Below are 57,671 nucleotides of genomic sequence, written 5' to 3'. Positions count from 1 at the left end.
AAATTAGCCAAGGAGCTTCATGTACCTGTTATTGCTTTGTCGCAATTGTCGCGGTCAGTTGAACAAAGGCAGGACAAGAGACCTGTCTTATCTGATATTCGTGAATCCGGCTCAATTGAGCAAGATGCCGACATTGTCTCTTTTCTTTACCGTGATGATTACTATCGCGATGAAGAAGAAGGCGAGGAAAATAAGGAAGTATCGGCTGAAGATGATAATGGCGAAGTTGAGGTTATTATTGAAAAGAACCGTTCAGGTAGCAGGGGAACAGTAAAATTAATGTTTTCTAAACCTTATAATCGCTTTTCTAATCTCGATTATAGTCATGATCAGCCTAACGAATAAGAAAGAATAAAAGCCATGGTGATTTATAGTAAAAAGCTATGGCTTTTTGCTTTTCTATATCTTTTAACAAAAAATAGGGCGTTTTTAATGACAATAATTATACAAAATTGTACTATTAAGGTGTGAATAGAAATTTTTCGCTAATTTTTTGGGAAAGGATCGATTAAGATGGCTGATAAAGGTTTTAAAGATAAAGTAGCTGGCAAAGCTAAAGAAGTCAAAGGCAAAGTTCAACAAGCTGCTGGCGACGTTAAAGATAAGGCACAAGAAGCTACTGAAAACGTCAAAGACAAAGTTGATGACGTTAAGGATAAAATGAAGAATTAATTTTTTAATTAATAAATAAAAAGGAGATTGAGAAGACCAACGGTTTACTCAATCTCTTTTTTGGGTTACACATGAAACAATTTATCGCAATTTACGGCGAATACTCTCTGGTAATTTAAGATTCGGTCGATCAGGATCGTAAAATTCATAGAACACTGGCGCTTTATTAGAATCATTACTTTTAGGATAAAGGTCGTAGTTGCTGGCCATTAAGGGCAAAGTCATATTCTTTTTGTAGGAATTCCAGATATTGCTTAACACTTGAGTTAACAACTTTCGTTCTTGGGGTTCAAGGGATAAAAAGGCGCGACCAAAGCGGTAGGTTCCTACTATTTTATTACTAGTTAGTTGGTTTAATTCATCAATGTCATAATTCTCAAAAGCCTCGAAAAGATCAGAAAAGGCATCGTTTCTTTCTTGATCGGGAATCGAATTATTGAAATTAATTAGAGCATGTCTGATCACGCGGCTACTGGAAGAAAGACCATCGGCTAGAGTAAAACTGTCGCGACCTACTGACCAGCGGCGAGGGTCATGCTGGTTGCGCATTGGTACGGTACTTTTGACAACCAGAGTTTGTTCCGGATGGTCAAGCATTGCACCAAAGATTGAATTCTGGGGAATGTAGGTTTTCATTTTAGACATAGAAGAAGTGAAACCAGGACTCGTGTATACCTTATGGAAAAAGCCCGGCCCGTCAAAACTAATCGCCTTGATTACCCGCTTTTGAATTTCAGGCTCAACTGCACATAAAGCAAACTGAGCAAAGTTCCCTCCTTTTGAATGGCCTAAAAGGTAAATTTGTTGATCACTAAATTTATGTGCTATTTCTGTTAAATATTTAGCTGCCACTTCCTGACCATAAATCTCAGGCAGGTAATTCATACCCATATCTTCATTTAAGCCAATCATAGTGCCGTCAGTTCCGCGAAAGACGACAGCAATGGTTTTTGTGTCAATAAGAAAGGTGGCAGCAGTAAATTGTAACGGGTGAGGCTCCTTTTCCAGTCTGTCTGTCCAATCTAGAATCTTGATGTTGCCGATTCTAGGACTTTCCGGTAACAACATAACTTCAGTTGCAGTTTCGGCATACATTTGATGTTGAAAAGAAGACAAGTTCCGCAATTTTTCCGCTACTTCTCCTAGAGTATGGTTGGTAGCAGAACTATCGGCCGGCAAATAGGCAATAGATGACAGCAGTGAAGCATCAACACTATTAAATGGCTTTTCTTTAAAGCTTAAGTCGCCGCGCCAGCGTAAATAATCCAAGGGTCCGGCCATATAAATTCTCCTTTCGTAATAAAAGTTGATATTAATATTGTAGTAAGTTTGTGCAATTTAGATAAAAATAATGCAAAAAAAACAATAGAATTAACTATTGCTTAAAAAATATAACTTTATTTATCTATACTAGCAATACTGATCCGCTTGATGTCAGGATATTTGCGCAGAGCCATGATAATATCATTTTCATTAATATTATTATTGATGATGCCGTCTACAAAAAAGATAATTCTTTCATCACTGACAAAAAGAATCTTGACAGAAACATTTTCAACATGATTTGTTTGCAGTTCCTGTTCGATGATATGCAAGATATTAGGTTTATTTACAGCTTCTATTTGAATATTAAACCTGATATGCATGATGATTTTGTCAATGATAGTATCATCGTGAAACATCATCTGAATGACGAAAAGGAAGGCAGTAGCTAAAATTCCGATAAAATAAAGGCCAGAACCAATTGCCATTCCGATGGCTGCCGTAGCCCAGATACCCGCAGCTGTGGTTAAGCCGGAGATCTGTTGCTTTTTGATTAAAATTGTGCCGGCACCGATAAATGAAATGCCTGAAACTATCTGCGCAGCAATTCTGGAAGGGTCCAGAGCAACATCAGACATTTTTAGTAAATCACCAAAGCCGTATTTTGAAACTATCATAAATAGCGCAGACGAGAAGGCAACTACAATATGTGTCCGCACTCCAGCACTTTTTCTTTGAATTGCGCGTTCATAACCGATCAGTGCGCCACACAAGGAGGCAACTAAAATTCGTAGTACCCAGGGGAACTCTGCGCTAATCGAGGCTAAATTTGCCATTACATCCACTCCATTCTGAATCTATCTTTATATTATACTCTTAAAAAGTTTACCAAAGCTTAGTTATAACAAAAACTGAGAAAAAGTCAAAAAATGCTTGCGTAAACTAATAGAATATGTTTTAATTAATATCGTTGTCGAGATATGACAATGCTGACTTAGCTCAGTTGGCAGAGCACGTCATTAGTAATGATGAGGTCGGAGGTTCGAATCCTCTAGTCAGCATAAATTATTATAAAATAGCTTTAAAAAGTCGATTATTGAGGTTTCATAAATACCTTGATAATCGACTTTTTTGTTTTTTAGTTGATACTTATGCAAAGTTGTATATTTAACTTTTGCTACATAACTGCCACAAAAATAGAATTTGATAATTTTTGTGTGATAAAGATGTTTTTGATTCACGATAAATATTGGTATAACAGCATCTATAAGATACGTTTACGTGTGGCAAGAAGTGGGGGATAACAAAAGCCCGAGTATTATTACTCAGACTTATCTTCGTTTCCAAAACCAGAATGTTGAATAAAATTAGTAAGATATTCTAGCCTAATATCTAGATTTTCAATTACTTCTTTTTTACTTACCGAACCACTTTGCCATTTAGCAACAGCATGATTAGTATTTTCAGAAAATTTATCGACAAATTTTATAAGAACATCTGTATTTCTTCGTTCGGATTCCAAGTGGTATTGTTTTTCTATTCATCTAGTGAATAATACAATAAATTCTTCATTAGTTGAACCTATAAGTTTTTCTTTGAAATCAATATCAGTGTAAAGAAAATTAAACTTCTCAATCCAAAATTCATTAACGTCTTTAAAGGATTAAAGCGGAAATATATCGACAATTAAATACAACTAGTGTCAGTTATTGGACTCTACTAAAATTGCAATTTTAATTGTTTTGCAAACTGGTATGCAACCACAAGAAATTCAAGGCCTTAAATGGTCTAATTTAGTCACTGATGGTAAGTATAAAGTTTTCAGAATAATAATTCATGGAATGAAAAAGAAAAACAGTTTAACGTTCATTTGAAGATTAGGCCTAAAGGAGAATTTAGACTAACCTTACCCCTTCCTGAACCACTTTTACAGTTATTGGCGAAGTTTAAACATTGTCAAAATAGATTTCTTTTTGAGCATGATATGGCTAATAAAAATGATTTGATCATGTTGAATATTAAAGATTATCGTTTGTGTGCATTAGACTATCCAATAGTTCAATATAGTACGAACGATATGTTGAAAGAGGTATGAAAGAAAGTGGGCATAGATAGCGAAAGTTTAAATATTAGCATGTACACTTGTCGGCATACGGTAGCAACGAAATTAGGCAATACTCCAAGAATGTCTTATTCGTGGGCAGCAAGTTGTATTGGCATACAGTCAAGGTGTTTATGAAAACTTATGTGCATATAGATAAAGATAGAAATATCGAAATGTCAAATTTGATTATGAATGATAAGTAAATACATAAAACTAGAATTACTAATTTAAGTTTAAAAAAATCCATAAAATTAGTTTTAAATATATGAGTTATTTGAGTTAAAATAATTGAAAAAGCAACTTTTGAAGTAAAGGATGTTAATATAATGGGAGTAGTAGTGAGTTTTATTAATATGAAAGGCGGAGTTGGGAAAACAACTCTTACAAGAGAAATTGGTTACCATTTAGCGTATAATTTAGAAAAAAAAGTTTTGTTAATAGATATAGATCCACAAATTAATTTAACGCAATCAGTTTTTAAGATTTTTGGTTATGCACAATCAAAGAAGATAGCAGAAAATAATAAAAGAGAAGCTAAAGAGAACGAAGGTAATGAAAGTAAAGCCAAAGAGAAAAAGTACAAAATTACCTATGCGTCTATACAAAATATTTTTAATGGTAATTTATCTAGTGAAAATCCAACAGAAAATTTAAAAAAAGTTATTGTTAAATTAGATGATGTACCTTTAAGTATTATACCTGGAGAATTCGGCTTAGATTTTATTACAAGAAATTTGAGTAGTAGTCAACTTGAAAATGGATTGTATAATTTTATCGAAAAAAATAAAATTAGGGAAAATTTCGATTACATATTGATTGATTGTCCACCAACTTACTCTTCTTATACAATTGCAGCATTGAAAACAAGCGATTTTTATGTGATACCTGTTAAACCTGAAGCGTATTCGACTCTTGGTGTTGATATGCTGGAGAAAGTTGTTAAATTTCTTATCAGCGAAGATATTCCATATTTTAAAGATAAGCCTTTAAAAAATTTAGGCATCATCATTACCAATGTAAAACAAAATGAAAAAGTTGGAATTGAAGAAATTATACATGATTTAAAAACAAGTAAAAAATTTAAAAGGGATGGAATTAAAGTTTTTAAAAATGAATTTTCCTATAATTCTCAACTTGAAAGTAGATTAGATTATTTAATAGATAAATCTAAAGCTGAAAAATATTCGAAGCCAAATTTAAAAAAATTGACTGAAGAATTCATTGATAAAATTGAGAGAAGTGAAAGTAAATGAATGAATTAGAAATTATTAAAAAAGTATATAGTAATATTAAAAAAACTAAGGATGTTAATTATAGAAAGACTATGCTGTATTCTGTATATTCATTTTTATTGTTGTCAACGAATTATTTTCATCACAATATTGATTTGAAGTCTATTTTAACGCCTTTATTACAAGATATAGATAATATTTATAAAGAAAAAGAAAGAAAAAACAAGTCTTGTGTATTTAAAGATTATGTATATAAAAGTCGTTCACAAATAGTTGCTCGATTTATAAGAATTATTCAAAAATCAGATGAATCTGTTCAAATTATATTGATTAATTTTTTGACACGGTTTATAGATGAAAATAGTAATAATTATGGGAAATCAGTATCAGATAAATCCAAGAAAGTTAAAAAAGATAGACCTAATTCTGTTGATGAGCTTCTTTCTAGATTTGGTAGATACTAATGAATTATGAAACTGAGGTAAAAAAATATAAGGAATTTTGTGAAAAATATTTTTCTAAATTTAAAGGAAAAACTTTTTTAGAGAATAAAAAAGCAATAATTAAAACCTTTCAAATTATAAGCTTGTTCTTTATTTTAAAGGATTATGATATATCAGATAATAAAAATTTGCCTTTGTTATCTAAAATGAGCATAGATACTTTATTTGATATTCTTATTTCCATACCAATTGGAGATTCTCTCTTTTTTTCTGCTTGTTCACGTCAGTTTGCAGAGGAATTATTGGAATTGGTCTATACAGAATATTGCAATAAAAAAATATCTGAAAAAGATTTGTTAGCTTTGAACTATAGAAAATTGTGGCAGGATGGTATTCAAAAATCTATTAAATATAAATTGCTTTCATCGAAAGATATGAAAGGAAATTTACGTGAAAAGTCAAAATTAGATAGCATAAATTTTATTTTTAAAAGTAATTCGGATAAATTACATTTTAAAAATCAGAATATTAGTACAACACAGTATTTAGAACAAATAATAAATGGCAAAAAATATGATTCTAAAATAATTATTCGAAATATTAACAAATTCCATTTATTTTGTATAGACTTATTACCAATTATTTTAAAGATAGATATTGATAAAATGTCAATAGTTCAAAGAAAAAATTATTTACATTTGATAAATTCATTAGCACTATATGAGACGTTTAAATAATACATAAACCACAATTTGTACCACACAGTTTCATTATTGATGGATATATATAGAAATAAAATTGAACTATATAAGCTTTTATGCTTCTAGTCGCATTTTTTAATACAATTAAGATTAATTATCTTTTATTTATCAATGTTTTACGAAGATAAATAAAAGATAATTTTTTGTATAAAAGTAAATGATACACACGATACGGAACACGATTTTAGCTGTGTTCCGCGCAAAAACTTTTAGGAAGGCTTTTAAGTTGACATAGCAGGCTTTTTGCCCGCTTTTTTGTGTACTAAGTTTAATCAAAATTTCAAAAAAATTATTAAATTTCAAAAATTAGTGCAAAATTAAATTATAAGAGTATAATTAAATAATAAATTTTAAAGAACTAATAATTCTTAAGATTTTAAAATATTTGTTTATGAGTTAAAACTAGAAGATCATAGGTAAAGATAGGATCTGCTTTGTTAGATTTAAAGGTTGAAGAAAGTTAAGCTAATCCATAGATTAAAAAGCTATGTTAAAAACTATTGGCATATGTATTTGGTCATGTTTTAGTCTATTGTAACATATTGCAGCTTTAGATTAATTTATAAATCTAATCAAAGCTTTTGGGAATAATAACTAAGGGATTTTTTACAAATCGGAAAGTAAATTATATTAACTCAATTCTAAATATAATGACTCATAAAATAAAATGGCAAACGGGTTAGTTGTTTTTATACTAAAAGGTGGTTATTATGAATCGATATTATTTTAAAGCTAATTTTAAAATTGCAATAAAATCGAAAAAGAACTTTCTTTTAGTCTGTTTATTAATAATTTCTATGACTTTCTTCCTCTTTGTAGTTGAAACTCAAAAAATTGGCGATGGCTATCGTCAATGGCGGGACTACTATGAATCTGTACAAGTAAATGAAGATTATTTTGATGGTAGTTCTCTTCGTCAAAAAAATTATAAACAAACTTATGCAAATTTATGCAAACAATCAGCTTATATTGCTGTTTTGCAAAATGGTGAAGTGTTTTCCGATCCACAGACTTATTTAAGAGGATCGGAAAATCTAATTGAGACAATGCTTGACGGTTATAAGAATAATTATAAAGGTGCTAAAACTCTTAATGTGCCGCCCAAATATGAGCTTTACCAAAAACTGGCTACATATAAATACCTTTATCAACATCACATTCCAGTTGTGATGAACTCTAAAGCATCTTCAACATATTTAGTTTATATTTTGTCCATGTTAGGAAGCCTTATTTTCCTTTATATTCTTTTTATTTCAAATGATGTTTGGATATTGAAATTACGACATAGCAGTCTTTTGAAAAATATTCCTTATAGAAATAAAGATGAAATTTCTGGGAAAACTACAATCAATATTGTCTTAACTATCATCCCTGTGTTAATAGGAATTATAGCTGCATATATTTTTGCGGGTGTGCGTAATGGTTTTGTTACGTTAAATTATCCTAATGTATTTTACTTTAATAAAATTTTCGCAATACCATTATGGGCTTATTGTTTATTATTTTTGGTATATGTTGTTCTGCTTGTATTATTTACTACATCATTGACTTTATTTCTTAATCAACTAACTAAGAATGTTTATTTAACAACTTTAATAGGGATGTTAGTTTATGCTATTTCTTATCTTCCTGGCACCATTAGCAAATATCTTTTTTGGCTACCATCATCATATCTAAATATTACTAATGTTTTTAATGGAACGGTAGCTAATACAACCGAATTGAATTTCTTAAATTGTTGTACTGGTGCACTAATATTAATGATTTGGTCACTAATATTTATGAGTTGTTTTAGTTATTTGGTCAATAAAGGGAGGAGAGTAAGATGAGATGGCATTATTTTATTTCTCAATTAAAAGCCTTTTTTGTTAATCCTAAAAATATCGGATTATATATTGCCACTGCTTTGTTATCTCTATATTTTGGCCTGGTAAGTGTACCTAATCATCATGTCATTAATCGTGTTGATCCATACTCTATTCAAAAAGAATATAAGAATGATACTGCCTTTCTTAAAAGTGCTAAAAAACAATATGAACAAGCAAGAAAGCCGTGGCTTACGATAGATCCAAGCGCAGGAGCAAAAGATGCGATTGCAACCTATCCTACAATACTTAAATATGATAAAAAAAGATTAGCAGCATTAAAAGCAAATGACTGGAAAGAGTATGCTTTATATTCTAGTAAGTGGTACAAGTATGTTGATAATTTGATCTTCGTTGAAGAAAATCAAAATTATATGTATCCAGTTGAGTATGGACATAATGGAATTTATAAAGAAAATGGACATTATGGCTATCAACAAACTTATCACCTTTATAATGCACTTTTAGCTAGTAAAGCAAAATTAAATAAGAAAGTGTTGGAAGAAAGAACAGCACTGCAGCGAATTCAAAACTCTTTATCTGGTTGGACAACTTTAATTTTAATAATAATTGTTATCTTTTTTGCAGCTGATATTCTTACTAATGATTATAAATATCGTACGGTAGTAAAAAATATTCCCCTAAGCAAAAGTACTATCTTGTGGCTAAAAACCGCAGTAGTTGAGATTGGCGTCCTGCTTGATTTCTTGATGGCGTTTATTATAGCAGTAGTATGTATTGCTCCCAAATATGGACTGGGATCATTTAATTTAAGGACTACTTTTTATATGGGAAGACTATATTTTAAAGTGCCATTTACTTATTTAACGTTAGGAACGTATTATTTGCAGCTGAGTATTTTTGCAATACTGATTGTGTTTATATTTATCCGTTTAACACTCTTGATATCTTTATTAAGCAGAAATGAATACGTTGCAGAAATTCTTTCCAGTTTATTTGCGGTAGCTGGGAAGGTACTGTATTTCTCATCGGGAATGGGTTTTGTTTATCCATTTTTACAATATTTGCCAACCACGTATTTTACAATTGGTGATAGCCTATCTGGTAACTTATCTTATTTAATGGATACTCCAGGATGGGGCTTCAATGCCGGAATTGTGCCTTTAGTACTAACAGTTTTAGCTATTGAACTAGTTATGTTGTTAATTTATAGGATAAAGAAAATACCTTTAATTAAATGAGGTGAAATGCAATGTTAAAAATTAATCATTTAACTCTAAATTTTGGTGAAAAAAAGATTTTTACTGATTTATCTCTTGCCTTTGAAAAGGGACAAATCATTGGATTAGTTGCACCCAATGGTACAGGTAAATCTACTTTAATTAATATTATTTTGCATAACCTTACACCTCAAAAAGGTTTTGTTGAATATAATGGGATGCGCTATAAAAATGAGCATGATATTGTTAAATTACATAAACAGATATGTGCTTTTCCCGATCAAAGTGAATTATTTCCATTTATGACTGGACGAGATCATTTAAAACTTTATGCGGACTTATGGAATAAGCCTGAAAAATCCGTTAATGGAATTATTGACGAACTGAATATGAGTAGTTATGTTGATCATAAAGTTGAGACCTATTCATTAGGAATGAAGCAACGTTTATGTTTTGCAATGGTTGTGGCTGCTGATACTCCTGTTATGTTATTAGATGAGGTAATGAATGGACTAGATCCCCAAAACGTAGCATTAATTTCAAAAGTGCTTGTTAATTTAAAAGAGAAACAAAAGCTAATTATTATGGCTTCACATTTATTATCGAATTTACAAACTTATGCGGATCGAGTCCTGTTTCTAAAAGATGGAGCTATAAATAAAGATTTTGATAATAAAAAGCCAGATAAACAATACTTGAAAGCTGAAAAAACTGAAGAGCTTATGGGATTTCTAAGTAATTTAAAGTATGAAGAATTACCCGATAACTTAATCTTGATACCTATTTCTGAAAATAATCAAGATGACCTAAAAGCATTATTTTTAGAGCTATTACAACACCATATTCAATGCTCAATAGGAAGAATAAGTATTGAAGAATTATTCGACAAAATTTATGATTAAAATAAAAGGTCTAAAAAATATATTGACACTTAATTATCAATAAAGATTACACCTTGAGTAATTCAATTATTGTTTTAGCCGTAACAAGACTGTGAGATGTACATCTTCAAAACAATGTTTTGGTCTTTAATAGTGAGAACAAATTAATATATTTACTAAAAGAGGATAAAAACCTTATAAAAATATTGAGTAGAGTTAGTATTTATTATAAGGAGTAAGAGTAAGATGTCCTCTTTTTTATGCAATAAAAAACTACTAGCAGCTTATCACAGGGGTAAGTCATTGATAGGATAAATTATAAAGCCATAATTATGCACATGCTACAGAATACGTTTTTAATCGTGTTCCACGAGTTCAGAATGGAGATTGCTAGAGCCATATTCTTTAGGCGCCCGGTTGTGCTAGCAGATGAAGCAACAGCTTTGCTCGATCATGTACTTTCTAGGAAGATTTATAATACTATTTTGGTAGATAGTTATTTACTAACGTTTTTACAAGTCAATATTAAATAAGTATGTTAGTCAAAATATAATATTAATTTTATTTTGTTGATTTAAGATTTGTTTGATGCTATTATTAAGCAACTAAAAATTTATAAAATAATAGTCTGCACAATTTTATTAGAAACGTTTTATAACTAGTAACTTGTTTTATGACTTAATGCTGCTACTGGACTTTTAATGTATTAATCTTAGGGTTTTTTTATGAAAGAGTAAGGTAGTATGATGAAAGTATATTTTTTAGCTTATAGCAAGTGTAATAGTTCTTCTGACATTGCTTATAGCAAAAATCAGATTACTGTACATAAACAGTCTTTTTGTTAATTATTTTAATCTTTGTTTTAAAAAGGGGTGTGAAAAATCATGAATTATTATAAAGCCTTTGATGCTGGAAGTAGTATATATCTGGTTGCATTTATGATTGATTATATTATAGAGCTGTTTAGTATTAAAAGTTCAGGTATCAAGACTACCGCATTAGGACTGAAAATAATTACGAATATGAATGAGCATTCCTTAAACACTAATTTTTCATTAACATGGGGAATATTAATTTCGTATTTAGTATTTATCTTATTTTTTATGTCCGCCTTTTATTTCTTTAAAAAGATAAAAACCAGATGACTATATGGCAATGTGAGCTTGAATAATAGTCTTATTCAGAAGAATCATTTACTCTGATTGGCCTTGATTTATCAGCATTTTACGCAGATAAGTTAAGGCTGATTTTTTGTGTAGTAATAAATATTTTTCGGTGTAATAAGTAATTATCGGTGCAAAATAATTAAATTTTGCACCGATAATTTTAGTAACAGTAGAACTAAGAGAATTTTTCTATATATTATCTTTGACAATCTATTTCTGAGAACAAAAAATTTATAGGAAAAAATGAACTAACTAAGTAGTATTATAAATTTTAATTAAACACTGATCCTACTAAATAAATGGCTGACAATTATGTTAAACATTTTTTGAATAGTTTGGATATTCCAAATTCATTAGTATTTCTACTTAAAATCTCATTTTAATATGAGCCTTGCTTGTTGTACCATACTATGGAGTATAATTGAATGCTTTTTAATCTAATAGCCTTGTTTTTAATTTTTTCAACCGAACTAGCATTAACTTTTCCAATGTCCGCCTGCTAATTCTCCACTTAACTTAAAGAAGTAATAATATCTTCAAATTTAATAATTTTCGCTGTATCAGGACTAATCCATATTAGTTGATAAATATTGATAAGGAACTATAAGTGTTAAGGAAAACCAATCATTCTTATTTGTCAAAGTAAGAGTCCCATCATATTTTTCAGCGATATATTGGATGCTTTTTAACCCATATCCATGTGTTTTGGTTTCTTTTTTGGTAGTAGAAGGTAGGCCGTCTGATTTAAATTTTGGTGCAATCATGTTGAAATTTCTGATTGAATAAATTACAAAATTAGCTTTTTTAAAAATTCGAAGGTCAATAAGTCTTTTTTGTTTGTCAGGAATTTTCATTACGGCTTCAATAGCATTATCTAAGCTATTACCTAACAAACTACAAATATCCATAGTATCAATTTGATTAAGTAATTTTCCATTTGCAATACAAGTAAAAGTAATATCATTTTTTATGCAATAAGCATTTTTTCTGGTTAATACTACATCTACAATAGAATTTCCAGTTTTAATATTGGCATTAAATTCTTTAATCTCAGCTTGTAAGGAATTAATATAGTCCAAACGTTTTTTAGAATTATTTTCCAGTGCAATTATATCTAACTGTTGTTTTAGATCATGGAACCGTAAGTTAACCGTTTCAGCACTTTCCCGATATGCTTGATATTGTTCGTACTGGGATTGGAACATACTATTCATTTGAATTAGGTCATTATGCAGATATTGTTCATATCGCTGATTCTCTTGTAAATTAAAAAGTAATATTCCACAAAGATCTACAAAGGTTCTCATCATGAATACCGCGTTTGAGTTGTTTAGAACTGGATTATTAGCTTTAATAAAGAATCCCATGTTGCTTACTGTAAAAATAATTATTCCTACTAGAACACTATTTAAAGCAGATTTTGAGTTGACATTCAAAATTGCATACTGGTTACTTTTAATCTTTTGCAAGTAATAGATAATAAAAAATAGTAATAAATTAGTAATTATTAAAAATATTGGCCTAATTATGTAATGTATTTGTTGGTTTAGATATAAATCTACGTAACAAAAAGATTGCCAAGAAATTGATGCTACGAATTCAGCATAAATAAATGCCTTACTAGTATGATAGATTTTTACTTGCCAAGTTGATTTTTCACAAACGCTAACGGTGATAAACATCCACAGAATATTAATTAGCATACCGATTATCCAAAAAATTAATGCTAATTTTCCAGCAAACCACTGTAAGAATACTTGTCCAAGTCCAAAAAATGATAAATATAACCATACAGGACGACGAATTTTTCTATTGGGCAACTGTAAAATCATTACTACACAAGCTAGCCATTCTGCAGTCGCTGTCCATAAGCGAGGTATATTTGATAAATATAATGATTCCATCTTAGTTAATTGAATTTCCTAAATAGTTAGTAAAAGCTTGCATGAATGCTTTTTTACGAGGACGACTGATTTGTAACTGATAAGGGCCAACTTTAAGTAAATTACCGTTTATTTGGCTTACATGCTTTAAATTTACTATATAGCCATTATTACAACGAAAGAAGTCATATGGAACTAATTTTTGTTCCATGTTTTTAGTGGAATCAAGTATATCTAATTGCAGTTCCTTTTCCTGAATAATGTGAAGATGTAAGTAATGCTTTTCACTTTCAACATAGTAAAGGTCATCAAGCAATATTTTATATGTTCCTTCAAGTGTATCAAAAATCATTGAATTTGTTCTATGAAGGAATCTTTTCTCAATTTTTTTAAAGTGTTCGTTAAAACTAAAATAGTTTACAGGCTTTAAAAGGAAATCAGCAGCATTAACTTCATAGCCTTCGATAGCATATTGAACATAATTAGTAACAAAGACAATAATTACGTCAGAATCAATTTTTCTGATTTTTTTTGCGGCAGTCATTCCATCCATTTCAGGCATTTGAACATCAAAATAAATAACATCAAAATTATTACAGTAATGATTTATAAATTCTAATCCATTATTGAAAGTTATAATATCAATTTGGATATTATGATCTTGTTCATACTGTCTGAAACAACCAAGTAGTTTATTTAATTCAAACTTGTTATCTTCAACGATGGCTACCCTCATAAATTAGTCACTTTCTTTCAATATATACTTTATTGTAAAAACAATTTTTCTTTTAGACAAATCAAATTATGCAAAATCTTTAGCAAAATATGTATATCACTAAATAGATCGCTTACAAAAATATTAAACTAAATATTAACAAAGATGGTGGTGAGATGTATGCAAAGCGTTAAAAAAATAATCAATGAGTTATCGTTAGAAGAAAAAGCAATTTTAACTGCAGGACATTCTGAATGGGAAACAAATAGGATTAAAGACAAAGTTTATGGAATTTTTTTGTCCGATGGATCTTTTGGTTTAAGAAAACAATCAGGGCCTGGAGATCATTTGGGGATATCTGCAAGTGAACCGGCTACTTGCTTCCCCGCGACGGCAACCTTGGCTAATTCTTGGAATCAAAAAATAGTAGAAAAGGTCGGAAGGGCTTTGGCAACAGAAGCTAAGGCTCAAAAAGTTGATCAAATTTTAGGTCCAGCTCTAAATATAAAAAAGAACCCACGTGGTGGTCGAAGTTTTGAATACTTTAGTGAAGATCCCTATCTAGCTGGTAAAATGGCTGCTAGCCTGATTAAAGGTATTCAATATAATGGTACCATAGCCACACCTAAGCACTTTGCTGTTAATAGCCAAGAAACTAGAAGGATGGCTTCTAATTCAGTTGTAGATGAAAGAGCGTTACGAGAAATCTACACTACAAACTTTGAAATTGCAATTAAAGAAGGACACCCTAAGTCGCTCATGTCTTCATATAATAAGGTAAATGGTATATATGCAAATGAGAATAAGCATTTACTTGATGAAATTTTGCGAAAGGAATTTGGATTCAAAGGATATGTAGTGAGTGATTGGGGTGGTGACAATAATCATGTTGCTGCGATTAAGGCTGGGTCTAGCTTAGAAATGCCAGGTGTTGGAAACCTGGCGGCTGAACAAATTATCAGAGCGGTACGAAGTGGCAATTTGGATGAAAAACAATTAGATAAAAGAGTCGAAGAATATCTTAATGTGGTGCTAAATAGTAAAAAGGACTCTAACATAAAAATTGATTGGTTACACCAGCATGAAGTTGCTAGAGAAGCAGCTTGTAGCAGTATTGTGTTAATGAAAAACAAAAACTCTATATTACCATTAAATAAGAATTATAAAGTCGCTTTAATTGGAGATTTTGCTAAAAATCCTCGTTATCAAGGTTCAGGGTCATCATTAGTTAATAGCAAAAACGTCGAAAGCTTATTTAGTACTGCAAAAAACTATCCTGTTGAAATAATAGGTTACGAACAAGGCTATCTGCGCAATGATAAAGAGGATGAGGCGCTGCTTAATAAGGCCATTAGTTTAGCAAAAAAGAGTGATATTGTTATTTTAAATATAGGCTTAAATGAAGCATCAGAATCGGAAGGCTTAGATCGACTAAATTTACGTATTCCCAAGAACCAACTTATTTTGTTGGATGCTTTAGCGGCTACTAAGAAAAAAATAGTAGTCGTATTATCAGCGGGCTCAGTGGTAGAAATGACGTGGGCTAAAAAAGTAGATGCAGTAGTCCACGAATATTTGGGAGGTGAAGCCGGTGCAAGTGCAGTTTGGCAGGTTTTAACTGGTATGTACAATCCTTCAGGACGTCTTTCTGAAACATATCCAATTGAAGAAAACGATCTTCCTTTTAACAATGAATTTCCACAAAAAAAGCCAAATGTCTTTTATAAAGAAAGTATTTTTGTTGGCTATCGATATTATGAAACAGCAAAAGTAAATGTGGCGTATCCATTTGGTTATGGATTAAGTTACACAACATTTTTCATAAGTAATTTAAAGATATCTAATCGGGGTGTTAATGTTACTGTTAAAAATACCGGAAAAGTAAGCGGAATAGAAACTGTGCAATTATATATTGGTAAAAAGGATTCTGAATTAATTAGACCAAGTAGAGAACTGAAGGGCTTCAAGCAAGTTAAACTTGCCCCTAATGAAACAAAAACTGTCACTATTCCATTTGATGATAAAACTTTCCGCTTTTTTGATATAAATACCAATAATTGGCAAACTGAAAATGGTATTTATCAAATTATGATAGGTAAAAATGTGGAAGACATTTGTTGTCAAGGAAATTTTGAAATCAATAATGGTATTAATCCGGTAGTTAAAAAATTTGCTAGCTATGATAAATATAAAAAAGCTGATTTAAAAAAAATAACGACAAAAGATTTTAGAGAACTGTATGGTCGTGAACTTCCAAATAATAAATTAGAAAAAAACCAAGAGTTATCGGTTAATAATACGATATCAGATATGTATTATTGTAAGAGCTGGATTGGTCGCTTTATAGCAAAATGGTTGAAGAAGAAGATTGTTCAAAGCTTACAAGCTGGAAAACCAAACTTGAACTTTTTGTTTAATTATAATATGCCTTTTAGGGCAATTGCTAAAATGACGGGCGGCCTAATAGACGAAGCAATGGTAAAGGATATTCTTTTTATAATTAATGGTCATTTTTGGTATGGATTTGGTCGCGTGATTAAAGATTATTTTTTATTACAAAAAGGCGAAAAAGAACTTCTTACTTTTAGAAATAAGAAGGAGTAAGAATAATTACAATGAAAAATACTAAGTATGATTTTGACATTAGTCTCTTAAAGAAAAATAATGATGGCTTAACGAAATGGCTGCTTAAAAATAAAAATAACAGATTAATTCATAGTATTTTGATTTGGCAGCTTAATCATCCTACCTTTTACCAATTTATTGCTTTTAACCTTCTAAGCAATTGTGCTACGATAACTAATTTTGTAGTTTTGTGGTTAAGCTCTCTGCTATTTTTCAAAAATTTTACTTCACCTTTTAATTGGTGGCTTTTTGATTATAGTAAGCCAGCTTCTGGTGGTATTGGTGGCTTTTATTCTTTTGTTTTATCATATATATGTGCACAGATAGTTAATTACTTTGTACAAAGAAATGTAGTTTTTGGAGCTAGTTTTGGTAAATGGAAATTGTTTTGGTATATTATCACAGTTTTATTTGCAGGTCTGGTGTCTGTAATTTTACCACCGTATATTATTGGGTGTTTGACTCCGTATTTTCATGGATTTTCAGTTACTATTGCTAATATTTTTAATATTATTGCACAAGTTATCATTAACTGGCCTATGATGAAATTTATTGTTATGAAAAACTAATTATTAAGGAAATTTATTTTGAAAAAATTACTAACAATAGTTGTGCCAGCATTTAATTCAGAAGATTACCTTGAACGATGTGTAAATTCATTATTGATAGAAAAAGCAAGGTTACAAATTATTTTAGTGGATGATGGCTCGAAAGATCGAACACCAGAAATTATGGATCAGTATGCTAGACAATTTCCCAGTCATGTTCAAACGATTCATCAAAAAAATAAGGGACATGGTGGAGTAATTAATGCAGCGTTGAAGTATGTTAATTGTAAATATCTTAAAATAGTTGACAGTGATGATTGGCTAGATTTTGTTGCTCTAAAAAAACTCTTAGATTTATTAGAGCGATTTGATAAGGAGAACGAAACAGTTGACATGTTAATTTGCAATTACATGTATGATAAGGTTAACGCCGTTCATAAAAAAATTATGCGCTTTACAACGCTACCACAAAACTGTTTTTTTGGTTGGGATCAGGTCAAATTACCAATTGATCAATATTTAATGATACATGCGATAATTTATCGGACTGAAGTTTTAATTAAAGCCAATTTGAAATTACCTGAGCATATATTTTATGAAGATAATTTGTATGTGTTTGAACCATTAATATATGTTAATAAAATATATTATTTTGATATTAATCTTTATCATTATTATATTGGCCGAAGTGATCAGTCCGTAAATGAAAACGTTATGTTAAAAAGAATTGACCAACAACTAACTATTAATAAAATGATGATTATATTTTATAAGAATAATATAAACGAGAATACTGACTTGGGTCGATATATGCGAGACTATTTAAAAATTATTACCACTATTTCTTCTATAATATTAATCCGAGGTAATTCTAACTATTACTTAAATTTGAAGGATGAACTTTGGCAATATTTGAAAGTCAATGACCCTTTGTTGTATAAAAATTTTAAAAATACGTTATTAGGAAAAGGAGTTAATCTTCCTGGTAAATTAGGTAGAGGGATAGCTTCGTGGGTGTATTCTTTGCTACATAAATTGTATGGTTTTAACTAATAAGTATTGCTGAAGTACAAATTACAGTATATAGATAGTATATAGATTAAATCAGAATCGAAGTATTTATTGCCGCTAGGATATTGCCATTACAAATTGTGTATCAAATTTTACAGAAAATGTAATTTATGCTGTTTATTTGCTTGTTTGTCTTACTATACACATTGTAAGCGATTGCAGATGATAAAAGGTCACTAAAGTATGATGTAAGGAAAGTGAGTAAGTAAGATGGTTACTTTTGAAATCGATGATCTTATTGGAGTATTGAAAGGGTTATCCCCATATTTAATTGGCGTTTTGATCATTTTGATACTGGCGACAATTATTACCATGGGCGTTAAAAAAAAGAAAAAGCCAACTCGAAAATTAATTAGAAGCTTAACATGGTTAGTAACTTTTGCAGGTGTAATCATAATTATTAATGGAATCATTTTTGGACCAATGTCTACGCTAATAACTTTAGCAACAGATAGTACTCAAAAAGTCTCAGTTGCAACCACAAATAAAGCTAAAAAAGTAGCTGAGGATATTGCCGAAAATGGTTTTGTATTATTAAAAAATAATGATGATTTATTACCTTTAAAGAAAACTAAAAAATTAAATCTGTTTGGTTGGTCATCAATAAATCCTATATATGGTGGAGCTGGTTCAGGCGGTATTAATGAGTTATATCCAATAGTTAGTTTAGAAAAAGGTCTTGAAGATGGTGGCTTCGCGCTAAATAAAAATTTGAATAGATTTTATAAAAATTATGCTAAAAGTCGTGCTGCTGTCTCTATTAAGCAGCAAAATTGGGATTTACCAGAACCCCCAGCTAATAAATATTCTAAAAAATTGATCAATCAAGCAAAAGAATTTTCTGATACTGCTGTTATTACTCTTTCTCGGTTAGCTGGTGAGGGAGCAAATGATATACCGCAAGATATGTCTAAAGTACCATATCAGCAAAATTCTAAAGATTACAAAGATTTTAATAAGGGTCAACATTATCTTGAATTATCTAAGACTGAAAAAAATATGGTCAATTTAGTTTGTCATCACTTTAAAAAAGTTATTATTTTATATAATGGTGCATATCCTTTTCAATTAGGATTTGTAAACGAACATCCCGAAATAAAGTCCGTAATTTGGGCTCCAGGACCAGGCAATATTGGGTTCGAAGCTTTAGGTAAAATTCTTAATGGATCAGTCAGTCCGTCTGGAAGAACAACTGATACATTTGTTTATAATCTCAAAAAAGCCCCATACTATTACAATGCTGAGAAGACAAATTATGCAAATAAAAAATTGCAAGATATGACTGTACATGGTTTTAATGCTGGAAAAGCACAAAAATTTTCTCCTGCATTTATTAATTATGTAGAAAATATATATGTAGGCTATAAGTTTTATGAAACTGCCGCCAAGGAGCAAAAAATAAATTATCGTAAAACTGTCCAATTTCCATTTGGTTATGGGCTAAGTTATACCAAGTTTCAACAGACTATGAGCAATTTACAAGTAAAAAATGGAATTATTAGATTTAGTGTGCAGAGTAAAAATGTGGGTAATGTATCCGGTAAAGATGTAATAGAAGTTTATTATAATCCACCATATAAGAATGGTGGAATAGAAAAGGCAAGTGCAAATTTAATATCTTATCGCAAAACTAAGGAATTACAACCGGGAGAAACACAAAAGATAACTTTTACTATTAATGAGCAAGATATGGCTTCATACGATGAAAAAGGAGAAGGTGCTTATATCTTAGAAAAAGGGATATATGAAATTTCAATTAATAAAAATTCACATGATGTAATTGCAAGCAAGAATTATGAAGTGCACAAAACTGAAATTTATAATAAAAATAATAAAAGGAAGAACGACAAGGTAGCAGCAAAAAATCTTTTGCAGGATTCTGAAGGGACTGTTACTTATCTCTCACGTAAAGATCATTTTGCAAATTATAAAAAAGCTACAAGTCAACCGCATAATCTTTATATGCCTAAAAAATATCTAAATAATTATCATTTAAATGCAAATTATAATCCTAAGAGGTATCTAAATAAGAATGATAAGCGACCTGTTACAAATAAAAATTATGGCTTGAAATTAACTGACCTAAGAGGCAAGAGTTATGATGATCCCAAGTGGAATAAACTCCTTGATCAATTGACTGTGAAAGAGATGGCGAACACTATTGCTCTAGCAGGATACCAGACCCCAGCGATACCTGCAATTGGTAAAGTTCAAAATGTAGACAGTGATGGTCCAGCTGCAATTAATAATAATTTTACCCATATTGGTTCAATAGGGTTCCCTATTGAAGTAGTTATAGCAAATACTTGGAGTAAGAAGTTAGCATATGAATACGGTAAAATTATGGGTCAAATGGCAAAGGAAATGGGTTCTTCCGGGTGGTATGCTCCAGGTATGAACACCCATCGTTCAGCTTTTACAGCTAGGAATTATGAGTACTTTTCAGAAGATGGAATTCTTTCGGGCTATACTGCAGCAAATTCTGTATTAGGAGCAAAAAGCGTAGGAGTTTACCCAACAATTAAGCATTTCGCCATGTATGATTCAAATGGTAAAATGGTTTCTGCTTGGGCTACTGAACAGTCAATTCGAGAAAATTATTTAAAGCCATTTGAAATTGCTGTCAAAAAGGGTCATGCCAACGCTGCAATGGCTTCTTGGGCCTTTTTAGGAAATAAATGGGTTGGAGAAAATAAAGCTTTAAATCAACAAATTTTACGAAAAGAATGGGGATTTCGAGGATTTATAGTTTCTGACTTTTTCAGAAGTAATGGTCATGGTTTTATGAATGCAGATATTTCATTGCCTAATGGAGTTGATGCAATGCTCTCTACTTTTGCAGGAGGTCCTAATCAGGTAACTTATAAAAATGCTCCTTCGAATATTAAATATATGAAGCGAGCTTTACATAATATTTTATATACCACAGTTAATAGTTGGGTATACAGTGAGGATGGTCAAAATACTTCTCTTCCAACTTGGAAGAAAATTGCTTATGGCATAGATCTTATCCTTACTCTAATGATATTAGGATTAGGGATAATGACAGTATCAAAATATCGTGCAAGAAAAATGTAGATCATTCAGATAAAATTTAAGTAACTCCTAGGTATCAGTTATAATACTTGTTACCTGGGAGTTTTTTGGAGGTATAGCATAAATGAAGTATCTAGTGGTGGGTTCGGGATTATTTGGCTCGGTATTTGCTTATGAAGCTGCTAAACGTAATAATTTTGTTACAGTTATTGATCGACGCAGCCATATTGGAGGCAATATTTATACAAAAGAAGAAAATGGTATTCAAGTTCATCAATATGGTGCACATATTTTTCATACTTCTGATAAATATATTTGGAAATACATACAAAAATTCACTAAGTTTAACAACTATATAAATAGCCCCTTAGCAAACTTCCAAAGTCGGATTTATAACCTACCTTTCAATATGAATACATTTAATCAATTATGGGGTACAATAACGCCACAAGAGGCCGCCAGCAGGATTAAAAAGCAGAGTCAAGAACTATTCGGCAAAAAACCGAAAAATTTAGAAGAACAAGCAATTCAGCTAGTAGGTCATGATATTTATGAGAAGTTAATAAAAGGGTATACAGAAAAACAATGGGGCAAAAAACCAACTGAGTTACCACCTTTTATTATTAAAAGATTACCAGTGAGATTTGTATATGATAATAATTATTTTAATGATGAATATCAAGGAATTCCTATAGGAGGATATACTCAAATAATAGAAAAAATGTTAGATAGTCCTAATATTTTAGTTAGATTGAATACCAACTTTTTGGCTAATAAAAACAGTTACTTGGAGAACTATGACAAAATTATTTTCACTGGTATGATTGATCAATTTTTTAACTATAAATTTGGTAAACTAGAATATCGTTCCCTTAAATTTGAAACAAGAGAATTACCTATGGACAATTTTCAAGGCAATGCCGTAATTAATTATACCGATGTAGCTATACCTTATACTAGAATAATAGAACATAAACATTTTGAATTTGGACAGGGAAATAAGAATAAAACTATTATTACTTATGAATATCCAGATAGTTGGGACAGTAGCAAAGAGCCATATTACCCATTAAATGATAAAAGAAATAACAATCTATATAATAAATATCATGATTACGCAAAAAAGCAAAATAAAATAATATTTGGTGGAAGATTGGGACAATACAGATACTACAACATGGATCAAGCTATTAGTGCTGCACTAAAGTTAGTGAATAAAGAATTCTAAAAAGAATAGTCTTTAATTTTAAGTATGCATAAAGTCAGTAATATATAAATTTTAGAAAGAAGCAGATATAAAAAGGTTGATTGTCAATGTGATCTGGCACACGTGTAACATAAACACATGATCAAAGATGTGCTCTTCTAAATTAGGATGATTTCTGGTTCTAGATATTTTTAGGTAAACAATTAATTTATTTGCCACATGATACAGAATAATCGAATGGCCCCTTTTTCTAGTCGGCTTAAGCTTCTTTTGACGCTTTTTTGTCATCGGTAGTGGTCTTCTTTAAATTTTGGTAACAACCCACGTAACTTTCTATTTGATAAAGTTTCTGCCACGCATATATTTGCAACGAGTTAAGCTTAAAAACAGCGATCATCTTGCGTATTCCCATGTGATTTTCATAATAGAAGCATGTCACAATTGACTATAATTTAGGAACTTATGTTTGCTTAACATGCTTAACTTTTAGGGCGTCTAAGTCGTATTGGCGGACTAGTTCTGCCCAATCCCTGATAGCCGTTTAATTAATGCCATGTTCTTTGCTTAAGCTGGTTAAAGAGTTTTATTGTGTAGATATTTAAAAACAACTTCAATTTTCAAAGCAGTTGAATATTTAGTGATGAGAAAAGTGTTTCAAATAGCTAGATTAATGTCTACCTATATAAAGCACTTCAGGATTGACAAGGAACGTATAGTCTTTTAAATAATAAGACAGTTGTAACATATAAGGATTTAGAACACTTATATTCTAGTAAATGGAAGAGACACCAAAACTTAAATGATATGACAAACAAAGGCTTAATTGAAAGATCTGGACAAGGAACAAAATATATAACTCGCCTTGGGGTAAAAGTGTATAAAAGTAAGTTTATGACGAAATGGGTTGTAATATATTCTGAAAATTAAAAACGTTTGGTTTATTAAAAAATTGCACACATATTTATAAAAACGTTGCTAAATCAGCATCAAGAAATTAAATAATCATTTGGTGCTTGTTTGGCTTAATAAGAGGCACGAATATCTGCTAAGTAGCAAGATTGCTGCTTTTTAACATCATTTAAAGCAGAATATACAAACTAATATCATTACACCCGTTATTGCTCTTTTTGCAATATGAGATTATTATTAATTTAATTATATTAGTGGAAGCTGGCATAAAGAGTGCTGACATTTATTGTAGGAAACTATTTACCTGCAAATAACATTTTTCAGTTGTGTAATTTTGGCTTAAATTACCGATATTTGGTGAGTTGTTAAAAGTAATCATACCCAAATAGAATTAATTATGTTATCTCTAATTTTTAAATTCGAAAATTGCAGTTTTAAGTTGAACACCCTACTTGATCTGATAGATGCAATCTAATCTTCTCTCATATAATTCATCGGGGGTGTGGTAGGCTAAGATCTTGCGGGGCAGGTTATTGCACCATTGCTCAATGCCATAGATTTGCCTTAAGTCATAATCCTTGAGGTACTTGCCTTTGGGAATGAAGCGCCGAATTAGCCGGTTGTGCCGCTCAACCCCGCCCTTCTCACAAGAAGTATCAGGGTGCGCGTAGTAGACCAGCGTCTGCGTAGCTTCTTCTAATTGGGCTAAATCCGTAAACTCAGAACCATTATCCGTGGTAATGGTCTTAAAGACTTTGTTCCAGTGTTCATGGTATTGGCTGCGTAAAACTTGGATAATTACGCGGTCTTGCAAAGCAAGATGTTGGCCTTTTTGGTAGATATGGTAGAATTAAGGGAGTTCATTGGTAACTTCTTTCTAGAATTGATTGGGTTAATTACATTCTATCAGAGAAGTCCAATGGACTTTTTTTATTTTTTAATCAGGGCAAGTGTTCAACTTTATTTTACAATTTACCATTTTATTTTTTGTTAGCGCATATTATCTGAACATGGAAGGAGTTAAGCGCAGATGCCCGGACACCCCCAGGGTATCTGCGCATGGACCGATGTCAGGACAGAAGTTTTAGTTTCCTATAGGAAAAATAGGCAAACATAATATGAGCTTATGCTAAAATTAAAATTAAAGAATAACGCTGAATAGATAAGGCAAAGCTATGAAAATTAACGATATAATAATAAAAGGTATAAAAAATAGTGAAAAAATTGCTACACCGTCAGTTATTTATTTAAAAGATGCTATTAGATTTAATATAGATGAAGCGTTAAAACAATTATCGGAAGTAAAAACTAATGAGACAAAATTACTTTATTCTATAAAAGCTTGTTATAACTCAAAAGTAATTTCGCTTTTATCAAGATTTGTGGCCGGCTTTAGTGTTTCCTCTGTACAAGAATATAAAAAATAGCTCGGTTTAATAATAAAATTGTTTCGGCTACCGGATTTGACGGTGTTGATATTAGTATAAAAAAAGGTATGACGGTTTATTATTTGATTATAACTCGTATAAATTAAATAATGGTTCTACTAATTTTTTAAAAAATTTGAAGATTTTGCAATCAAATGGATTTATAGTTACAGATTCATTTGGTAGAACAAAAATACCAGGTTTGTTTGCTATAGGAAGTGTAACAATGCCAATATCTGGAGTCCCAGAAGCTATTTATTCTGCACAGATTACTGGATTCTATGTAGGACATCTCTTAGAAAAGACAACTATTGCTGATCCTAGTGGTAGAGTTCCTTTCCTTCCTAGAGAAAGGAACTGGTTAAATAGCTATCAACATAAAATAGAGCTTGATGAAGAATAACCATAAAAGGTAGATTAGTTATGACAATTGGTGAAGCCTTGAAAGAAATGCAGAAAGAGCTTGGACTAACCGGAAAAGAAATGGCTGCTGGCATTATTACAACTGGTACGTATTCACGTGTGATCCATGGTACTAGAAGAATAAGCAGTGATTTATTAATAAAATTACTACTAAAACACAATATAGACTTATCTTATTTCTTTGATAAAGTATCTGATACTTACATGCCTCCCTCCAATAGGTTAGAACAAAAATTATCCTCTCAATTTGGACTTGCATTTAATAATCATGATGTTGTAGCAGCAGTTACAACATTCGAGCAGATTAAAAAGGCTAATGTTAGTATTCATTTTAAAAAAAGAGTACAGATAGCTGTTGCTTTTTTGACAAAAACTACAGATGATTTAGATAATAAGTTTAAGAAATCCATTATAGATGATTTAAATAAAGAGAGTAACTGGATTTTTAATATTCAAGCTTTACTTTTGTTTGCTACATCATTTGAAATTTTACCAACTGAATTTGTTGAAAAAAAGATGGTCTTTTTCTTCAATAAAATATCACGATCTAAAAACATTTCAGAAATTATGAAAGAAAGATTTGCCATCGTTTGTGTTAACTATTTACATTGGAAGTATTCTCAAACAATAAGATTGAATGGAAAAATAGGGATAATTGGAGCTAATGTAGTGAATGCTATAAATTATCTTCAAAGCTTAGAGTCAACCACTCATTTGATCATTTATATAATATCAGCTAAATATTATTCGGCATTGTTTTCTGGTAATTTAAATCGTGCTAAGCAGATTAAAGAGAATCTGCTTGATATGGGGTGTACATTAGTTGTTAAAAATTGGCCACTGTGAAACTTTTGTTTATTTAAAAATATAAATTTATTATGGATTTATGGCCAACCGATTATGAGTATTATTAAAAATAAGAAAAGGATTATAATTAAAAAAGTGTATTATGTTACGTAAAAAATATGCAAACGTTTATAAGCTGCTAGTTGGCCGAGTTACGACCAACATCGCCGACAGCCTGTTCTACATGGCGGTGCTCTGGTACTTCAAGGAGACCGGGCACTCACCTTTCATGGTAGCGGTCCTGTTGACCGTTACTTCCGGGGTTGACATGGTCTCGTTCGGCCTGGGCCCTCTGATTGATCGCATCTCAATGAAGAAGCTGCTGAACTATTCCACCATCATCCAGGCCGCAATCAGCGCCGCGGTGGTGGGGGTGTTGCAGCTGGGTCAAGGCGGCATCGGGGCTGACGCTGTGGTCTTAATTCTTTACACGGCCTCCACGGTTCTTTCAACCATTATTTACCCGGCCGAAACCAAACTGCTGCCGCTGTTTGTCGCGGAAAAGGACATGCTCCACTTCAACGGCCTGTTCGAGGTGACCTACGGCGTTTTGGACTTAGTTCTGGACGGTTTTGCCACCTTTCTGATTGCGACAACGTCAATCAGCATGACCGTGGTCATCTCCGGCGTGGTTTTTGCGCTGGCCCTGCTGACCTACGGGCGCCTGCAGATTAACGCCCTGGCCAAGGACGTCTTGGAGAGCGAGGAGTACTTCACCGGCTCCTACTGGAAGGACCTACGCATCGGCTGGCAGACGCTGAAGGATGAAAAGAACATCCTGGAACTGATTCTGCCGCTGTGCGTCGTCAACTTCTTCTACGGCATTTTCGACGTGGGCCTGCCGTATTTTGGGCAGAACTACGTTCATGACTCGGCAATCGGCTACGGTGGCCTGCTGATGGCCTCGTCTCTGGGCGGCATCGCTGGTGCCTTCCTGGTGCAGCACTTCAAGCTGGGCAAGAAGAGCATGGAATTGTTCATCGCAATTTGCTTTGTGGGTGCTGGCGTCTTCCGCCTCCTGGTTCCGTTGACGGCGGGCCTGAGCGTCCTGCTCATCCTGCTGAACTCGGCCGTCTCCTCTTTGTGGCTCACCATGATGAACACGGACTTTGAGGCCCTGGTGCAGGTCAGCTTCTCGTCTGCGGTGCTGGGGCGCATAGAGACCATCAACGACAGCATCCTGTCCATCATGATCCCGCTCGGGACGATGGCGGGCGGACTGGTGGTTGACCGGCTGGGCTCGATCAGCACGCAGTACATTTACGGTGTTACGCTGCTGCTCGCGGCGGTCTACTACCTCGGCGTGGTCAGGCACAAGGCCAAGAAGTAAAAAGAATCCGCATGGCATTAACATGATTATTCATCAGATTCTGTTGCTATAGTTTGGCGATGTTTTGATTGAGCATTCAGACTAAAAATAGATATGCCCCTTGAAATTAAAGTAGTTTAATAATCTCTAGTTAAGGACTAACTTCCGATATTAAATCGGGGTTAGTCCTTTCAGCTTGCTTGTTCCAGTGAAGGAAAGTTCTTGAAGGTCTGTTCAAAGCCGTAGAACATATTCCACTTTAAGGTGCCAAAGAAAGCCTACCATCAGTCCGTTGCCTTTGCGCGGTATGGACTGATGGATGCCACGGCTTTTAGTCAAGTTTGAAATTGTAAGTATTCGTCTAGGTATCAATTAGTTGATGTGAATCAGTGTCAATTGTTTGAGCCACAGAACAGTGCTGTAGCCCTCCTCATGTAAGCTGAGTGCCTGTAATTTTTGTTCAACGGAAAATTGACCATAGTAAAACCCTTCAGATGGACTTAGGTCCAATTGAAGTGCAACTAAAAAGTTAGACATTTTATCTAAAAAATTCTTGAATTCAGGCCAGTCATAAAATTCAAACTCTATTTTACAATTTACCGAAAGAAAACAAAGGCAAAAGGATTATTTTTGTAACTCAGCGCTTGTCTGCGGTGAAATATGCAGATAAGATTCTCTTTTTACAAAATGGTAGAATTCTCGGCTTTGATACACACGAAAAATTAATCAGAAGTAATGCTGATTATCATAATATGTATAATTTGCAAAAGGATACTTATATCTAAATTTGGGTTGGTCTAAAAAGCGCTTTTTGCTACAATTAAACTATTTTAAGTAAGTAAAAAATACTTTTGGTAAGAAAAGTCGAAAATTTGAGCAGCAACAAACTTTTGCAAGTAAACTATTTTAAGTAAGTATTTGCTGTATACTCTAGCGCAATGGAAAGTGTGACAAGTTTGAATTCTATTAAAAAGTTTTTAGATTGGCTAACAAGTTTATTACTGATTATAGTTGTCGGACTGGTTTTGATCACACTTTTTTCCGCATATTATAGTTTTGGCACTATGATTTTTGGAGTCCATGAGGTGAGCGCAATAAAGGATTTTTGGTTCACAGAAATCATGTTAGGTACAGCTTATGTATCTATAGTTATAGTCATTACTATATATACAGCAATAACTCGTTTTTTAAAGAAAAGAAAAAATGATGCTTCTTGTTAAGTAGCATTGATTACAAATATAGCAAGTTGAAGGCAGGTAGTTCATTGAACTAACTGCCTTTTGTTATTCAAGAATTTGATATAGCTGTCCTTAGTAAATATCACTAGCAAGCATATCAAATGCATTATTGTGTATATAGGTAAATATTGCAAATTATATTTAAAATTATAAATATAAATATAGTTGTAATTACATTTACAGATGCTTCACAAATAGTGATAAGAGCGTTATTTGAGAAAAAGGAAAATCAGTTCATATAATACTGAACTGATTGATTAGATATTTAAATTAACCTTGAATTTTTGATAAGTATTCAAGTTGATTTTATAAACAACTAAACTCTAATTTAACCCTGATTTTGTGGATCCTTTGTACTGATCTAATGCGGATTTTAAATCTTTGTCTGTAATTTTGACGTTTTGGTCTTTCAAAACTTGGCTGATTACATTTCTCATCACAGTAGAATTTGCAGCCCATTTGGTATAAAGAATATTTGTTAGTTCTGCTCTATTGTTTTCAAAACTCCCTTTAGCTGGATGACTAATCATTTTTATTATCTCATAACCATTAGTAACTTTTACTGGAGTACTAGTATATTCACCATTTTTAAGCTTATATGCGGCATTTTTGAAAGTAGAATCCAAATTTTTATTTTCTTGATTAAAAGGTGCTAATTTTCCGCCATTAGTGCTGGTAGAACTATCTACAGAATATTTTTTTACTAAACTTGAAAAACTTTTATCATTGTCTAATTGATTGATAATTTCTTTAGCTGTTGATTGACTAGTTACTAAAATATGCTGCACAGTAATTTTCGGCTGATATGTTTTCCACTCTGCCTTTAATTGTTTACTTGTGGGTTTGATTTGAGACTGCAATGCAATTTCACTAAGTAGGTTAATTTGAATCATTCTCTTAAAAGATGACTTAGTATATAAATTTTGTGCTAAAAATTCATCAAATTGTGAGCCATAGCGCTCTTTATAATTATTGTATTCTTGAGTAACTTCTTTAGAATTCAACTTTCCGCCATATTGGGCTTTTAGAGCATCATAAATTAACAAATTAGCTAAAACATTTTTACTTGCAGGGGCTGACTTGAGTTCCTTATAAAACTCTTGTTGCGTAATTCTTTTATCTTTTCCATATTGAGCAACTTCTGCATTATTTGATTTTGAACAGCCTGTTAAACCTAGTAAGGAAATACCAGCTACAGTCGTTATTATACCTTTTAATAATTTTTCCATTTTATCTCCTCCAATGAAGATTTTTTTATCTAATTATTAAAGCAGATTGCAACTTCTAATTCAATTAGATTAAAAGCAGTAAGCAGGAACGCACCACAATAGCAGGCAAAGTCGTCATAAATTAAAAGAATAAATTAATTAAAATATTAAAAATAAATAACATTATTAATAAAAAGTTGGTTGATTTTTTAATTTACTACTCTATAATATTAAATTGATAATATTATTAATTAATGTTTGGGGGATTATTTATGAAAAAAAACAAGTATATGGGAGTGCTGGTTTGTGCCGCTGCACTATCTGTATTCTCTAACACTGAACAGCAAGTTAAAGCTAGTGTTGACAGTCAAACAAAAACTGTTGTAAAAAGCTCTAAAGCGGCAGAATCAGCTACAGCTGGCGTAACAAATAAAGCAATTGAAGCACAATTAGCTGCAAAGGGAGTTAATCTCAAGCATTTAACTTCAAACGAAAAGCAAAATGTATATGTTGATGTAATTGTTCAATTGTCTGCTGCACCTGCAGCTACAAATGGTTCAGTAAGCACAAATTCAAGTAGTGCAGAAATTGAGCGGGCTACAAAAAAAGTAATTGCAAAACAGGCTGCAGTTAAAACAAAGGTAAGGGCAATTACCCACCAAGCAATTGGCAAAAGCTATGGTTATGTAGTTAACGGTTTTGCTACTAAAGCAAAGGTTAAAGATATTCAAAAATTAAGAGCTATTCCAGGCGTTAAATCAGTTACTTTGGCAAAAGTCTACTATGCCAATGATTCTTCTGCTGACAATATGGCTAATGTTTCCGCAGTTTGGAATAATTATAAATACAAAGGCGAAGGCACTGTAGTTTCTATCATCGATACAGGTATTGATCCTAATCATAAAGATTTACGTTTGAGTGATGAATCTAAAGCGAAATTAACTAGAGCAAAGGTTAATGCTTTCACTAAAGAAGCTGGTTATGGTCGCTACTTTACTGAAAAGGTCCCATATGGCCATAACTATTCAGATAACAATGACAATATTACTGATAATAATTCTAGCGAACAACATGGTATGCACGTTTCAGGTATCGTAGCTGCCAATGGTACTTCAGATTCTGTTAATTCAGTTGTAGGTGTTGCCCCAGAAGCCCAATTATTAGCAATGAAGGCCTTCTCTAATTCAGCTAGTTCTGCTTCTACTGATTCTACTAGCATTATTGGAGCAATTGATGATTCAGCTAAACTTGGTGCTGATGTTTTAAACATGTCTCTAGGTTCTATTTCTGGTCAGCAAACCGATGATGATCCAGAAGTTGCAGCTGTTGACCGTGCTACTAAGACAGGTACTGCTGCTGTAATTTCTGCTGGTAACTCCGGAACCTCAAACTCAAAGGCTGATGGAGACAACAAGGCATATTATGGCAATCCAGACATGGAAACTATAGGCAGTCCGGGTACTGCCAGAACTGCTACAACGGTTGCATCAACGGAGAATAGTAAAGTTACTACTGATGGTATAACTTTTACTTCAGCTGATGGTAAAACTGTAGTAGCTGGTCCAGAAACTACACAACTTTCAGCAGGTACTGACCGTTCATTCTTTAATGACAAGCAATTCTATGTTGTTAAAGATAAAAATGGACAATTAGGTGCAGGTTCTGCAAATCAATATACATCTGATGTTAAGGGTAAAATTGCCATCGTTAAGCGTGGGACCCTTGCTTTTACAGATAAACAAAAGTTTGCACAAGAAGCTGGGGCTGCGGGTTTAGTCATTGTTAATAATCAAGCTGGTGCATTAAATAACATGCAACTTAATGCTGGTTTCCCTACTGTTGGATTATCAGAGGATGCAGGAAACAAGTTAGTAGAATATGTTGCAAAAAATCCTGATGAAGCATTAAAGGTAAGCATTGCTGTCCAGCCATTAGATAATTCAGCCCTTAAGACAGATTTAATGTCCAGCTTTACTTCATATGGTCCTGTTTCTAATTTGGCCTTTAAGCCAGATATCTCAGCTCCAGGTGGAAATATTTGGTCAACCCAAAATAATAATGGCTATACTAACATGTCAGGTACTTCTATGGCTTCTCCATTTATTGCTGGTACGCAAGCACTTGCTAGTCAAGCAATGAATGATAAAAAGGGTTCTTTCTATGAAACTTATCAAAAGATGACTCCGAATGAAAGAACAGCATTTATCAAAACTTTGGAAATGAATACTGCAAGTATTCATACTGATATTAGTCATGATAATGTAATCGTTTCACCTCGTAGACAAGGTGCTGGATTTATCAATGCACAAGCTACTATTCAGGCATTAGTTAAAAATCCTTCAACCGTTGTTGGTACCAATGGCTATCCAGGTGTTGAGCTTAAGAGCTTCACAGATAGAACTCTCAAATTCCAAGTTAAGTTTACCAATAGAACCAATAAGGATTTAACTTATAAGTTAACCGATAATGGTAAAGAATCAGATGTTTATACTTCTGCTACTGATAGTGGTTCGGTTTTGTATGACAAGCAAATTGATGGTGCTTCAGTTCAAGCTGATGGTGAAGTAGTTGTAGCTGCAAATTCAACTAAGGAACTTACTATTACATTAACATTACCTGCTGATTTTAAAGAAAATCAGTATGTTGAAGGATTTTTGACCTTTAATGGATCAGATAATTCACAATTGCGTCTACCATACATGGGATTCTTTGGCGACTGGGCAAGTTCAGATCAGCCAATCTTTGCTGGCTTAAATGATCCAGATGTATTCCAACCATACAATTATATCTTGGGAACTTTTGTAACCGTTGGTAATGATTATGATAGTGCTAACCCGGGCTTAGGCATCGATGATAACGGTAATGTTGCATTTGATTCTTCAAAATTCGCAATTTCTACGGCGGATAATGCTCAATTCCAATGGTTTAAACCAGTTTATTACTTATACAGAAATGCTAATAACGTTAAGGCCCAAATTTTGGATAAAGATGGTAAAGTAATTAATACTTTAGCTTCGTTAAGTAATGCTGCTAAGTCATACTATTACGCACCAGCTCAAACATACAATTACTTTAATGAAGCTCCTGAATGGGACGGTACATACTTTGACCAACAAGCTAATAAGACAGTTAAAGTACCTGATGGAACATACACTTACAGAATCTCTGCTACTGTTGATGGCACAAATACAGAGCAGCATTACGATATGCCCGTTAAGGTAGACAGTGTTAAACCGGTATTAAAGAACCTCAAGCTAGAATCAAGTACAGAAAAGGATGACAATGGCCAAGAAAAGACTCGCTACTACTTGTCTGCCGAAGCTAAGGATGATCTTAGCGGCTTGAGTGGTGACGCAAATGTTTCGGTAAACGGTGTCATCAGTCAATTAACATATGATCCAACTGCTAAGGCAGACAAGGATGGCTTCCAAAGGGTTGAAATCGTCTTATCTCCTGAACAGGTGAAAACTTTACAAGCAGGTACTAATAACTTTGCTGTAGCTCTATTTGATAATGCTTCAAATGCAGTAACTGCTTCAGGTGAAAGCAATAAGCCAGGTGAAACTAGCTTTGGCCTGGTTCTTAGAGATGGCGGTTTACCAGATAAGATTTCCTCAACAACTAACAACTACTACTCTGCCACTGGATCCTTTATCTTTTTAGGCACTTATCCAAGCAAGGTATATGGTACTTATACTGATAAGAATGGTCAGACTCACGACTTAGATATCGAAAGTGATGGCGACAAGACATTTGCTGCTGAACTTCCACTTACTAAGGATGATTACAAGACAACGGTCACTCTCTATGCTGATGCTGATCATAAGACCGTCATTAAAGAAAAAGAAATTACAGTTAGTCTTGTCCCGGCTAAGGTTGAAAGCTTAACCGTTGATAAGAATGATACCTATGATGCAAGCAAGAATTCATCAGCTGAATTGGCACAAACCTCTGAAGCTACTGTTAAGCTTTCAGGTAAGGTAAGCGATGATACTAAGTCATTAGTAATTAAGCAAGATGGCGAAAGCGACGTGGCGGTTGAGCTGAATGCTGATCATACCTTCTCTATTGAACTACCAGTAAACTTTGGTGAAAATGACTTTAATATTGTGGCAACTGATGAAGACGGTAATTCATCCAGCGTTGAACAAAAGGTTAAGTCTAGTGATCGTGGTGAAACAACTGTAAGAAGCAGTGATGTTATATTCGATGACGGCATTCAATGGGGTACTAACAGCGTTAGCGCTGATACCAAAAACTATGACCCTAAAACTGGCGAGTTGACTATTACGGGTAAGGTAAAGAGACCAACTACTACTTTGCAAATCGATGGTAAGAACGTCAAGATCAATTCTGATCAAACATTTGAAGTAACACTAAATGTTGGTACTCACGGTGCTAAGATTGTATCTACTTTGATTGGTGACTCAACTGTTAGAGAAACTACTCAAGAGAGATTAAGCTTCTATGTAGATGCAGAATCACCTGCTTTAACCCTAGATAATGATGGTCCTGTTTACACTAACAAGGATAAATATACAATTTCTGGTACTGTGGCTGATGATTACAAGTTCTATGACCTATCAATCAATGATAATAACATTGAATCTGCCTGGGGTGATGTAGATTACAACAGCAAGGAAGGTGTCAAGAAGGACTTTAAGTATGAAGTTGAATTGAAGAAGGGTAAGAATACTTTTAATGTTAAAGTAACTGATTCTCAAGGCAATGAAACTACTCAAGCTTTAGTTGTTTACTATGAACCGGAAAAGGTCTTAAATGAGCCTGATACAAAGCAAACTGTGGCAAAGGACGGTGAGTCTGCTCTCCTTGAAGCTACTACCAAGGAACTTGATGCAAAGGTAGTCTACAGTGTTGATGCTGGCAAGACATTCAAGGATATGCCAGCTGATGGACTCAAAGTCACTGAAAATGGAACCGTTGAATTCAAGGCAGTTGATAAATATGGCAATGAATCTGATGTTAAATCTGTAGAGGTCAAGGATCTTGATAAGAAAACCGAACCTAATGCAGATGACAAGAATTTATCCGATGCTAAGGAAAAACTTCAAGAAAGTGTTGATGCTGGCGAAAAGAAAGACTTGAGTGGATACACTGATGAGTCTAAGGAGACTTATGAAGAAGCTTTAAACAAGGCGAAAGAAGTCTTAGCGGACAAAGACGCTACATTAGAAAATGTTCAGGCTGCAACTGATGCATTAGCTAAAGCAGAAAAGGCATTGACTAATAAAGAAAAAGATACTTCAGATAATAATCTGCCAAAAGCAAAGAAGGAACTTCAAGCTAAGGTTGACGCTGGTTCTAAGAAGAACTTGAACAAATACACTGATGAAACCAAGAAGGCTTATATAAATGCATTAGACAAGGCCAAGGAAGTTTTAGCAGATAAGAATGCTACATTAAAAGATGTCCAAACTGCTAGCGCTGCTTTGGATAAAGCAGAAAAAGATTTAACTGTTAAGCGTACTGAATCATTTATCCCATGGGTTAATCCATCAACTAATACCACTCCAATCGCTAATAACTCTAGTTCACAAGCAAATGCAAATACAACTGCGTCAGATAAGAGCAAGACTAATGTGGAGAATAAGGATGTCAAAGAAGAGGGTAAATCAACTAAGGTAATGTTTAAGTCTATTCTTTACACTAATGACCTTAAGAAGACTTCTAAGATTGCCAAGGCATATAGCTTCCTTAACCTTGTAGTTGAAAATGATAAGCTAAAGGTTTATACATTTAATGGTCAGCATTTCTACAAGCTAGTAGATGAGAATGAATATGTTCGTGTAAGAAATGTTACTGGTACCAAGGCTAAGTTGAAGAGAAACTCTTACGTTTACAAGTCTAATGGTAAGAAGGCATCACGTAAGCTTCTCAAGAAGGGTACAACTGTGACTGTCTACGGTGATCAATATAAGGCTTTAAAGAAATACAAGAAGACAGCTTATAGAGTTGGCCAAGGTAAATACATCAAGAGCGTAAACTTCTATAAAGTTCATCTTGTAAAATAGTTGATTCATAACTAGTCTTGTCATGTAAAACTTATCTAAGAAAAATAGTTTCTAGATTTTAAAAGACGATCAAATTCAGCTCTTTGCTAAATACTGATGATAAAGAGTAAATGAAAAGAACCAAGTAGCTAATAAACTGCTTGGCTCTTTTTTCTTTTACCTTGTTCTGCCAATCTGTATAGAACTACAAAGTATAATATTTGCTAGTTGCTACTGATTAGTAGTAGATGCTACAATAATGTAGAAATGATATTTGGAGGTTTGTAATGGAAGTTGCTGAGGCATTAGCGAGGCTAAAATTCTTGGTGAAGCATGATCATTTTCAAATGGTTCGAAGAAAAGAAAAAATGGCAATGCCAGTTTCAGTAACTTTGGCGAAAGAAATAGTTAAGCAGTTGTCAATCAGTGATTTTGTCAAACATGAACCGAATAGAAGTAATCCATTACAATTTGTCTGGGTATTTAAAACAAGCGATGGCCAAACTTACTACATTAAATTCGTATTTACTGAAGACAATCAAAAAGTAGTATTTATTAGTTTCCATCTTGATTATTAAAGGAGGGGTTTATATGGCTTACCAAAAGGATTTCACTACTATTTATACTATTGCTGGACATAAGTATACAGTGACAGCACCAGCTCTTTTTGACAGTAAAACCAATGAACTGATTCCAGATAAGGCATTAGATGATCAAGCTGCTGAAATTGCCCGTCAAAAATATCGTGACGAAATGGGTCTATTGTCACCAAAAGAAATAAAACAATATCGAGCTAAAGTTGGTTTAACACAACGTAATTTAGCAGAATTAACCGGATTGAGTCCAAATACGATTGCTCTTTACGAAGCGGGTGCATTTCCAACAAAGGCTAATAATAGGTTGTTAAAAGCTCTCATAAAGAGCGATAATGTACTTGAACAATATATTTCTGATGAGAAGAATAAATATTCTGATGAATTGATAGCAAAGGTTAATTCTTATTTGAACCATAGTGATAGTGTTGTGGAATCACAACCTGAGCAACCTAGATTCACTGCTGTGCAGTTAGCCAATTGGTTTCGAGTTGAGAATTACTTTGAGCGGGATAATGATTTGAACATTGATCCATTAACGCAAATGAAAGTCAATAAGCTTCTTTATTTTGCATATGGTAGATTTTTAGTCAAAACTAGAAGTAGACTGTTTTCTTCTTCTATTATTCATTTGCAATACGGTCCAGCAATAACTGAAGTACATAATAAGTTTAATGGTCAGCGTGTTTTAGATATTGATAAACCAGACAAAGAGGCTATAGATGACTATAACCTGGTTTCTAAAGATGGTGAGATTGCAAATTTACTAGATAAGGTTAATAAGGATTACATTAATTACAATGCTGCTCGATTAAGTAAGCAGACTCATCGGCCCGGATCACCATGGGATTTAACTCCTGATAGAGAAATAATTAAAGATCAGTTGATTTTTGATTCGTTTAATCGAGGAATAGAAGAATAGTTTGAGAAAGAATAAATAATAAGTGTCCTAATGTGGGGCTCGATACATATATTGAGTTGTAGGGTCAGTCTTTTGCTTAACCTATAACAGAGCTAACCGCCTTAAAGCAGCTGCTTGAAATTTAGAAAAGAAGTCTTGTTTACAAGGCTTCTTTTTCTTTATATCTAGGCAATAACATGAATAAATTATTCTTGTGCAAGAAATTATTGTAAAGAGCCTAGGTAACATAAAAAACAGTTTTTCTTGAAAAGTTGTTAACCTCGGTGGCTACAACCGCGGGCAGGGGAAATAACGTAACCTTGCTATATTGGTTAAAATTTATAAGCAATTGCTAAATCAGCCTTTAAGTTTTTATTCTTTGTAACAGCTTCGTTCAATGTGCATTATAGTAAGTTGCTTTGGCAGAGCTAATTAGTTTGCTTTTGCTTATTTTGAGTATTTCTGAAGAATATTATCCACTCATAAATACATGCAATAACCGCTATTAGATAATCATACCAATGAAAAGCTTTTGCAAAGCCTACTAGAGAGAGAACAAACACGGCAATCAACGCTAAACTAAAAAATATAGGTTTAGCAATCACCATATTATATTTAATAAGCCAAGTATCAATTGGCAGAAGCTCTAAAGCTAAAATAATTATTATTACTAAAGTAGTATTCATGTTATAGTCACACCTTTTAAATTATTTTAAAGATAAATAAATACGATTGTTCGTGCAGTCCAGTAAGCGACTGTCTTGTCAAAATGGAGATAATGAATTAGTGCATACCGTAACCGTCTTCAGCTTTACCTTCATAATCAGTTAGAAAGTTTACAAAAGCTTTTAGTGATTTAGCTTTTAAATTGTTTCTAACTTTAAACCACGCGTCAGGTTATTGTTTTGTTCAGTAATTTTGTCTTGTAAGAGAGTATTCTGTTGCTCCTCATTAAGTCCAGCACCATTAACAATTTGATCAAACTCATCTTGTTGATCTTTAGTTAATGAACCATACAATGCCGCATATAAACTGTCGTTTTGATTTTCATTGGAAGTACTTACGGAGTTATCCGTAGCAGCAAATGTATTTACTACAGTTCTTGCCATAGTCGTTCCTATAAAACTTGCTGCTGCAAGAGAAATTCCCAATTTTTTAATGGTACTTTTCATAATAGTACGCCTTTCATAATATTTTTCGTTAATATCGACATTGATACTAAAATCATAGTTCAGTATAAAAGATTGTCAACAAATAATATTAAAAATAGTTATGTATATATAAACATATAGTTCTTTAAATATCCAGTTAATTTGTGCTTGATAATATAAAATTATCAAATTTTTCAAAGATTAATAACTAAAAGACAAAATAAAAATGACTCTTACAAGTCATTTGAAATATTGATTGCTTATTTTAAAAATACAGTGGAAATCATCATTATAGTAGGTGCAATTATTGTCAAAATAATTTTGAATACGTTACTTTTAAACGTTAAGCTCTCTATTGTTAGCGAATAATTATAAACCAATCAGAGGCGATTTTAACATGTCTGGAGATCTTATGCCTAATTATTTCAAGATTTTTGGCCACCAGTGTTCATTTTTTTAACTGGCTCTTTTATTTCATTATGTTAAGTTGCTTTGATATATATGGAATTATTTTACTTTGGCATAAATTAAGGACAGGTAAATGTAACAAATTTGTTTCTAGTTAAGCTTCATTAATAGCTGCATTTTTATTAGTAGAATAGGCTACCCCAACTGTTGTTGCTAAAATAATTAAACAAGTTATACATAATAGCGTTAATGCGATAGTAATGCCGAAAGAAGCAGTAATTGTAGTAAAAATAGTTGTCATAACTGGCGCAGTCACTATTAAAATCGTGTTAAGCATTCCCATAGTTGATGACAAAATGTTTTGGTCGACTGCTTCAACAAGCCACTGTGTTAATTTAGGGCTAGCCGTACCAATAAATATTGCAAGGCTTGCCATGACAGGCAGACAAATGAAAATATTTTTAATAAGCATTGTACCAATAACTGCGATACTTAAAGCTGTTGAAATAATTGCGATAGTGAATAATGACATGTTCTTGAATAATTTTGTGCCTACAATGCTACCAAGTGCCATACCAGCAGTCATTACAGCTCCTATTAGGGCAATCGTAAAACTGTATGTTCCAATGACCATAGAAGACTTATTACCAGCGATTACGATTGAAATTAAAGGTTCAATTGTTCCTAAAACTCCATTTAATAAAGCAATTACTAGAACGACTGATAACAATCCCCTTGCTTTTTTTACTTGTTTGAATGATAAAGCAATTGTTTTAAAGAATCCTTCTTCATTAACTGAAGTAGTTTCTTCTTGGGGACGAGTCTTATAATAATTACGGCCGACGCTGGCAAAAAGGGCACCTGCCGCTAGAAATGTTAAGGCATTGAAGATTGCTAAGCTGGAATAAGACATGAAAAGTAATAAACCAGAACCAATGAATTGTGCAATCATATTGATAATACCGTTGATCCCACTAACAAATCCTTCAGCTTCAGCAACTTCATCATTTCCGACAATGTTAACAATTAGAGGCGTTTGAAGGCCACCAGAGTATGAGCCAGCAATATCCGATACTAAGTTAATGCCAATAACAGTTAAAACTAGGTTCCAGCCAGCAAATCCACTAGCGAAAAGTAATCCGACGATTAGATAGAGTCCAAAGCGTATAGCAGCTAACCAAACCATTAGCTTGAATTTGTTTTTTGTACGATCAGCTAAATATCCACTAAAAACTTGAAAAATTTGAGGTACTGATTCTGAAATTGAAATCAATGAAATAGCCAAGGCGTAATTTCTTAATTTACTTGCATAAGTAATAAGTGCTAAGTAAAACAAAATATTGCCTGCACCAGATAAAAAACTGGCGATTGTAAATTTTCTATAATCCTTGTTCTTTATAAAAATGTCCATAATTTTATAACTCCTAAATTAAATATTTTATATATTAAGTTATAACGTGGTTATAATAAGGAATATCAAAAATGTCGTATTTGAATGTTAAACACCAAATTCGAAAGAAATTAAGGAGGGTCAATGATGACAATAGGACAATTGTTAAAGCAATATCGAATTGAGAGTTTGAAAACTCAAAAAGAATGGGCTGGTAATACGATTAGTACATCATATTATTCAAAAGTTGAAAAAGATCAGCATAGAATTACAGCTGAGGATTTGATTGCATTACTGCGTGCTAATAACATTAAATTGTGGGAATTTTTTAGCAAGCTTAGTCAAGAAGATAAAGTAAAATATGATGAAAATAGAGATATTGGCGAGGCGATTAATGAAGCGTTTTATCATAATGATAAGGATCAGCTTAAGGATATTAAAAATGTCATTGCAAATAGCGAAATAGCTGATAAAGAAGATCAGTTGCTATTTATAGATGCACTAATAGCTTTAGTTGGTAATCACGTAGAAGATCTTGATGAAAAAGAACGAATTAAGTTGAAAGAAAAGATTTTTAATATTTCTAATTTTGACGAAAATAAATTAGATTTGTATTGTAACTTGATGCCATTTTATGATCTCGATAGCAACCTGTTAATAAGTCGGCGAGTGATCACACAGTTTCGCCATTCTGGAAGTTCGAATGTTCAAGAAACAATATTAGGAATAGCGATAAACATGTTAATTATGTGTATTGAGAAAAGTAGATATGAAGAAACAAAATTCTTTATTCAGGCAGCTGATCAAATTAGTACTAAACCGAACTTATTTTTTTATAAAAACTGCATTTTTATACTTAAAAATATAGTGAATTATCACTATGAAAGAAAGGCTGAGTATTTAAATAAAGCTCGAATGGCAATTGATCACATTAGTTCGTTAGGCATGCCGGAGTATAGTAAAGATATGAAAGACATTCTTGATAAATATGGGAAAAATTAAAAAAAGTCGTATTTGATATTTAAAATTCAAATACGACTTTTTTATTATCTTCTGTTAAATCGAAAATATACTTAAGCTACAAAGTTTAAAACAGAGGAGATGAAGTACATCAACTTTTGGTTGGGTCGTTATCATTCACAGCTAAGTAACAAGGATGAAAAAAAACGACGAAAAATCAAACATCAGGTAATTACAAATGGAGTACTGATAGAATTTAAAATCATCACTTTATAAAGTAATATAATTAAAAAACGTTAGAAAGGAGAAATCGATATATCGATATAACGAAATTATTTAGAACTAGCCCACTATGGTTTTTTCAAATATAACTTTATTTAGAAAAGAACTAATTTCCTGTAAAAAATCACACGAAAGTAAATAATTGTGTGATAACCAATAGTATTAAAAACATTGCCATGCACGGCAATGTTTTATTTGTTATGTGCCAAAAAGAATATAAAATCAAGATAAGAAAGAGTACTAGTCAGATAGTGATGTGAATCCCAAAATTAGGACACTTTATATTAGCTATTAACTGAGGACTAACTGCCGATATTCAAGCGGAGTTAGTCCTTTATTGTAATTTTATGATGTTTTATGATGTAGAAAGTAATGTGATAATTTCTAGAGGGATAATTAAACAATTTCAAGGATCAAATGATGTGAAAATTTTAGAAATGCTTTTAACTGTTATTGGTAATTTGTTAATCCAGTGCATTGAAGAAAAAAAGTATGATGAAACCAAATTCCTAGTCAGAGCAGCAAATCAAATATCAACCAAACCAGAATTGTTCTTCTATAAAAATGTCATAGTATTACTTGAAAACATGATTATGTACCAATATGACGCTAAGGATAAATATTTACAGATTTGTCATAAGGCAATTGAAAATTTTTCTTTATTAGGGATGCCTGAATATGGCAAGGAAATAACTAGATTTTTTGAAAAGCAAAAATAAAAATATCGTATTTAATTTTAAATTTGATGTAAGCCCCAAAAGTTAAACAGCTTTTGGGGCTTTTTTATGATTAATTAGCTAAACAAAAACTCTTACTATGGTATATGTCAGTGGAAACAATTTATTCGAAATAGTAAGAATTAGTCATTAGCTAACAGCTATAAACTACCTAATTTTAGGGTTCACATCATCAGTACTCAAGTATTTTTTAGTAACATTGCCATTTTTTGCATAATTTTCATTATAATTAAAGTGGTGCGAGAAGTTAGTATAATTCAGAAATAGTAATGGCAAGCTTGAAGCAGAAATTAAGTATTAAATTCTACGCTGGAATAATTATTATTGGCTTGATTTTACGGGTATTGGTATCCTTTCTTTAAAGCCTACGACAAGCAGCTTTATGAAAAAGAGCAAAGTGTTTCTCAAAATTAAATTTAGAAATGAGGTATAAAAATGAGTTTTAAGAAAGATTTTTTATGGGGTGGCGCGACTGCCGCTAACCAATATGAAGGAGCCTTTGATGTTGACGGTAAAGGACTTAGTGCTGCAGATGTGATCACACAGGGTTCCTATGAAAATCCTAGAAAAATAACATGGAAAAACCCTAAAACTGGGGAAACAGGTTATGTGCCTTTAAGCATGGATATTGATAAGATGAACTTTCCTGAGAATGCTGTGCCAGCTGTTCTTGATGGGTATTACTATCCTAGTCATAAATCAACGGATTTTTATCATCATTATCGAGAAGATATCAAGTTAATGGCTGAGATGGGTTTTAAATGCTTTAGAATGTCTATCAACTGGACCAGAATTTTTCCTAATGGCGATGATGAAGAGCCTAATGAAAAGGGATTAAAATTCTATCAATCTGTTTTTGAGGAACTGCAAAAGTACCATATTGAGCCGCTAGTAACTTTGTCACACTATGAAATGCCACTAAATTTAACGATTAAATATGGTGGTTGGAATAATAGAAAATTAATATACCTGTTTACTAGATATGCTGAAACGGTAATGAAGCGTTATAAAGGTCTAGTTAAATACTGGCTGACATTTAATGAAATAAACGCCTTAAATTTTTCAGGTTATATGGCAGGTGGAATTTTAAATCCCACTTCTCAAGATATTGCTCAGGCTGCTCATAACCAGTTTGTAGCAAGCGCCTTAACTGTAAAGGCTGGTCATGAAATAGATCCTTATAATAAAGTTGGTCAAATGCTCGCATTTACAGCAGAGTATCCGTATACTTGTGATCCTGCAGACCAGATAAAAGTTATGAATGATATGCACAGCTTTTTGTTTTATTCTGACGTGCAAACTGGTGGCAGGTACCCAGAATATAAGATTGCAGAATATAAGAGAAATGGTATAAAGCTTGATGATTGTCCAGAAGACTACGATTTACTGAAAGAATATTCAGCCGACTTTTTAAGCTTTTCCTGCTATTCTTCATCTACAACTACAGTTCATAAGGATCAAGCTGCTACAGCTGGTGGCAATTTCGCAGCAGGTGTTAAAAATCCCTACTTAAAGAGTAGTGAGTGGGGCTGGCAAACTGACCCTTACGTATTGCGCTATGCTCTTAATGTATTGTGGGACCGTTATCATAAACCGCTTTGGATTGTTGAAAACGGCTTGGGAGCGCGTGATCAAGTCACTGAAGATGGCAAGATTCATGATCCGTATCGCATTGAATACTTACAAAGTAATATTAAATCTATGAAAGAAGCCGTTGATATAGATGGAATTGACCTTATGGGTTATGAAATGTGGGGCTGTATTGACTTAGTTTCTGCTGGCACGGGTGAGATGTCTAAAAGATATGGTTTCGTTTATGTAGACCGGGATGATCAAGGAAACGGTAGTTTGAAGCGTATACCAAAGGATTCTTTTAACTGGTATAAAAAGGTCATCGCTTCTAACGGTGAAGATTTATCTAATTAGCCGGATCCTTGTAAGAAAGCAATTAATTCAGTAAATTTTAGGCTAAAAATTGGTTTCAGCTACATTAAAAAGCTCTATTTTTAAAAAAGTAGGGCTTTTTTGTGTGCAATTTTACACGTGCTCCGAATTTTTATACTTTTTAATAAAAAACTTAAAATTTCGAATACGACATTTTTTTAGTGGTCTTGCTTTGTTAATGTAACATTATGATAATAAAAAAATTAAAACAAGGAGAAAAAAATGACTAAATTTAATATTCGTGGTGGCTTTGGCGATACTACTAAGCCAGATGTAAATACTCGTGAACAAGATAACCTTTACTTGGCTGTAAATTCAAAATGGCTAAAGGACAATCCTGTCCCTGCAGGTGAGCCGTGGATTAGTAGTTTTGATATAGCAGATAAACAAACGCGTAAACACCTTTTAAAAGATTTTTCTGCTTTTGTTGCTGGTAAAAAACCAGTTCCCCAAGTTAAGAATCTTAACAAAGCAGTTGAATTTTACCGGGTAGCTGAAGACGAAGAAAAAAGAGCTGCTGACGGTGCTGCTCCAATTAAGGAAGACTTGACTTTTTTAACCAGTCTCAATAATTTAGCTGATGTCAATAAGAACTTAACGAATTTGTTGCTAGCCGACAACTTGCCCTTCAAATTTGAAGTGGAACCAGATTTTAAGGATGCACAACTAAATATTGTCACTTTTTACCGGCAAAATTTGATTTTGGCCGATACCAGTTATTATGGTAATGAAAAAACTGCCGACTTGCTTGATGTTTGGCAAAAGCAAACCATTAATTTGCTGGTAATGAGTGGTATTAAGCAGGCTGAAGCTGAACAATACGCCACAGGAGCAGTTAAATTGGATCAGCGTTTGGCGCAGGTTTATCAATCAGCAGAGTATAATTCTAAAATTGAAAATATGTATCATCCAATGGGTCTGACAGAATTTGCAAACCAGAGTAAAAATATTCATTTAGCTGATTTGATGAAAGAAAATGGACTTGAAACTGCTAAGAAAGTTAATGTTACTGAGCCAGGCTATTTAGCTAAATTTGATGAATTGTTTAATGAAGAGCATTTTGCTGAACTAAAGGGTTGGCTAATCGGGTATTTTATTAATCAAGCAGCTGGATATTTATCACGTAAATTTAGAAAGGCAATACTGCCACTAAGAAAAGCAATGTACGGCATAGATTCTTTAGTTACAGACGAGCGCTTTGCTTATGATGAGACGGTCAGATTATTTGGCGATGTCATTGGTCAATATTATGGTGAAAAATACTTGGGTGCTGAAGCCAAAGCTGATGCTACTAAAATTGTTAAGAATATGATTGCGGTTTACCAAGATCATTTAAAAAAGAATACTTGGCTGTCAGATACCACTAAGAAAAAGGCATTAAAGAAGCTAGATACTTTAGTCTTAAAAATTGGCTATCCAGAGCATGTTCAAGGGTTTTATGACAAATTCAAAGTAACACCGGCTTTAGAGGGTGGCAGCTTATATAGTAATGTTAAAGCAAATAGCCAGATTAAGCTTAAGGATAACTTTGCAGATATTAACAGACCCGTTGACCGCACACTTTGGATAATGTCGGCGGTAGAACCAAATGCTTGTTATAATCCGCCAAGTAATGACATTACCTTCCCAGCACTTTTACTGCAAAAGCCTTTTTATGACCTACAGCAAGATCGTGCAGCTAATTACGGTGGTTTTGGTGCAGTTGTAGGTCATGAAATTTCGCATGCGTTTGACAACAACGGTGCTCAATTTGATGAATTAGGTAATATGAAAAACTGGTGGACTGATGAAGACTATGCCGAGTTTAATAAAAGGGTCGAAGCTGAAATTAAACTATTTGACGGTGTTGAGGTCGGTACGAGCAAAATCAACGGTAAATTAACAGTTTCAGAAAATATTGGTGATCAGGGTGGCTTGACAGTAGCTGTTGCAGCTAATAAGCAAGAAGGTGGAGACGCCAAAATTTTGTTTGAAAACTATGCGCGAATTTGGGCAACAAACGCTAAGCCTGAATTTTGGCAATTAGTCGCCGCATCTGATGTTCATGCACTTTCTCAGGCTCGAGCAAATGTGCAGGTACAATGTCAAGATGAGTTTTATCAAGCTTTCAATGTTAAAGAAGGAGACGGTATGTGGCTTGATCCGGATAAACGAGTACAAGTCTGGTAAAATTTGATACTATAAATTAAGTATTTTTTAAGAAAATCAGCTCCTGCTTTGTGCTAAAACAGATATAAGTCCAGCACGTGATGCTAGAAGAATAGTAAAAATAATTTTTTAGGCAGGAGAAAATAATAATGAAAAATATTCAAAGACTAACTACTATATTGGCAATTGTTTTGTGGCTTGTTGTGATTGGCATTGTTGCAGTTGCTATCTCTAACAATCAGTTGTGGAGTATGGCTCCGGTTATTGCATATAACCGACCGCAGAATGCTCTTGGTTGGTTAATTGTAGCTGCTAGTGCGGCAACAGCGGTCAGTGTAATTTTAAAACTGACAAGGGATAAGTAAGATAAAAAGGGAATATTGTGCCATTAAAATTGCCCTAAATAAATATGCGACCGGAAAAGGAAAGGCTGCTGGTTTTATTTTTGAACCAGCTCATAGAAACCTAGCGCACAAAAAAGTATTTTTCTCAGAATAAATGTTCACAAGTTATTTCTTTGGAATATTTCATTATATTAAACGGAAACAACCCTTAAGAAGTTGCCGCTGCAATAAGCAAAAGAAAATAAATAAGACAAAACACCTGACAAGATTTGAATATTGTCAGGTGTTTTTGATGGGAGAGTAATACTAAAGTATAATTATCATTAAGTTAATAATAATTATGATGGCTCAATTTAAAACTTTTTAGATAATGATCAAATAAGAGAAAAATACTTGTGAACCAAAGGAGGCTAAAAATGAGTAAGATAAAGATTTTGGTAACTGGAATTGTCCCAGATGCAGGTCTAACGGAGTTAAAAAAGAATTTCACAGTAACTTGTAAACCAGAAACAGTTGGTAGAGCGTGGGTTTTAGCGCATTTAGCTGAATACGATGGGTTGATACTTACTGGAATGAAAGGCGATCGGGAACTGATTGATGCCGGCACTAATTTAAAAATCATTACCGCTAATGGCGTTGGCTTTGATCACATTGATATTGATTATGCAAAGCAAAAAGGAATTGTTGTGGCCAATTGTCCTAAAAGTGTCCTCATTCCCACTGCTGAAATGACATTTGCCTTAATGTTAGCAACTGTAAGACGCCTGCACTTTTATGACAAAACAATTCGTCAAGGAAAATGGGTTAATGTTTCTCAGCCGGAAAATATGGGAACAGGGCTCCAGGGGAAGACGCTAGGCATTTACGGTATGGGGCGCATTGGTTCTCAGGTAGCAAAGTATGCCCAAGTTTTTGGCATGAAAGTTATTTACCATAATAGACATCGTTTAAGTTCTGCAGAGGAAGCAAAAAAGAATGTTCATTATGTAGATTTTGCTACTTTAGTTAAAACAGCTGATGTAATTACTCTGCATGCTCCTGCAACTCCTGCTACAGCAGGCGTTTTCAACGCCCAAGTTTTTAAACAAATGAAAAAGACAGCTTATATTATCAATGTTGCTCGGGGTAAATTGATTAAACAAAATGATTTAATTGCCGCTTTGCAAAACGGTGATATTGCTGGAGCAGGGTTAGATGTCTATGAAACTGAACCCAATGTGCCACAAGCACTCTGCGAATTAGACAATGTAATTTTGTCACCTCACGCGGGTTCTGGCACCCTGGCTGCTCGCACAAATATTACTACTGAGGCTTCACAAAATCTAATTTCATATTTAAGGGATCACAAGCCATTAAACCAAGTTAATTAGCACAAAATAAGTATGAATAAAAACCAAGTTTTACTTGGCTTTTTTCTTTTACTGTAATATATATGAAGCTAACTACATGAAGTATACTTCATGTTAATGAGAAGGTGAGATTATCAAAAATTTAGTTAAGGAAAATAGAAAAAAGCTGCACTTAACGCAGCGTGAACTTGCCGCTAAAGTGGGTGTTACTGAGCGAACGATTATCTCAGTAGAAAAGGGGAAATATAAGCCCTCACTCGTCTTGGCGTATAAACTGGCGCAAGTTTTTAAAACTGATATTGCAACCTTATTTTGTTTACAGGAATATATAGAAAAAGAATAAGAATAAGAAAAGAAAGCTCAAATATTATTTCTCAGCATCCTTTTTTACATTATTAGCACTTCTTGAGTTGGCGCTGATCAGTTTAGAGATTCTGCAGCACCGCAGACAAACCGATATACCGAAAAATATTATTTATGCAGTTTTTGCTATTAGTTTTGCTGTTTATCTTTTTTATAAAGCCAAAACTGTGGGCACAGATAAAGATGATGAAGACGAGCGTGATGAGTTTATTGCAGTGAAAACTGATCACCAAATGTATAAAATAGCTAACTGGTTAATTTATATTCTGAGCCTGGTCTTTCTAATTGGGGCGGCGTTCATGTATGAAGCTCAAGGGTTTACGACACTGGTCATAATATTGATAACCATTGCCGCTACTTTAAGTGTTTTATGGAACTTATTATTATTAATTGAGGTAATTATGGGTATTACTAATGAACTTAGAAATTAGTAAGGTCTAAGTATTTACAGGGTTATAAAACTGGTTTTGCATTTTAGTATAAAATTTGTCCCACTTACATTCCTGATAGTGACCTCTTAGTTAAATAGTATTGTAATCACGGTTCTTCTCAAGTTTAATTAATTTATCATCTTTATGAATGAAAAAATTATTAACAAAACTGAGGGAGAAAAATAATGATTTACCATAACTATTCACATTTAAAATTCTTTTGGCTCAATGTTTTCGGTTTGATATACAGTACTTTAAATATCTTTGCTGCTTATATGCTTAGCAATTTGATCAATATGGCAACCAAAAGACAATTTTCAGCTTTACCTTCTTTAATGCTGCAGATCATAGTAGCTTTAACTATCATCTTAATTTCAGGATTAATATTTAATTACTTAAAAACCGATGCAGTTAAGCAGATTAACACAAAGTTGAGATCTAAAGTGCTGAAAGGGATGCTGCTAAATAAAGAAGAAGACAGCTCTGATTTAGGTTTTTTAACTAACGACTTTAAGTTATTAGAAGCTAATCGTTATGAAGCTGAAATTGAAATTCTGATCTATGCCTATACCGTTATTTTGGCACTGGGTTATGCTTTATATTTAAACTGGTTTGTTACCTTAATTTATTTCGTGGGCTCAGCAATCCCTACAATCGTCTCCAACTTTTTTCAAAAACCAATTCAAAAGGCATCAGGTGATTGGACTAAGGCCAACGACAAGTATGTCAGCCAAACCAAAAATATTTTAGCTGGCACCGGAACTTTTAACTTATACGGCAAGCAAGACAATGCTGTTAAGCAGAATAAACGTGCCGTTGAACGCCTGGAAGAAAAACTGGCCAAAATGAATGTGCTGAATAATAATACTAATACCTATCTTAATGTTATTGCGATTGCCAGTGCCTTTTTACTACCATTTGCTTTTGGGTCATTCCTGGTAGTCAATGGTCAAATTACACTAGGGGCATTATTTGCCATCACCCAGCTTTCTAACTCATTTGTTAACCCTATCCTGCAAATTTTAAATGAACGAAACAATTTATCTACCACGAAGGGTATCGTTAACAAGATCAAGCAGTTTGTTGCTAAAGGGGAACAAAAGCCGCAAAATGGTGTTGCTACTGACGATTTTAAACAATTAGAAGTGAAAAATCTGACTTTAAAACGGCAGGGTAAAGAACTAGCTAGTCAAATTAATTTTGCAGTTGCAAAAGGACAAAAAGTTGCGGTCGTTGGACCTTCTGGCTCTGGTAAATCCACCATGCTCCAATATTTAATGTATGGCGATTATGGTCAGGCACAAGAAGAGTTGCTTAATCAAAAAGCAGTACAACCAGGTACTTTTACTAATGTGTTTGCATATTCAAGCCAAAGCGCGGTCATCTTTGCCGACTCATTATGGTTTAACCTTACGTTAGGTGTGGACATTCCTAGAGAAAGGGTAACAGAAGTTTGTGAACATTTAGAATTAGGACAATTGGTTAAAGAAAAAGGTTTTGACTACCAACTAGGTGATAATGCTGACCAATTATCAGGTGGGCAATTAGCGCGAATTGAACTGGCAAGGGCTATCTTAGCCAAACGTCCAATTTTATTACTAGATGAAGTCAACGCTTCTTTGGACAAGGCAACCTCTCAAGCAATTCATGACTACTTGTTTGATTCGGATTTTACTTTCATTGAGGTTATTCACCATTATGAACCGGCTGAACTAAAGCGTTATGATGCTGTAATTGATTTTAATGATTATATTGGCAATCATTAAACTATAAAACTACTATAGAAAAATATTTTTGTAATTTGAATTGCAGAAATAGATAAATTATCTTATAATCTGTATAAATAAAAGATCATTATTCTTCGGAAGTATAACCTTGTAAAAGACCTAGTTATATAGTCTTTTAGAGGTGATACTTCCTTTTTTATATAAAAAGAGTTTACAATATGAAAATTTTTGTAACAGGTTCTACTACTGGGTTAGGTTTTTTAGCAGTTAAAAAATTGATTGAAAATGGTAATGAAGTTTATTTACATGCTCGAAATAAAGAAAAAGCAATTTATGTAAAAAACAAATTACCACAAGCAAAAAATGTTTTTATAGGTGATTTAGGAAAAAGGTCAGAAGTTATTAGACTTTCAAAAGAAATAAATAAATTGGGTCAACTGGATACTATTATTCATAATGCAGGTGTATATAGTTCGAATAATGAGCTTATTTTTAAAGTGAATGTTTTAGCACCTTATATAATGTCCTCATTAATCAGAATTCCTAAGAAAATAATATTTACTTCATCTAACATGCATTTAGGTGCGAGCTTGGAAATTGATCAAATAGAGAAGGATACGGACTACTCTTCTTCTAAGCTGCAGGTACTTTTGCTAGCTAAAAGCATAGCAAGGCTTTATAAAAATACTATTGTGACTACTGTAGATCCGGGTTGGGTACCAACAAGAATGGGAGGATCACAAGCAACGGACAGCTTAATTCAGGGTTATTCAACGCAAGTATATTTGGCAACATTAGATAATAATGCGGTTTCAGGCAAGTACTTTTATCATTTAAAAGAAACTAATTATGACGCTAGAGTTGATAATATTGACTTACAAAATAAGTTTTTAGCAAAGATGTATCAAATAACTAAGCTAAAAATTTAGCTTTCAAAAAGTGTTACTATAAAAATGATACTTTATTTAATTCTTAATAATTAAGGAGACTATTATGGGATTTAATCAAAACTTTTTATGGGGTGGTGCAACGGCTGCCAACCAATATGAAGGAGCATATTTAGAAGATGGTAAAGGTTTAAGTACTGCGGATGTAATGACTAATGGCTCTTATGGAAAGCCTAGAAAAGTAACTTGGAAAAATTTGAAAACAGGTGCAACAGGCGCTAAAGACTTCTTATTTGGTTCAGGACAAAGAGTTGTACCTGAGGGAACAGTACCAGCTGTTATTGATCAAAAATATTACTATCCAAGTCATGAAGCATCAGACTTTTATCATCACTACCAGGAAGATATAAAGCTTTTTGCTGAAATAGGTTTTAAAACTTTCCGCATGAGTATCAATTGGTCAAGAATATTTCCTACCGGAGAGGAGAAAAAGCCGAATCAAAAAGGACTTGAATTTTATGATAAAGTATTTAATGAACTAAAAAAATATAATATAGAGCCTTTGGTAACTCTTTCTCATTATGAAACACCATTACACTTAGCAATTAAATATAATGGTTGGGAAAGTAGAAAGCTAATTGAACTATTTATGAGATATGCTGAGTTAGTAATTAATAGATATCATGATAGAGTCAAATATTGGCTGACATTCAACGAAATTAATTGTATGGATGTAAATCCATTCTTAGCAGGTGGATTAATTGATGGTTCAAAAGAGAAAAGAGCTCAAGCTGCACATAATCAATTTGTTGCTAGTGCTATGACTGTCAAAATGGCTCATGAAATTGATCCAGAATTAAAAGTTGGGGAAATGATAGCATATAGTCCAGTATATGCATTAACTTCAGATCCTAACGACCAGTTAGCAGCAATGAAAATGATGCAAGATACATTGTTCTATGCTGACGTCCAAACTGGAGGCTTTTACTCTGATTATAAGCTTCAAGAATATAAGAGAGAGCATATTAAATTAAATGATACTCCTAAAGATTACGAGTTAATTAATCATTTTAGAGCCGATTTCTTAAGCTTTTCTTGTTACACTTCAAATACAGTTACTACTCATAATGGAGAGACAGACTTTTCAGCTAATTTACAAGCTGGTGTGAAAAATCCATATCTTGAAACAAATGACTGGGGCTGGGCTTTAGATCCCAACTCGCTCAGAATAGCTTTAAATACATTATATGATAGGTACCATAAACCATTATGGATTGTTGAAAATGGTTTAGGTGCTATTGATAAAATAAATGAAAATGGAAAAATTGAAGATGATTATAGAATTAAATATTTAAAAATGAACTTAAAATCGATGCTTGACGCAGTTGAAAAAGATGGTGTTGATTTAATGGGATATACAATGTGGGGTTGTATAGACCTAGTTTCTGCAGGTACTGGTGAAATGGATAAGCGATATGGCTTAATTTATGTAGATAAGCATAATGATGGAAAAGGAACATATAAACGGATGCTTAAAAAATCGGCATATTGGTATAAAAATGTAATAGAAACGAATGGCCAATCACTTAAATAAAATTTAATTCAGGAAAATTAGTTTTGTGTTAGCTCTTAATTGTTTTGTTTACCAATACTAATGTAAGAAAGCTGATAAATGTCGGGTAAAGCGACAATTATCAGCTTTTTTGCATATAAAAGTTAAAACTGCAACATTTGCTGCACTTAATTAAATTTCTTCGATAAGTAAACCACAGCGGAAATTGAAAACTAATTCAATAAGTAAAAAGATTAAAAAAATAATAATTGCTGAAACATTTTGTGAAAAGGGAACATAGCTTTTAATCATAGGCGGGATTAATAATAAAGCTGCGACCATGACGGCTATTAAGACAGAGGACTTGGGATTAGGAATAACTTTATAATGAGCGTCAGTCTTATTAATAATCATTTTGGGCGAGCGATTTAATCCGCCTTGGGTGAGTTGCAGTGTGTCTCCTTTTTTTAAGTTTAGTTTTAAAGCATAACCTGCAGCGATACTGCCTACCCTTAAACCATTGACTATTACAGTTGTAGGTTTACCCATTGAAATATTATTTTTTGATCGTTGAACTGTAATCATACCGGCACGCTTTCTTTAATAATAGTTGTTTAAGATTAGCTTATTAATAAAACAAATCAATGTCAATGTTGTTTACTAAAAAAAATTATGTTTACAAAACAAAATATATAAACTATAATTTTAGTGTAAGTTGATGTAAGCGATAACAAGAAGGAGGTAATGAATTGTGCAGTTAGTAAATGTCAGAGTTGATAGCCGTCTAATTCATGGTCAAGTAGCTCGTGTGTGGACTGGGCAATTAGGAGCAGAACGACTAATGGTTGTTGGCGATAAAGTATCTAAAGATGACTTGGAAAAAACAGCTTTGAAGTTAGCTCGTCCTACCCAGGCAGCTTTAAGTATTTTGCCACCGGATCGTGCAAGTAACAATATTGTTCAAGGCCGTTACGCCGACCAAAAAATATTTATTATTACACGTGAACCGGAAGCTCTGGTTCAGATGGTTGATGCAGGAGTACCAATTAAAGAAGTTAACGTTGGTAACTTGCCAAGTGGTGAAGGCAGACTGCAACTGTTCAAGAGCGTGGGAGTAAATGACGAAGAAATAAAGGCTTTTAAAGAACTTGATGCTCGGGGAGTAAAGCTTTACCACCAGATGGTCCCGAACGATTCTAGAGAAGACTTTATGTCTGAATTAAATAAACGGATGGAGAAATAATATGAATTCATTGAGTGTAGTTCAAATAATTTTGCTGTCTTTGTTTGCTTTCTTCCAAATCAATGAAATTGTCACAGTTGGTATTGGTTTTGGTAACCCAGTTAACGCTGGATTAATTGCAGGACTGATTGTCGGTGATATGAAATTAGGTTTGGCCGTAGGGGCAACATTACAGTTAATGATATTGGGTGTCGGTACTTTTGGTGGTGCTTCGATTCCTGATTATGCTACTGGAGCAATCATAGGTACTGCAATTGCACATATTTCAGGAAAAGGAATTAACTACGGTATTGGTGTTGCTATTCCTGTTGGCCTATTGATGGTGCAACTTGATATTTTGGCTCGTTTTGCTAATACCTACTTTGCACACAGAATTGATAAGGCAATCGATCGTAACGATGATAAAGCTGTTGTACGAAATAGTCTTTATGGGGCTATTCCGTGGGGGCTTTCACGGTCAGTGCCCGTATTATTGGTGCTAATTTTTGGTGAAGCATTTGTCAAAAATGTGCTGAATTACATGCCACAATGGTTAATGGGTGGATTAAAATCTGCCGGAACTATGTTACCAGCTGTTGGTATTGCCATCTTAATGCATTATCTGCCTATTAAGAAATTTGGTGCGTACATGATTTTTGGCTTTGTAGCTGCTGCTTACTTAAATGTGCCAATGCTTGGTGTAGCGCTGATCGGAGTCGGCTTTGCCATTAATCATTATAATTCTATCATTCATAATAAGAACCAATCTGGTGGCGACAGTAATGGCTTAGATACACAAAAAGCTGCTGAAATGGGTATTGATGATAAAGGAGTAATTACCGGTGATGAAGAATAATACTACAGAAAAGACTACGACGGAGCAAAGTCATAAGTTAACTAAAAAAGATATTCGTAGCGCTAACTTACGCTGGATTTTTACCTCTGCATTAAGCTGGAACTACGAAACTATGATGGCTCCAGGTTATGTTGGTTCACAAATGCCAATCTTACGTAAGTTGTATGGTGACAAGCCTGAAGATATGAAGAAAATGATGCGGGTGCAGTCTGAATACTTTAACACTAGTCCGCATATGGGTTCTATTATCCAAGGTGTCGATATTGCTCTTGAAGAAAAAGAGGGTATTAAGTCAGTTGACGGTGTAAGAGGTATTAAAACTGGTCTTATGGGACCATTTGCTGCCGTAGGTGATACTTTATTAGGTACCGTTCAATCAACTATCTTTGGTGCGATTGCATCATACATGGCCCTTAAAGGTAATCCGTTTGGCGCTATTTTATGGATGGTTGCACTAGGCGTTCTCTACATTTGGGCTTATACTTGGATGCCATTTGCCTACAAGCAAGGTGTCAACTTAGTTACTTCAATGAGTTCTAAGCTTAATGCACTGACTGACTCAGCAACTTTGCTGGGGGTAACGGTTGTAGGAGCTTTAATTCCAACTGTTATTACGTTAAAGATTCCGTTCATCTTTAGAGCTGGGAAAGTTTCGATGAAATTGCAGGATATCTTTAATCAGATTATGCCATCGCTTATGCCAGTTTTACTAGTTGCCTTTATTTATTGGCTACTGGATCGCAAACATATGAACTCAACTAGAGCAACTTGGTTTGTTCTAATCTTGGCTATTGTTTTGTTCAACTTGAAAGTTGTTGCCTAATAGCATGAAATATAGAAATTAATAAGTAATCAGATTATCTGCTGAGAAAAAGCATATTACTAAATTTAAGCAGGTAAAGTAAGAAAAAACGGATGTATTTTTCAATAATAATACAACCGTCTTTTCTTTGAACTGCAAAAAATATTTGTTATCATAATTGCAAAAATGCCGTAATAGCAACAATTATGTGTAGAATATCAGGTTCTAAAAGTTTATATTTTTAAGAAATTTATATTAATAGCACCTGTTATAACACCCAAATATGAAAGACGAGAAGATAAGATGGCTAATATCAGACAGGTAGCTAAGTTAGCAGGTGTTTCAGCAAGTACAGTCTCACGAATATTAAATGATGACACTTCTTTAAGTGTTACTGATCAAACACGGACCAAAGTTTTAGCGGCTACAAAAAAATTAAATTATCATATCAAAAATAAAAGTAAAAAATGTCCAGTTGTTGGTGTATTAACAACTATGGACTTGGATCAAGTAGCAGAATATACGTATTACCAACAAATAAAACAGGGAATCATTGAAGAACTCAAAAGAGAAAAAATGACATTGAGTTCTATCTATTATTTAAATAACTCTTTGGATAGTTCATTTTGGGATGGACTGTATTATTGGGACGGCGTGATTGTTATCGGCGGCTTGTCCGAATCAGCCATTAGCGAACTAAAAAAATTAAACTCTAATATCGTCATTATTGAAGCAAGATATAAAAATAATTCCGTCAAGCTGGTTAATGCTAATTTAACTGCTGGAGTAAAAGAAGCTTTAACACAACTAGAAAAATTTGCTCAAACCAATATTGTATATGTTGGTGGTCCCCGTTATATGACTAATTTGCAAGGAGAAAAAACTCAAGCAAAAGGTGAGGTTCGTTTAAATTGCTATCGGGAGTGGATGAAACTGCATGATCAAGATGAGTGTTCAATTCTTACTCCGGGTTGGAGCATTGAAGATGGCGTCCAGGCGGGTAAAGAAATTGCACAATTACCTACTTTACCCAAAGGAATTTTAGCTGGAAATGATCAATTGGCAATTGGAATAATGCAGGAATTGCATACAAAAGGTTTTCATGCTCCTGCCGATTACCATATTATTGGGTTCGATAATATTCAAATGGCGCAATATTATATTCCCAGATTGTCATCAGTTTCTGTTCCGGAAAAAGACCTGGGTATAACTGCTGTCCATTTAATTAGAGAAGACATAATAGAAAAAAAGACGCGCGCCGCTACAACGTTATTAGAAGTTAAACTAATTTTGCGAGAAAGTACTGGCAATTAATATTGGAGGCCAATGATGTCAAATTATTATCCCAAGCAGTTAAGTGGAGATCAGACTAAGACTTTATTAATAAATCCTGATCGTGGCTTTCGCTTTGAAGTTTATTTAGATGTAAAAACAGGTAAGAGCATTTATGAATATGCTGATCAAGATGCTATCGCTGCTTTGAAAAGAGAAGCGTCACTGTATACCGATGATCAGCCGCGAATAGTGCAGGTTTATTTTTACTTAACAGGTTATCAACATAAACCACTGGATGCACAAGCTTTTAACCACATGAATGCCT

The 57,671-nt window shown here is 33.2% G+C and carries 48 protein-coding genes, 1 tRNA gene and 2 pseudogenes (2 of these 51 cut by a window edge); 39 read left to right on the top strand and 12 right to left on the bottom strand.

The window, feature by feature from the left end; translation table 11 throughout:
* Positions 1 to 345: the end of a replicative DNA helicase gene (gene dnaB / locus GYV61_RS02090; protein ID WP_174794574.1), read on the top strand. 1,035 nt of this gene lie to the left of the window's left edge; the window shows 345 of its 1,380 coding nt (coding positions 1,036-1,380); the start codon falls outside the window, past its left edge; its stop codon occupies positions 343 to 345.
* A gap of 168 nt (positions 346 to 513) precedes the next feature.
* Positions 514 to 672: a CsbD family protein gene (locus GYV61_RS02085; RefSeq protein ID WP_110445323.1), complete on the top strand. Its 159-nt coding sequence runs from the start codon at positions 514 to 516 to the stop codon at positions 670 to 672.
* Positions 673 to 753: 81 nt separating this feature from the next.
* On the opposite strand, the gene GYV61_RS02080 is transcribed toward GYV61_RS02085, so the two are convergent.
* Positions 754 to 1,953, bottom strand: coding sequence for a DUF2974 domain-containing protein (locus GYV61_RS02080; protein WP_110445324.1), 1,200 nt, complete (start codon positions 1,951 to 1,953; stop codon positions 754 to 756).
* 116 nt (positions 1,954 to 2,069) lie between these two features.
* A complete protein-coding gene (locus GYV61_RS02075) occupies positions 2,070 to 2,771 on the bottom strand; it encodes an MgtC/SapB family protein (RefSeq protein WP_046323985.1) in 702 nt (233 codons plus the stop codon).
* Positions 2,772 to 2,923: 152 nt separating this feature from the next.
* On the opposite strand from GYV61_RS02075, the gene GYV61_RS02070 reads away from it, so the two are divergent.
* Positions 2,924 to 2,996 (top strand) — tRNA-Thr (locus GYV61_RS02070).
* A gap of 260 nt (positions 2,997 to 3,256) precedes the next feature.
* Here GYV61_RS02070 and GYV61_RS02065 read toward each other — a convergent pair.
* Positions 3,257 to 3,457, bottom strand: a complete 201-nt coding sequence (locus tag GYV61_RS02065) for a hypothetical protein (RefSeq protein WP_174794573.1) — start codon at positions 3,455 to 3,457, stop codon at positions 3,257 to 3,259.
* Between the two features lie 187 nt (positions 3,458 to 3,644).
* Here GYV61_RS02065 and GYV61_RS02060 point away from each other — a divergent pair, with 187 nt between their 5' ends.
* The 7 genes from GYV61_RS02060 to GYV61_RS02030 all read left to right on the top strand — a co-directional run bounded on the left by GYV61_RS02060 (position 3,645) and on the right by GYV61_RS02030 (position 10,423).
* On the top strand, positions 3,645 to 3,809 hold the full coding sequence (locus tag GYV61_RS02060) for a site-specific integrase (RefSeq protein ID WP_174794572.1): 165 nt from the start codon (positions 3,645 to 3,647) through the stop codon (positions 3,807 to 3,809).
* A gap of 556 nt (positions 3,810 to 4,365) precedes the next feature.
* Complete coding sequence (locus GYV61_RS02055; RefSeq protein WP_174794571.1) at positions 4,366 to 5,292, top strand: ParA family protein; 927 nt, start codon at positions 4,366 to 4,368, stop codon at positions 5,290 to 5,292.
* On the top strand, positions 5,289 to 5,735 hold the full coding sequence (locus tag GYV61_RS02050) for a hypothetical protein (RefSeq protein WP_174794570.1): 447 nt from the start codon (positions 5,289 to 5,291) through the stop codon (positions 5,733 to 5,735). The genes GYV61_RS02055 and GYV61_RS02050 overlap by 4 nt, the downstream gene beginning before the upstream one ends.
* On the top strand, positions 5,735 to 6,451 hold the full coding sequence (locus GYV61_RS02045) for a hypothetical protein (protein ID WP_174794569.1): 717 nt from the start codon (positions 5,735 to 5,737) through the stop codon (positions 6,449 to 6,451). The genes GYV61_RS02050 and GYV61_RS02045 overlap by 1 nt, the downstream gene beginning before the upstream one ends.
* A gap of 734 nt (positions 6,452 to 7,185) precedes the next feature.
* Positions 7,186 to 8,304 (top strand): ABC transporter permease, encoded by a 1,119-nt coding sequence (locus GYV61_RS02040; RefSeq protein ID WP_122025404.1) that lies wholly within the window; start codon positions 7,186 to 7,188, stop codon positions 8,302 to 8,304.
* Positions 8,301 to 9,542, top strand: a complete 1,242-nt coding sequence (locus GYV61_RS02035) for a tellurium resistance protein TerC (RefSeq protein ID WP_174794568.1) — start codon at positions 8,301 to 8,303, stop codon at positions 9,540 to 9,542. Before GYV61_RS02040 ends, GYV61_RS02035 begins: the two co-directional genes overlap by 4 nt.
* A gap of 11 nt (positions 9,543 to 9,553) precedes the next feature.
* Positions 9,554 to 10,423 (top strand): ABC transporter ATP-binding protein, encoded by an 870-nt coding sequence (locus tag GYV61_RS02030; RefSeq protein WP_174794567.1) that lies wholly within the window; start codon positions 9,554 to 9,556, stop codon positions 10,421 to 10,423.
* Positions 10,424 to 12,134: 1,711 nt separating this feature from the next.
* Here GYV61_RS02030 and GYV61_RS02025 read toward each other — a convergent pair.
* The gene (locus GYV61_RS02025) at positions 12,135 to 13,472 is read right to left on the bottom strand and encodes a sensor histidine kinase (RefSeq protein WP_174794566.1); all 1,338 of its coding nucleotides are present in this window, start codon (positions 13,470 to 13,472) and stop codon (positions 12,135 to 12,137) included.
* Between the two features lies 1 nt (position 13,473).
* On the bottom strand, positions 13,474 to 14,187 hold the full coding sequence (locus tag GYV61_RS02020; protein WP_046323991.1) for a LytR/AlgR family response regulator transcription factor: 714 nt from the start codon (positions 14,185 to 14,187) through the stop codon (positions 13,474 to 13,476).
* A 159-nt stretch (positions 14,188 to 14,346) separates the two neighbouring features.
* On the opposite strand from GYV61_RS02020, the gene GYV61_RS02015 reads away from it, so the two are divergent.
* The 5 genes from GYV61_RS02015 to glf all read left to right on the top strand — a co-directional run bounded on the left by GYV61_RS02015 (position 14,347) and on the right by glf (position 22,674).
* Positions 14,347 to 16,770: a glycoside hydrolase family 3 C-terminal domain-containing protein gene (locus GYV61_RS02015; RefSeq protein ID WP_174794565.1), complete on the top strand. Its 2,424-nt coding sequence runs from the start codon at positions 14,347 to 14,349 to the stop codon at positions 16,768 to 16,770.
* A gap of 11 nt (positions 16,771 to 16,781) precedes the next feature.
* Entirely contained in the window at positions 16,782 to 17,360 is a 579-nt protein-coding gene (locus GYV61_RS02010; protein WP_238786737.1) for a hypothetical protein, read from the top strand.
* 18 nt (positions 17,361 to 17,378) lie between these two features.
* Positions 17,379 to 18,392 carry a glycosyltransferase family 2 protein gene (locus GYV61_RS02005; RefSeq protein ID WP_174794564.1) on the top strand — a complete coding sequence of 338 codons (1,014 nt, stop codon included), beginning with the start codon at positions 17,379 to 17,381 and terminating at the stop codon, positions 18,390 to 18,392.
* Positions 18,393 to 18,620: 228 nt separating this feature from the next.
* Positions 18,621 to 21,488, top strand: coding sequence for a glycoside hydrolase family 3 C-terminal domain-containing protein (locus GYV61_RS02000; protein WP_174794563.1), 2,868 nt, complete (start codon positions 18,621 to 18,623; stop codon positions 21,486 to 21,488).
* 82 nt (positions 21,489 to 21,570) lie between these two features.
* Positions 21,571 to 22,674, top strand: coding sequence for a UDP-galactopyranose mutase (gene glf, locus GYV61_RS01995; protein ID WP_174794562.1), 1,104 nt, complete (start codon positions 21,571 to 21,573; stop codon positions 22,672 to 22,674).
* 51 nt (positions 22,675 to 22,725) lie between these two features.
* Here the strand turns inward: glf and GYV61_RS01990 are convergent, their stop codons facing one another.
* A complete protein-coding gene (locus GYV61_RS01990) occupies positions 22,726 to 22,941 on the bottom strand; it encodes a hypothetical protein (protein ID WP_174794561.1) in 216 nt (71 codons plus the stop codon).
* Positions 22,942 to 24,010: 1,069 nt separating this feature from the next.
* A pseudogene (locus tag GYV61_RS01985) lies at positions 24,011 to 24,349 on the bottom strand (IS30 family transposase); the annotation flags it as partial.
* Between the two features lie 388 nt (positions 24,350 to 24,737).
* Between GYV61_RS01985 and GYV61_RS01980 the strand changes: the two are divergent.
* The 5 genes and pseudogenes from GYV61_RS01980 to GYV61_RS09735 all read left to right on the top strand — a co-directional run bounded on the left by GYV61_RS01980 (position 24,738) and on the right by GYV61_RS09735 (position 28,787).
* Positions 24,738 to 24,989 (top strand): hypothetical protein, encoded by a 252-nt coding sequence (locus GYV61_RS01980; protein WP_174794560.1) that lies wholly within the window; start codon positions 24,738 to 24,740, stop codon positions 24,987 to 24,989.
* A gap of 127 nt (positions 24,990 to 25,116) precedes the next feature.
* Positions 25,117 to 25,392, top strand: a pseudogene (locus tag GYV61_RS09830) (hypothetical protein); the annotation flags it as partial.
* A gap of 20 nt (positions 25,393 to 25,412) precedes the next feature.
* The gene (locus GYV61_RS01970; RefSeq protein ID WP_174794558.1) at positions 25,413 to 26,258 is read left to right on the top strand and encodes a helix-turn-helix domain-containing protein; all 846 of its coding nucleotides are present in this window, start codon (positions 25,413 to 25,415) and stop codon (positions 26,256 to 26,258) included.
* A 103-nt stretch (positions 26,259 to 26,361) separates the two neighbouring features.
* Positions 26,362 to 27,588: an MFS transporter gene (locus tag GYV61_RS01965; protein WP_174794557.1), complete on the top strand. Its 1,227-nt coding sequence runs from the start codon at positions 26,362 to 26,364 to the stop codon at positions 27,586 to 27,588.
* A 926-nt stretch (positions 27,589 to 28,514) separates the two neighbouring features.
* Complete coding sequence (locus tag GYV61_RS09735) at positions 28,515 to 28,787, top strand: hypothetical protein (protein ID WP_338084984.1); 273 nt, start codon at positions 28,515 to 28,517, stop codon at positions 28,785 to 28,787.
* 341 nt (positions 28,788 to 29,128) lie between these two features.
* On the opposite strand, the gene GYV61_RS01960 is transcribed toward GYV61_RS09735, so the two are convergent.
* A complete protein-coding gene (locus tag GYV61_RS01960) occupies positions 29,129 to 30,034 on the bottom strand; it encodes a peptidylprolyl isomerase PrsA (RefSeq protein ID WP_174794556.1) in 906 nt (301 codons plus the stop codon).
* A gap of 269 nt (positions 30,035 to 30,303) precedes the next feature.
* On the opposite strand from GYV61_RS01960, the gene GYV61_RS01955 reads away from it, so the two are divergent.
* The 3 genes from GYV61_RS01955 (at position 30,304) to GYV61_RS01945 (ending at position 37,539) form a co-directional block, all read left to right on the top strand.
* Positions 30,304 to 36,045 carry a S8 family serine peptidase gene (locus tag GYV61_RS01955; RefSeq protein WP_477218295.1) on the top strand — a complete coding sequence of 1,914 codons (5,742 nt, stop codon included), beginning with the start codon at positions 30,304 to 30,306 and terminating at the stop codon, positions 36,043 to 36,045.
* 266 nt (positions 36,046 to 36,311) lie between these two features.
* Complete coding sequence (locus GYV61_RS01950; protein WP_174794554.1) at positions 36,312 to 36,602, top strand: type II toxin-antitoxin system MqsR family toxin; 291 nt, start codon at positions 36,312 to 36,314, stop codon at positions 36,600 to 36,602.
* A 13-nt stretch (positions 36,603 to 36,615) separates the two neighbouring features.
* Entirely contained in the window at positions 36,616 to 37,539 is a 924-nt protein-coding gene (locus tag GYV61_RS01945) for a type II toxin-antitoxin system antitoxin SocA domain-containing protein (protein WP_174794553.1), read from the top strand.
* A 407-nt stretch (positions 37,540 to 37,946) separates the two neighbouring features.
* Here GYV61_RS01945 and GYV61_RS01940 read toward each other — a convergent pair whose 3' ends face one another.
* The 3 genes from GYV61_RS01940 to GYV61_RS01930 form a co-directional block, all read right to left on the bottom strand.
* Positions 37,947 to 38,204, bottom strand: a complete 258-nt coding sequence (locus tag GYV61_RS01940; protein WP_174794552.1) for a hypothetical protein — start codon at positions 38,202 to 38,204, stop codon at positions 37,947 to 37,949.
* Between the two features lie 177 nt (positions 38,205 to 38,381).
* Positions 38,382 to 38,690 (bottom strand): hypothetical protein, encoded by a 309-nt coding sequence (locus GYV61_RS01935; RefSeq protein ID WP_174794551.1) that lies wholly within the window; start codon positions 38,688 to 38,690, stop codon positions 38,382 to 38,384.
* Positions 38,691 to 39,231: 541 nt separating this feature from the next.
* Positions 39,232 to 40,488 carry an MFS transporter gene (locus tag GYV61_RS01930; protein ID WP_174794550.1) on the bottom strand — a complete coding sequence of 419 codons (1,257 nt, stop codon included), beginning with the start codon at positions 40,486 to 40,488 and terminating at the stop codon, positions 39,232 to 39,234.
* Between the two features lie 123 nt (positions 40,489 to 40,611).
* Between GYV61_RS01930 and GYV61_RS01925 the strand changes: the two genes are divergently transcribed.
* From GYV61_RS01925 to GYV61_RS01875, 11 genes are all read left to right on the top strand, one after another.
* Positions 40,612 to 41,469 carry a helix-turn-helix domain-containing protein gene (locus tag GYV61_RS01925; RefSeq protein WP_174794549.1) on the top strand — a complete coding sequence of 286 codons (858 nt, stop codon included), beginning with the start codon at positions 40,612 to 40,614 and terminating at the stop codon, positions 41,467 to 41,469.
* Positions 41,470 to 42,023: 554 nt separating this feature from the next.
* The gene (locus GYV61_RS01920; protein ID WP_338084988.1) at positions 42,024 to 42,428 is read left to right on the top strand and encodes an Rgg family transcriptional regulator; all 405 of its coding nucleotides are present in this window, start codon (positions 42,024 to 42,026) and stop codon (positions 42,426 to 42,428) included.
* A gap of 453 nt (positions 42,429 to 42,881) precedes the next feature.
* Complete coding sequence (locus GYV61_RS01915) at positions 42,882 to 44,372, top strand: family 1 glycosylhydrolase (protein ID WP_174794547.1); 1,491 nt, start codon at positions 42,882 to 42,884, stop codon at positions 44,370 to 44,372.
* A 240-nt stretch (positions 44,373 to 44,612) separates the two neighbouring features.
* Complete coding sequence (locus tag GYV61_RS01910; protein WP_174794546.1) at positions 44,613 to 46,559, top strand: M13-type metalloendopeptidase; 1,947 nt, start codon at positions 44,613 to 44,615, stop codon at positions 46,557 to 46,559.
* A 128-nt stretch (positions 46,560 to 46,687) separates the two neighbouring features.
* Positions 46,688 to 46,903 (top strand): hypothetical protein, encoded by a 216-nt coding sequence (locus GYV61_RS01905; protein ID WP_174794545.1) that lies wholly within the window; start codon positions 46,688 to 46,690, stop codon positions 46,901 to 46,903.
* A 395-nt stretch (positions 46,904 to 47,298) separates the two neighbouring features.
* The gene (locus GYV61_RS01900) at positions 47,299 to 48,252 is read left to right on the top strand and encodes an NAD(P)-dependent oxidoreductase (RefSeq protein WP_174794544.1); all 954 of its coding nucleotides are present in this window, start codon (positions 47,299 to 47,301) and stop codon (positions 48,250 to 48,252) included.
* A 109-nt stretch (positions 48,253 to 48,361) separates the two neighbouring features.
* Positions 48,362 to 48,574, top strand: a complete 213-nt coding sequence (locus GYV61_RS01895; RefSeq protein ID WP_338084987.1) for a helix-turn-helix transcriptional regulator — start codon at positions 48,362 to 48,364, stop codon at positions 48,572 to 48,574.
* Between the two features lie 67 nt (positions 48,575 to 48,641).
* Positions 48,642 to 49,025, top strand: a complete 384-nt coding sequence (locus GYV61_RS01890; RefSeq protein WP_174794543.1) for a hypothetical protein — start codon at positions 48,642 to 48,644, stop codon at positions 49,023 to 49,025.
* Between the two features lie 185 nt (positions 49,026 to 49,210).
* Positions 49,211 to 50,791, top strand: a complete 1,581-nt coding sequence (locus GYV61_RS01885) for an ATP-binding cassette domain-containing protein (RefSeq protein WP_174794542.1) — start codon at positions 49,211 to 49,213, stop codon at positions 50,789 to 50,791.
* A gap of 179 nt (positions 50,792 to 50,970) precedes the next feature.
* Positions 50,971 to 51,681 carry an SDR family NAD(P)-dependent oxidoreductase gene (locus GYV61_RS01880; RefSeq protein ID WP_174794541.1) on the top strand — a complete coding sequence of 237 codons (711 nt, stop codon included), beginning with the start codon at positions 50,971 to 50,973 and terminating at the stop codon, positions 51,679 to 51,681.
* 64 nt (positions 51,682 to 51,745) lie between these two features.
* Entirely contained in the window at positions 51,746 to 53,233 is a 1,488-nt protein-coding gene (locus GYV61_RS01875) for a glycoside hydrolase family 1 protein (protein ID WP_174794540.1), read from the top strand.
* A gap of 150 nt (positions 53,234 to 53,383) precedes the next feature.
* Here GYV61_RS01875 and GYV61_RS01870 read toward each other — a convergent pair whose 3' ends face one another.
* A complete protein-coding gene (locus tag GYV61_RS01870; protein ID WP_122025434.1) occupies positions 53,384 to 53,776 on the bottom strand; it encodes a hypothetical protein in 393 nt (130 codons plus the stop codon).
* Between the two features lie 166 nt (positions 53,777 to 53,942).
* On the opposite strand from GYV61_RS01870, the gene GYV61_RS01865 reads away from it, so the two are divergent.
* From GYV61_RS01865 to GYV61_RS01845, 5 genes are all read left to right on the top strand, one after another.
* Positions 53,943 to 54,434 carry a PTS sugar transporter subunit IIB gene (locus GYV61_RS01865; protein ID WP_046324037.1) on the top strand — a complete coding sequence of 164 codons (492 nt, stop codon included), beginning with the start codon at positions 53,943 to 53,945 and terminating at the stop codon, positions 54,432 to 54,434.
* A gap of 1 nt (position 54,435) precedes the next feature.
* Complete coding sequence (locus GYV61_RS01860; RefSeq protein WP_122025435.1) at positions 54,436 to 55,269, top strand: PTS mannose/fructose/sorbose/N-acetylgalactosamine transporter subunit IIC; 834 nt, start codon at positions 54,436 to 54,438, stop codon at positions 55,267 to 55,269.
* A complete protein-coding gene (locus GYV61_RS01855) occupies positions 55,259 to 56,092 on the top strand; it encodes a PTS system mannose/fructose/sorbose family transporter subunit IID (protein WP_110445352.1) in 834 nt (277 codons plus the stop codon). Before GYV61_RS01860 ends, GYV61_RS01855 begins: the two co-directional genes overlap by 11 nt.
* Before the next feature lie 282 nt (positions 56,093 to 56,374).
* Complete coding sequence (locus tag GYV61_RS01850) at positions 56,375 to 57,385, top strand: substrate-binding domain-containing protein (RefSeq protein WP_046324040.1); 1,011 nt, start codon at positions 56,375 to 56,377, stop codon at positions 57,383 to 57,385.
* Positions 57,386 to 57,397: 12 nt separating this feature from the next.
* Positions 57,398 to 57,671 carry the 5' portion of a DUF4874 domain-containing protein gene (locus GYV61_RS01845; RefSeq protein WP_174794539.1) on the top strand. 1,157 nt of this gene lie beyond the right edge of the window, so the window shows 274 of its 1,431 coding nt (coding positions 1-274); the start codon lies at positions 57,398 to 57,400; the stop codon falls past the right edge of the window.

This window comes from Lactobacillus melliventris (genome assembly GCF_013346935.1).
Classification (GTDB): Bacteria; Bacillota; Bacilli; order Lactobacillales; family Lactobacillaceae; genus Lactobacillus.
The sequence above is the reverse complement of the archived record's forward strand: the minus strand, read 5'-3'. Positions and strand labels throughout refer to the sequence as shown.

What these genes read in the sequence shown, in the direction of transcription:
- GYV61_RS02085 (WP_110445323.1), top strand. Translation starts at nt 514, where the DNA reads ATGGCTGATAAAGGTTTTAAAGATAAAGTAGCTGGCAAAGCTAAAGAA.
- GYV61_RS02080 (WP_110445324.1), bottom strand. Translation starts at nt 1,953, where the DNA reads ATGGCCGGACCCTTGGATTATTTACGCTGGCGCGGCGACTTAAGCTTT.
- GYV61_RS02075 (WP_046323985.1), bottom strand. Translation starts at nt 2,771, where the DNA reads ATGGCAAATTTAGCCTCGATTAGCGCAGAGTTCCCCTGGGTACTACGA.
- GYV61_RS02055 (WP_174794571.1), top strand. Translation starts at nt 4,366, where the DNA reads ATGGGAGTAGTAGTGAGTTTTATTAATATGAAAGGCGGAGTTGGGAAA.
- GYV61_RS02050 (WP_174794570.1), top strand. Translation starts at nt 5,289, where the DNA reads ATGAATGAATTAGAAATTATTAAAAAAGTATATAGTAATATTAAAAAA.
- GYV61_RS02045 (WP_174794569.1), top strand. Translation starts at nt 5,735, where the DNA reads ATGAATTATGAAACTGAGGTAAAAAAATATAAGGAATTTTGTGAAAAA.
- GYV61_RS02040 (WP_122025404.1), top strand. Translation starts at nt 7,186, where the DNA reads ATGAATCGATATTATTTTAAAGCTAATTTTAAAATTGCAATAAAATCG.
- GYV61_RS02035 (WP_174794568.1), top strand. Translation starts at nt 8,301, where the DNA reads ATGAGATGGCATTATTTTATTTCTCAATTAAAAGCCTTTTTTGTTAAT.
- GYV61_RS02030 (WP_174794567.1), top strand. Translation starts at nt 9,554, where the DNA reads ATGTTAAAAATTAATCATTTAACTCTAAATTTTGGTGAAAAAAAGATT.
- GYV61_RS02025 (WP_174794566.1), bottom strand. Translation starts at nt 13,472, where the DNA reads ATGGAATCATTATATTTATCAAATATACCTCGCTTATGGACAGCGACT.
- GYV61_RS02020 (WP_046323991.1), bottom strand. Translation starts at nt 14,187, where the DNA reads ATGAGGGTAGCCATCGTTGAAGATAACAAGTTTGAATTAAATAAACTA.
- GYV61_RS02015 (WP_174794565.1), top strand. Translation starts at nt 14,347, where the DNA reads ATGCAAAGCGTTAAAAAAATAATCAATGAGTTATCGTTAGAAGAAAAA.
- GYV61_RS02010 (WP_238786737.1), top strand. Translation starts at nt 16,782, where the DNA reads ATGAAAAATACTAAGTATGATTTTGACATTAGTCTCTTAAAGAAAAAT.
- GYV61_RS02000 (WP_174794563.1), top strand. Translation starts at nt 18,621, where the DNA reads ATGGTTACTTTTGAAATCGATGATCTTATTGGAGTATTGAAAGGGTTA.
- glf (WP_174794562.1), top strand. Translation starts at nt 21,571, where the DNA reads ATGAAGTATCTAGTGGTGGGTTCGGGATTATTTGGCTCGGTATTTGCT.
- GYV61_RS01990 (WP_174794561.1), bottom strand. Translation starts at nt 22,941, where the DNA reads ATGACAAAAAAGCGTCAAAAGAAGCTTAAGCCGACTAGAAAAAGGGGC.
- GYV61_RS01980 (WP_174794560.1), top strand. Translation starts at nt 24,738, where the DNA reads ATGAAAATTAACGATATAATAATAAAAGGTATAAAAAATAGTGAAAAA.
- GYV61_RS01970 (WP_174794558.1), top strand. Translation starts at nt 25,413, where the DNA reads ATGACAATTGGTGAAGCCTTGAAAGAAATGCAGAAAGAGCTTGGACTA.
- GYV61_RS01965 (WP_174794557.1), top strand. Translation starts at nt 26,362, where the DNA reads ATGTTACGTAAAAAATATGCAAACGTTTATAAGCTGCTAGTTGGCCGA.
- GYV61_RS01960 (WP_174794556.1), bottom strand. Translation starts at nt 30,034, where the DNA reads ATGGAAAAATTATTAAAAGGTATAATAACGACTGTAGCTGGTATTTCC.
- GYV61_RS01955 (WP_477218295.1), top strand. Translation starts at nt 30,304, where the DNA reads ATGGGAGTGCTGGTTTGTGCCGCTGCACTATCTGTATTCTCTAACACT.
- GYV61_RS01950 (WP_174794554.1), top strand. Translation starts at nt 36,312, where the DNA reads ATGGAAGTTGCTGAGGCATTAGCGAGGCTAAAATTCTTGGTGAAGCAT.
- GYV61_RS01945 (WP_174794553.1), top strand. Translation starts at nt 36,616, where the DNA reads ATGGCTTACCAAAAGGATTTCACTACTATTTATACTATTGCTGGACAT.
- GYV61_RS01940 (WP_174794552.1), bottom strand. Translation starts at nt 38,204, where the DNA reads ATGAATACTACTTTAGTAATAATAATTATTTTAGCTTTAGAGCTTCTG.
- GYV61_RS01935 (WP_174794551.1), bottom strand. Translation starts at nt 38,690, where the DNA reads ATGAAAAGTACCATTAAAAAATTGGGAATTTCTCTTGCAGCAGCAAGT.
- GYV61_RS01930 (WP_174794550.1), bottom strand. Translation starts at nt 40,488, where the DNA reads ATGGACATTTTTATAAAGAACAAGGATTATAGAAAATTTACAATCGCC.
- GYV61_RS01925 (WP_174794549.1), top strand. Translation starts at nt 40,612, where the DNA reads ATGATGACAATAGGACAATTGTTAAAGCAATATCGAATTGAGAGTTTG.
- GYV61_RS01915 (WP_174794547.1), top strand. Translation starts at nt 42,882, where the DNA reads ATGAGTTTTAAGAAAGATTTTTTATGGGGTGGCGCGACTGCCGCTAAC.
- GYV61_RS01910 (WP_174794546.1), top strand. Translation starts at nt 44,613, where the DNA reads ATGACTAAATTTAATATTCGTGGTGGCTTTGGCGATACTACTAAGCCA.
- GYV61_RS01905 (WP_174794545.1), top strand. Translation starts at nt 46,688, where the DNA reads ATGAAAAATATTCAAAGACTAACTACTATATTGGCAATTGTTTTGTGG.
- GYV61_RS01900 (WP_174794544.1), top strand. Translation starts at nt 47,299, where the DNA reads ATGAGTAAGATAAAGATTTTGGTAACTGGAATTGTCCCAGATGCAGGT.
- GYV61_RS01885 (WP_174794542.1), top strand. Translation starts at nt 49,211, where the DNA reads ATGATTTACCATAACTATTCACATTTAAAATTCTTTTGGCTCAATGTT.
- GYV61_RS01880 (WP_174794541.1), top strand. Translation starts at nt 50,971, where the DNA reads ATGAAAATTTTTGTAACAGGTTCTACTACTGGGTTAGGTTTTTTAGCA.
- GYV61_RS01875 (WP_174794540.1), top strand. Translation starts at nt 51,746, where the DNA reads ATGGGATTTAATCAAAACTTTTTATGGGGTGGTGCAACGGCTGCCAAC.
- GYV61_RS01870 (WP_122025434.1), bottom strand. Translation starts at nt 53,776, where the DNA reads ATGATTACAGTTCAACGATCAAAAAATAATATTTCAATGGGTAAACCT.
- GYV61_RS01860 (WP_122025435.1), top strand. Translation starts at nt 54,436, where the DNA reads ATGAATTCATTGAGTGTAGTTCAAATAATTTTGCTGTCTTTGTTTGCT.
- GYV61_RS01855 (WP_110445352.1), top strand. Translation starts at nt 55,259, where the DNA reads ATGAAGAATAATACTACAGAAAAGACTACGACGGAGCAAAGTCATAAG.
- GYV61_RS01850 (WP_046324040.1), top strand. Translation starts at nt 56,375, where the DNA reads ATGGCTAATATCAGACAGGTAGCTAAGTTAGCAGGTGTTTCAGCAAGT.